Source organism: Vibrio sp. 10N.261.46.E11 (genome assembly GCF_041472735.1).
GTDB lineage: Bacteria > Pseudomonadota > Gammaproteobacteria > Enterobacterales > Vibrionaceae > Vibrio.
Map to the genome: position 1 here is coordinate 1 of NZ_JBFRQW010000061.1, position 57,296 is coordinate 57,296.

Sequence of the window (57,296 nt, forward strand, 5' to 3'; positions counted from 1 at the left end):
ATTACCATTCCAACAGAATGGTAATGAATTGACTGTGCCAAAATTAAGTAAACTTAATTTCATATTGGTCACTCAGTTCATTGAAATCAATTTGTTACCGAAGTAACGGTTACTACCTAAGTAATAACGTTTTGATATTCATCAACGAGTGCCCACACAGATTGATAGGTTTAAATTGTTAAAGAGCTTTTCCTTTTTGAGCTTCGCTCAAATCGGACGGCCATTTTAGCGATTTAAGTTTTAGTGTCAACCACTATTTTCAAAACTTTTTTCAAGCGCTTAGCTTGGCTAATTTGACCTGCTGATTCGTTTTGGTTTCTGTTGAAGCCATCCCGTGTCAGCGAGGTGGCATTATAGAGATTTCGATCACACTGGCAAGCCATTTTTTCAGTTTTTCTTACTTTTTTGATTGTTCGAGCGTTTTTTGTTCAAAACTCCCCATTTTCACTAGTATTCCCCTTAATTAAGGGCTTAAGGTGCCTATATAAAGGAGGATTTATGAGTTCAATACGCAGTTATAAAGGAATATCCCCCCAGATTGGACAAGGTGTCTATATAGATACAAGTTCGGTACTGGTTGGTGATATCAAAATCGGTGACGACTCTAGCGTGTGGCCTTTGGTTGCAGCTCGAGGAGATGTAAACCACATTCATATTGGAGATAGAACGAATATCCAAGACGGCAGCGTTTTGCACGTCACCCATAAGAATGCAGAAAACCCTGAGGGCTATCCTCTATTAATAGGTAATGATGTCACTATCGGACATAAAGTAATGCTGCATGGCTGCACAATTGAAGATCGTGTACTTGTTGGCATGGGAGCTATCGTGTTGGATGGCGTGATTATCAAACAAGAAGTCATGATTGGTGCTGGTAGCTTAGTGCCGCCTAATAAGGTACTTGAAAGCGGTTACCTATATGTAGGAAGCCCAGTAAAACAAGCACGCCCATTAAATGATAAAGAGCGTGCCTTTTTACAGAAGTCCGCTGACAACTATGTTCAGAATAAAAACGACTATCTAGACTCTGTACTTCCAGTCTAAAGCGCTTTGATCTGAATCCGATTAGAGGAGTCATACTCCTCTTCTTCTATTAACTCTTCCGCTAGCTCTTCAATATCGAAACGTAACTCAGAAAAGATAACTAAAGCTTGATCGCCCTCTTTTATCTCTTTACCTGCCAATCGTGATAATTCTTCAATAGACATGACACATTCAATCAATGCGCCCGACTGTTGTGCAGGGAAGGTGATTGTTTGATTCTCTTCATTCCAATCTTGGATATCTGGAAATAGAATTGATTGATTCATTTTTTATAAATACCTCATTACATCTCTAGGTTTTTACGTAATTCTCTTAAAATCTGTTTTGTTCCCGGACGAAGGCCACGCCAAAGCATAAAGCTCTCTGCAGCCTGCCCCACTAACATACCCAAACCATCATAAGCAGCATGAACACCGTTATCTAACGCCCACTGATTAAATACTGTCGTTCCAGATCCGTAGACCATGTCATAAACGGCGCTGTTTGTATTAAAGATTACATCGGAAACTTCAGGGAGCTGACCGCTTAGACCTGATGAGGTCGAGTTGATAATGACATCAAAGCCATCATTAACATCACTTAGGCCCATACCTTTGATATTTCCATGCGACGAAAACATCTCAGCCAATAGTTCTGCTTTTGAACTGGTTCGGTTAGCGATCACCAACTGTTGTGGCTTTTGGTCGAGAAGAGGTTGAATCACTCCTCTCGCAGCACCACCAGCGCCAAGAAGAAGAACACGTGCTCCCTTTAGCGTCACTTGATGTTGAAGAAGGTCTTGAACTAAACCCTCACCATCGGTGTTATCACCAATGATCTCTCCATCATCGAGCTTCTTAAGTGTGTTTACAGCACCTGCTAGTTCAGCTCTTTCAGTCAGGCGATTAGCGAACTGATAAGCATCTTCTTTAAATGGCGCTGTGACATTACACCCTCTACCACCTTCACTAAAAAAAGCTTGAGCAGCAATGATGAATTCACCTTGTTCTGGCTGGAGTGCTGTATAGGTAAGTTGTTGGCTGGTTTGGCGAGCAAATAATGTGTGAATGAATGGCGATTTGCTTTGCCCAATAGGGTTACCGAAAACGGCATAACGATCTACTTGCTGTGTCATATCCTTACCTAACAGAAATAAAAAAGGTCATCTATATAGATGACCCTATCACTATACCTATAAGGAAGGAAGAACTACCAAACTCGAGGCTTTAGGTAGTCACTATAAAGCAGACTTTCTGGTGAACCTGCTTGTGGTTCGTAGCGGTATTCCCAGCGAGCCAATGGCGGCATCGACATCAATATAGACTCTGTGCGACCACCGCTTTGTAGACCAAATAGGGTGCCACGGTCATACACTAAGTTAAATTCAACATAGCGACCACGACGATAAAGTTGGAAGTCACGCTCACGTTCGCCATAAGGTGTCTCTTTGCGACGCTCAACAATCGGCAAGTACGCCGCAGCAAAACCTTCACCGACCGCCTGCATATAAGCAAAGCTCTTCTCAAAGCCCCACTCGTTAAGATCATCAAAGAACAGACCACCCACACCACGTGTTTCATCTCTATGTGGAAGATAGAAGTACTTATCACACCACTCTTTGTGTTCTTGATACACGTTATCACCAAATGGTGCACACAGGTCTTTAGCAGTTTGATGCCAAGATTGGCAATCTTCATCGACAGGATAGAATGGCGTTAAATCAAAACCACCACCGAACCACCAGATAGGGTCTTCCCCTTCCTTTTCGGCAATAAAGAATCGTACGTTGGCGTGTGAGGTTGGGATATAAGGGTTTTTAGGGTGGATAACTAACGATACACCCATCGCTTCGAACTTACGTCCGGCTAATTCAGGGCGGTGAGCGGTTGCTGAAGCTGGCATTGCCTTACCTGCAACGTGAGAAAAGTTAACACCACCTTGCTCAAAGACCGCACCGTTGGTCATCACGCGAGTACGACCACCGCCTCCGAGGCGTTCGCCAGGTTCGCGCTCCCATGCATCTTCTTCAAATAGTGCACTACCATCAGCTTGTTCAAGCTGTTGGCAAATCGAATCTTGTAGGTTCAGTAAAAACTGCTTTACTGCTTCTTTATCAATTGCTGCCATTTTACTTTCCTTTGCAGGGTTTAACCCTGTCTTAATATTTTCGACGTTTTTGCATCTCTAATTTCGCTTGGCTTGTCACGACCACCCGTTTGACCTTCTAAAATCGCTACCAAATGTTGGCCGAGTTGCTGCTGAACTTCTTCAGTCGTCATACAAGGCGGTTCGCCCGTCAGGTTAGCACTGGTAGAGGTTAACGGCTTACCGAATTCATTACACATTCTTTGAACCAAAGGGTGATCCGTCACTCGCACCGCGATCGAATCAAATTGACCGCTTACCCAGTCAGTAACTTTACTGCTGGTTGGCATAATCCAAGTCACCGGGCCTGGCCATGTCGCTTTAACCGTCGCTAACTGTGCTTCCGTCAACTGGCTTTCGTCAATATAGGGCAGCAACTGCTCGTAACTCGCAGCAATTAGGATCAACCCTTTCTCCATCGGCCGCTGTTTTAAATCGAGTAATTTCTGGATGGCTTGTGGATTATCTGGATCACAACCGACCCCAAAAACGCCTTCGGTCGGGTAAGCAATGACTTCACCTTGTTGTAATGCCTGCAATGTATGTTGAAAGTTATCCACGGGTGCCTCATTAATTCAGTTATCTAACTCACTAAGTGTACAAATTATCACTCACTGTGACTAAAGCTATTTGTTTATAAAATGTATCAATTAACAACTTAGACTGACGCAAACGTTTTCCTTGGGCAATTTTACCCGTATAATGCGCGCAAAATATCTAATCACTAATTAAATCGTACCTGAAGGAGTTTGAGATGACTGTCGGTATTATCATGGGTTCTAAATCTGATTGGCCAACAATGAAGCTAGCTGCAGAAATGTTGGATCAGTTTGGCGTGGCGTACGAAACAAAAGTGGTTTCTGCTCACCGCACACCTCAGTTGCTAGCAGACTACGCAACCAGTGCGAAAGAGCGCGGTATTAAAGTGATTATTGCTGGCGCAGGGGGTGCTGCACACCTACCTGGCATGGCAGCTGCCTTCACAAGCGTACCTGTTTTAGGTGTTCCTGTTCAGTCGAAAACACTCAAGGGCATGGATTCTCTCCTTTCGATCGTACAAATGCCAAAAGGTATCGCGGTAGGTACTCTGGCTATCGGTGAAGCTGGTGCTGCTAACGCTGGCATCCTAGCCGCTCAAATCATTGGTACACATAATGAAGAAGTGATGGCGAAAGTAGAAGCGTTCCGCTCTGAGCAAACAGAAACGGTTCTTGCTAATCCAAACCCTGCAGAGGACTAATTCCCATGCATGTTCTTGTGTTAGGCGCGGGCCAACTTGCTCGCATGATGTCCCTAGCTGGGGCACCGCTGAATATTGAAATTTCTGCTTTTGATGTTGGCAGCAAAAATATTGTTCACCCATTAACGCAAGCAATTCTAGGCAACGGCTTAGACAATGCGATTGAGCGTGCGGACGTCATTACTGCAGAGTTCGAACACATCCCTCACGATGTACTTGAGGTGTGTGAGCGCAGCGGTAAGTTCTTACCGACAACAGAAGCAATCAAAGCTGGCGGTGACCGTCGTCTTGAAAAAGCCCTGTTAGACGAAGCAAACGTGAAAAACGCTAAGTACTACGTGATTAACTCTCGCGAAGACTTTGACGCTGCAGTTGCTCACGTAGGCTTACCAATGGTATTGAAGAGCACACTTGGCGGCTACGATGGCAAAGGTCAATGGCGCTTAAAGACATTAGATAATGTTGATGCGACTTGGGCAGAAATGGCTGAGTGCATTACCGCGACCGACAACCAAGCTATTGTGGCTGAAGAATTCGTTCCGTTTGACCGCGAAGTATCACTGGTGGGTGCTCGTGGCGCCAATGGTGAGATACAAGTGTACCCACTGGCTGAAAATGTTCACACCGATGGCGTGTTGAGCTTATCGACAGCGATTGATGACATTGAACTGCAAGAGCAAGCGAAAGCCATGTTCACTGCCATTGCTGAACGCTTAGATTACGTTGGCGTACTCGCGCTAGAGTTCTTTGATGTTCAAGGTTCACTGCTGGTGAATGAGATTGCACCACGTGTTCATAACTCTGGCCACTGGACACAACAAGGCGCTGAAACTTGTCAGTTTGAGAACCATCTACGTGCCGTATGTGGGATGCCATTAGGCAGCACTAAACTGATTCGCCCAACCGCAATGATCAACATTCTTGGCGAAGATACCCTACCTGAAGCTATTCTGGCTCAAGGTGGCTGTCATGTTCATTGGTATGGTAAAGAGAAGCGTGCAGGTCGTAAGATGGGCCACATTAACGTGAGCGCTGACTACAACGCAGAGCTGCAAAGAGCGCTATGCTCACTGGCAGACATTCTCGATAAGCAAGCCTACCCTGCTGTGCATGAGTTTGCTGAGCAGATGAAGTAAATCTACATTGCTTGATGGATATAGAACGTTTATTGGATATAGAAACGGCGCTCATTGAGCGCCGTTTTTTTGTCTATAACATCAAGTTATTGAGATTGAATGTGATGACACTTGCGATCAGCACATTGCTTCTTAGTGCCACTGGCCGTTTTCTTCTCCAGCAACAGCGGGAACTGACACTCTTCACAACGACCTATAACAGGTGGCTGATTAACGGCGAACTTACACTTAGGATAGTTATCGCACGCATAAAAGGTTTTACCATAGCGAGATTTACGCTCAACCAAATGGCCTCTGCCACACTCAGGACAAGCAACAAGTGGCTGCTCTTCAGGTTGTTCTTTTGGTTGGTCCAAAGATTCGATGTGATTACACGTTGGGTAACTACTACAACCAATGAACATCCCAAAGCGACCCTGCCTTAATACCAATTCGTTTTGGCACTTAGGACACGGAACGCCTAGCTCTTTCACCACATGACCATCATTTTGATGCAGAGGCTTGATGTAATCACAGCTCGGATACTGCTTACAGCCTAAAAATGGTCCGTGCTTACCATGGCGAAGCTGAAGCTCTCCACCACACTGTGGACATGGTTCATGCTCTAATGCATGTTCATGTGCTGAAAAAAGCTGATTATCAATCTTACTACTCATGACAAGCCTGTATTAATGCAAGATACCTTGCTCTTTGGTGTACAACAGCTCTTCCATTTGCGTGTAAGCACTTTCATTACCCGGCACATTGAATAGCACCATTAAGATAATCCATTTCAGATCATCCAATTCAAATTCGCTCGTCTCAAGCCCCATCACACGATCAATCACCATTTCACGAATCTCTGTCGTGAGTACGCTGATCTGTTCAAGGAACAGTAAGAAACCTCGGCACTCCATATTAATACGTGAAATCTCTCGACTGGTATAAATACGCATCGAGGTATTGGAACACATAGTAATCGCCGCTTGGTTGTCGGTATCTTGCAATGCCGCAAGATCTTCTAACCAATGGAGGGCCTTATAAATATCATCTTGGTGAAACCCTGCTCGAAGAAGCTCATCTTCCAGCTCATCTTGATCCACCTGCAATTCAGAATCGCTATGGATGTAGGTTTCAAACAAGTACATCAGTATGTCCATCATCATAGCTTAGCCTCTCCCCTTTCGAATATAGCCACCGGAAACTGCAACAACATGCCCTGAGAGCTCAAGCTCTAAAAGCTGCATCATGACCTCATGCACAGGTATATGGGTTCTCTGTGCCAAAATATCAACGGGTGTCGCCTCTAATCCTACGTTAGCTAACAGCTGTGGAAATGGCAATTGTTCATTTTCACTCTCATTCGGCGTAGGCTCGAACAAACTGGGCTGCTGATCTATAGACCAGTCTAACAGACTCTTTATTTCGATCAGAACATCTTGAGCATTTTGCACCAAACATGCGCCAGCTTTGATTAAGCTATTACCTCCGCGACTGGTTGGGTTATGAATCGAACCGGGAAGCGCAAACACTTCGCGACCTTGCTCCATCGCATAACGCGCCGTAATCAAAGAACCGCTTTTCTCGGCCGCCTCAACGACGAGAGTCCCCAAAGACAATCCACTTATAATACGGTTACGCCGTGGGAAATGTTCAGGTCGAGGTTTAGCGTTTGGGCGGAATTCTGAAATCAACGCACCATTTTCACAGATCCTCTCCGCTAGATTTCGGTGTAGCGCAGGATAAATGGAATCCAAGCCAGAGCCCAACACAGCAAAAGTTTCCCCTCCTTTATCTAGAGCACCATCATGAGCATAGCCATCGATACCGAGCGCTAAACCACTGGTGACAATCAAGCCGTTTTGGACAAACTCTTTAGCGAAGGACTTCGCAGTTTGCAGCCCTTCGAGACTGGCGTTACGACTACCGACCATCGCGATTTGAGGCTCAATCAGTTTTTCAACGTGACCTTTAACGAAAAGCGCGCTCGGCGCAGAGGCGGTATCATTCAGCAGTTTGGGATAATGCGAGCAATTCGGGGTAATGATGTGATGGTTGGGTTGTCTTGCTTGCCACGCTAGGCAAGCCTCCACTTCTCTTGGGGCTTGCTCTCTTAAATAGGAGATTTGCTTAGCTGACAAGCCAATCGCTTGCAGCTGCTGACTTGAGTAGCCAACAATGTTCGAAGGGGAGTCGATACTCAGCAGACGAGAAAGGCGCTTGCCACCCAATTGCGGTACAAAACTTAGAGTTAGCCAAGCGCTCAGTTGTTGCTCATTCACTCGGTGCCCTTAAGCTCTTCCTTCAAAGCCAGATCCAGAGGTGATACCGCCAGAATGTCATTACTTACAGGCTTAGAGCTCTGAGTGATCAACGCGAGGCTAAAATACTCATAAGGACGAATGACCATCAAACTACCGAGTGAGGTACTTGGTAATTGCACCTTATCGCTCGCCGCAGACTCTTTGTAGCTGTATTCGCCTTGCTTACCAAACACCACAGCGCCGCTTTCGCTGAGGGTAAACATAGAGCCTTGGCGAAGATTGTCCTGTGAGCCTTTGTTAATAACCACGACCTGATTCTTTGCGCTGTATTGGCTGCCATCTAACGAACCCAAGATATTAGCAAACTGACCAACAGCACTAGGCGCAGGATAAAACGTGGTTGAGAGCTTCACCTGATCAACACCAAGCTCCGGTAATACGAGATCGTTAAGCAGTACTTCTTGCAGCTGAGTCTCTATCTGTAAGCTACTGAGCTCAGCGTCCACTTCTTTTAAGCGTGCCGTGGCGACCAAACGCAACGAGGTCATACTCGCTTGAGGTTGCTGTCGTTGGTAAGTTTCGACAGAACGGTAAATACCCCATTTTTGATGTTGCTGATTGCCCGAGATAAATAGTCGGTCTTCACCTGATAAGAAACGTTTACCATCACTTGTCCCCAAGACTCGTTGAGCCGATTGGATATCTTGTTGCTCAACCAAACGATCAGATTGTAGATACGGTAGAACCAGCCCCTCATTCACGGTAGGCACAGCTTTCTTCTCAGATACACGAATCTTAGGGCTTAGCTTGATGACGGGTTTGAGGCTCAATACAGGCTCGCCATTAATCCAAACCAGAGACAATTTATCTCCGGGGTAAATAAGGTGAGGGTTTTCTATCTCAGGATTTACCTGCCACAACCTAGGCCACAGCCATGGACTATCAAGATACATCGCGGAGATATCCCACAAAGTATCGCCCTTCACCACCACATACGCTTCGGGTGCTCCTTGTTTAATGGTTAAAGGTTGTTCACTATTTTCAGCCATAGTGGCGAAAGAAAGCGAGGCACAAATAAGAGATAAAGCGGGAAAAAATGACGCATGACCTAGGTTCCTTGGTCTGAATATATGACATCTGATTAGAGAATTACCTTCAGGATGCTGTCATTTGACCTCTAAAATGTCTAGAATTGAGCCAACAAGGTTTAAGCTGTTTCGGCACAGTTCAATATTTCGAGTGTATATGTCTGTATTACAAGTATTAACATTACCAGATGATCGTCTACGTACCGTGGCGAAACCGGTAAAAGAAGTTACCCCAGAGATTCAAAAGTTCGTTGATGACATGATTGAAACCATGTACGACGAAGAAGGTATCGGCCTTGCGGCAACGCAAGTAGATTTCCACCAGCGCATCGTTGTTATCGATATTTCAGAAACACGTGACGAGCCTATGGTTCTGATCAACCCTGAAATTACCGACAAACGTGGCGAAGATGGTATCGAAGAAGGCTGTCTATCTGTACCAGGCGCTCGAGCTCTAGTACCTCGCGCTGCAGAAGTAACGGTTAAAGCATTAGATCGTGAAGGCAACGAATTCACATTCGACGCTGACGACCTTCTGGCTATCTGTGTTCAGCACGAACTTGACCACCTAGAAGGCAAGTTGTTTGTTGATTACCTATCGCCACTAAAGCGCAAACGTATTCAAGATAAGCTAGCGAAGATTAAACGTTTCAACGAGAAACAAGGTTAATCACCGCTGCTATTACTAAATTAAGAAGGAAGTCTACCTTGGGTCAATCTTTAAGAATTGTCTTCGCAGGTACTCCGGATTTCGCCGCCCGTCACTTGGCGGCGTTGTTGTCTTCGGAGCATGAAGTTATTGCAGTTTACACCAACCCAGATCGCCCAGCAGGTCGAGGGAAAAAACTGTCTGCACCACCAGTAAAGCAACTTGCATTAGAGCACGGCATTCCAGTTTACCAACCAGAAAATTTCAAGTCAGATGAAGCTAAACAAGAGCTAGCAGATTTGAATGCTGACATCATGGTTGTTGTAGCGTACGGCTTATTGCTTCCACAAGTGGTTTTAGATACACCTCGCTTAGGTTGTATCAACGTGCATGGCTCTATCCTGCCGCGCTGGCGTGGTGCTGCTCCGATTCAACGCTCTATCTGGGCGGGCGATAAAGAGACAGGCGTGACGATCATGCAGATGGATATCGGTCTAGATACTGGTGACATGCTCAGTATCGCAACGCTACCAATTGAAGCGACAGATACCAGCGCTTCGATGTATGAAAAGCTAGCTGGCCTTGGCCCTGATGCGCTTGTTGAGTGTTTGTCTGACATCGCTTCTGGTAAAGCGGTGGCTGAGAAGCAAGACGACGAACTTGCTAACTACGCGAAAAAGCTAAGTAAAGAAGAAGCGCGTATCAACTGGAGTGATGACGCGGCTCATATTGAGCGCTGCGTTCGTGCTTTCAACCCATGGCCAATGAGCCACTTTGAAGCTGCGGAAAACAGCATCAAGGTATGGCAAAGCCGTGTAGCAGAGCAAACCTCTGATAAGCCTGCAGGTACTATTCTGCAAGCCGATAAAACGGGTATCTACGTAGCAACAGGACAAGGCGTACTTGTTCTTGAACAGCTGCAAGTGCCTGGTAAAAAAGCCATGTCAGTTCAGGACATCTTGAACTCACGTGCAAGCTGGTTTGAAGTTGGTACTCAACTTTCTTAACCGCTTTAAAGCTACTCAATATGTCCTTAAAAACGTGTAGCTTATAAAAACACAGTTTAGAAAACCTTTACGAGGGCAGAGATGCCCTCATGTATTCAAATAAAATATTCGGTACCCCTCATGAATGTTCGCGCTGCTGCTGCAAATGTCCTATTCCAAGTTGTCGATAAAGGCCACTCTCTTTCACACGCTCTCCCTGCGGCTCAAAAAACGATCCGTCCGCGAGACCATGCTCTACTGCAAGAGATTTGCTACGGCGCACTTCGTTACCTGCCTCGCTTGGAGTCAATCGCTAACGAACTGATGGAAAACTCGCTTAAAGGTAAAAAGCGCGTATTCCACCACCTGATCTTAGTAGGCATTTACCAGTTGAGCTTTATGCGCATCCCTTCGCATGCTGCCGTTGCTGAAACAGTTGAAGCAACCAAAACACTGCGCGGCCCAAGCCTCAGTGGTTTGATCAACGCAGTGCTTCGCAGCTACCTACGCGATCAAGAAGAGCTAGATGAGAAAGCCGTTAGCCACAATGCGGGCAAATACAGCCATCCAAGCTGGATCCTAAAAATGCTTCAAGAAAGCTACCCAGATCAGTGGGAGCAATTAGTTGAAGCAAACAACAGCAAGGCACCAATGTGGCTGCGCGTAAACCGCCAACACCACACTCGTGACGAGTATGTTGAACTGCTTAAAAACGAAAACATTGAATACACACTGCACCCTGAAGCGGCTGATGCCATAAAATTAGCGTCACCTTGTGATGTTACTTTGCTTCCTGGTTTCGACCGAGGCTGGGTATCAGTACAAGACGCTGCTGCTCAACTTTCTGTTGATTACCTAACACCAAAAGATGGTGAGCTAATCTTAGACTGCTGCGCAGCACCTGGCGGTAAAACTGCACACATTCTTGAACATACTCAAGACACTGAAGTGGTTGCAATCGACAGTGATATTAAACGCCTAGACCGTGTTTACGATAACCTTGAACGCCTACAACTACGTGCCGACGTGATCTGTGGTGATGCTCGCTACCCTGAAGAATGGTGGACGGGCAGTCAGTTTGACCGCATCCTACTTGATGCTCCATGTTCAGCGACGGGTGTAATTCGCCGTCACCCTGACATTAAGTGGCTACGCCGTGCCTCTGATATCGATGCACTCGCTGAGCTACAAAGTGAGATCATGGACGCAATGTGGCGTCAACTGAAAGAAGGCGGCACCATGGTTTATGCGACATGCTCTATCACACCGCAAGAAAACGTTCTGCAAGTGAAAGCTTTCCTAGAACGCACCGAGAACGCAACGCTAGTTGGGTCTGATATCGAAAATCCGGGTCGTCAAATACTGCCTGGTGAAGAAGATATGGATGGCTTCTACTACGCAGTTCTAGTAAAACAGGCATAACAACTAACAGCGGCTAAGGATTTATTTCTTAGCCGCTGTTTCTTTCTAGTGCATTATCAAAGCGAAATGAATTCACTAGAATTACAACGGCAAAAAATAAGAGAAAGGCTATGAAGATCATTATTCTAGGTGCTGGACAAGTAGGCGGTACCCTTGCTGAAAACCTAGTAGGTGAAAACAATGACATCACGATCGTCGACCGTAATGCCGACCGACTGCGTGAACTTCAAGACAAATACGACCTTAGGGTTGTAAACGGCTATGCCAGCCACCCGAACACACTACGTGAAGCGGGCGCGCAAGATGCCGATATGTTGGTTGCCGTAACCAACATGGATGAAACCAACATGGCCGCATGTCAGGTTGCCTTCTCTCTGTTTAACACACCGAACCGAATTGCACGTATTCGTTCTCCAGAATATCTGGAAGAAAAAGAAGCGCTCTTCAAATCAGGCGCTATTCCTGTCGATCACCTGATTGCACCCGAAGAACTCGTAACCAGTTACATCGAGCGTCTGATTCAATATCCAGGTGCATTGCAGGTTGTGAGCTTTGCTGAACAGAAGGTTAGCCTAGTAGCAGTAAAAGCTTACTACGGTGGACCATTGGTTGGTAACGCACTGTCTGCTTTGCGTGAGCACATGCCGCACATTGATACTCGTGTAGCCGCTATCTTCCGTCAAGGTCGCCCTATTCGCCCACAAGGCACCACCATCATTGAAGCCGATGATGAGGTTTTCTTTGTGGCAGCAAGTAACCACATCCGCTCAGTAATGAGTGAACTGCAACGCCTAGAGAAACCGTATCGCCGCATCATGATTGTCGGTGGTGGTAACATTGGTGCAAGCTTGGCGAAACGCCTTGAACAGAGCTACAGCATCAAGCTTATCGAGCGCAGCTATACTCGCGCCGAAAAGCTGTCTGAAGAATTAGAAAACACCATCGTATTCTGTGGTGATGCAGCAGACCAAGAGTTGCTAACCGAAGAGAACATTGATCAGGTGGACGTGTTCATTGCGCTAACCAATGAAGACGAAACCAACATCATGTCAGCGATGCTGGCGAAGCGAATGGGTGCCAAGAAGGTAATGGTGCTGATTCAGCGTGGTGCTTACGTCGACCTTGTTCAGGGTGGTGTGATTGATATTGCTATCTCGCCACAGCAAGCGACCATTTCTGCGCTGCTTACTCACGTTCGTCGTGCTGATATTGTAAATGTATCCTCTCTACGTCGCGGCGCTGCAGAGGCGATCGAAGCGATTGCTCACGGTGACGAAACCACATCGAAAGTTGTTGGCCGAGCAATTGGCGACATCAAACTGCCACCGGGCACCACTATTGGTGCGATTGTTCGCGGAGAAGAGGTACTTATCGCGCACGATAGAACCGTAATCGAACAGGATGACCACGTAGTGATGTTCCTAGTGGACAAGAAATACGTACCTGATGTTGAGTCTCTATTCCAACCGAGCCCGTTCTTCTTATAGCCTTGTTTCGTAAGCGTCTTCTCATAACCTTCTTGTGAGAATGAAGCTCCGACACAAAGCGATGGTCTATTAAGCTATGGTCAACTTTCGTCCGATATTATTAGTGATAGGGTTAGTGTTATCAAAACTCGCCCTTTTCATGTACATCCCTACATTGGTTGCCTTTTTCACAGGCACCGGTGGCTTCCTCGAGTTTGGTCAATCGGTCGTGATCACGCACATTGTGGCGTTCATCTGCTTGAGTTTAGGCCGCTCCGCTAAGTTCCGACTTGGGGTGCGGGACATGTTCCTGATCACCTCTCTGGTCTGGACGATTGCCAGTGCCTTTGCTGCACTGCCGTTTGTCTTCATTAATCACATCAGCTTTACGGACGCCTACTTCGAAACCATGTCAGGTATCACCACGACGGGTTCAACCGTATTAAGCGGCTTAGACAGCATGGCACCAAGCATTCTGTTGTGGCGTTCAGTACTGCAATGGTTAGGTGGCATCGGCTTCATCGTGATGGCGGTAGCGGTTCTGCCAATGCTCAACGTTGGTGGTATGCGCCTGTTCCAAACTGAATCATCCGATTGGTCAGATAAAAGCAGCCCACGAGCAAAAACCGTCGCGAAGAACATCGTAGCGGTTTATCTGATTCTGACGGGTTTATGCATCATTAGCTATTTGTTTGCAGGCATGGGTATCTTTGACGCGATCAATCACGCGTTCACAACACTGTCGACGGGTGGTTACTCAACCTCAGATGGATCGATGAACCACTTCTCCAACAGTGCTCATTGGGTAGGAACACTGTTCATGTTCCTTGGCGGCCTGCCGTTCTTACTGTTTGTTAGTGCACTGCGAGGCCGAAAACTCTCGATCCTCTACAAAGACGCGCAAGTGAGAGGCTTCACATATCTATTTTTGGTCACCAGTGCCGTAATATCGACATGGCTGGTGGTTAGAGATGGCTACACAGTTATGGATGCGATGCGTGTTTCGATGTTCAACATTGTATCAGTCGTCACCACAACCGGTTTTGGCTTAGAAGACTTCACCGCATGGGGCGCACTACCAACCACACTCTTTGCCTTCCTAATGATGGCTGGTGCTTGTTCAGGATCAACCTCTGGTGGTATCAAAATCTTTCGCTTCCAGATCGCGATGACCATGCTCCACAAACAAATGATGAAGCTAATTCACCCATCGGGCGTGTTTGTTCAACGCTACAATCAGCGACCTGTGAATGACGATATTGTGCGTTCACTCGTGGCGTTTGGTTTGATGTTCTTTATTACAATTATCTTAATTGCTGGTGGTTTGAGCGCGATGGGGTTAGACCCAATAACAAGTATCTCAGGTGCGATTACAGCCGTAGCCAACGTGGGCCCAGGCATGGGCAGCGTGATCGGTCCAACTGGGAACTTTGCCCCACTACCAGACGCCGCTAAATGGTTATTAAGTTTAGGTATGTTGATGGGCCGACTTGAGATACTGACGCTTATTGTTCTATTTTTCCCAGCCTTTTGGCGACGTTAACCAAGCACAAAATCAAGGAAACACAGATGAAATCATACGTACTTCTCGCTGGCGCATTGCTCGCAAACTCAGTATTCGTAAGTTCTGCCTTTGCTGATCAAATGGTCACACTGCCTGATGGCAAGCAAGTGTTACTCAAAGATGATTTTACTTGGCAGTATGTGAGTAACGCATCATCGAATGCAGAGTCAGCATTGACGAGTATTCCTGTAGCCAAAAACACACGCGGTACCACAATCAAGATTGGAGACACCAAGCCAAGCTTGCAGCTTTCCAAATCAGGTGTGGACGTTTTGATTGGGGCAGGACTCTACGAGAATGAACAGCTAATCTTACCAATTTCAGTCACTAACCAAAGCACAGAAGCCGTCGTGCTAGTTACGCTAAATATCACTGTCTACTCACCAACGGGTGAGCTGCTGCATCAAGGCAGTATCAACACTTGGCAATCCATTAAGCGCCTTGCTGATACCTATCTTCGACCACAAACTTCGGCAGAAGGTAAATACTTAGCGATCGATGTTGATAAGTATCCTGAATATAAAATAGACGTGGAGATCACTGACGTTTCTACCCGTTAGGGGCATACCGGTTCAATCAAAACTAAACCGGTGTCACAAACAGATAGATAGCGAAGAAATGGCAAGCGCAGCCCGCCAATACAAACAAGTGCCAGATGGCATGGTTATAAGGGATGCGTTTTGCCACATAGAAAATCACACCCAGCGAATAGATCACCCCGCCAACCGCTAACAACACCAAACCACCTATATCGATGTTCATCGCTAATTGATAAACAACAATCAAAGATAGCCAGCCCATCGCTAAGTAAATGAACAGCGATAAGCGCTTGAATCGGTAAACGAAGGCAATCTTCATGATGATACCGACCAGCGCTATTCCCCAAATAACCGCCATCAAGCCCATCGCCAATGGGGTTCTTAAGCCAACCAATAAAAACGGCGTGTAGCTACCTGCGATCAGTAAATAAATCGCACAGTGATCGAGGGTTTTTAGTAAACGCTTAGTTTTTTCTGTGGTGATCGAGTGATAAAGCGTGGAAGCAAGAAAGAGCAGAATAATACTGCTGCCATACACCGCCATACTAACAACAGTTAGCATGTCGGCTTGGTAATCAAACGCACGAATAAGCAGAAAAATCAGACCAACCACGCCGAGCACAACGCCCAAGCCATGGGTTATTGCATTAGCGCGTTCTTCGATGTCACTGTATTCGCTGGCTGATGATGCAGACATGAATATCCTACTAGAGTAAATGTTCGATTGACCCAGTATTGCACATTAAGCTTACACGTGTAAGCTTAAATTTTTATGACACATTTTATGACATTAGTGACGCATGAAGTATGTAATGAGGCTAAAAGATCCAAAACTAAATAACCAAAGAGTTAAATTAAAGGATTATAGGAACTAAGAGGCGTTATCTAGATATTCAAGTACCATCTTGCCAGCATCTTGTGGTGAGGTATCCAGTGGCACACTCAATTGACGCTGTAGCTTACCAACGCCCAGCAAGCTAGCTAACATGCCTTTTGCACCATCGCGATTTCTATCAATCTCAAACCACAACTTCAGCTCTGTTTCATCACGATGAGCCACCACTTCCAATTCACGCCAACGGCCATGATAAGGCCCTGTCGTCGGCACAAATTCAAACTCTTGTACAAACGGCAGTTCAAAGCCTTTGACCGCTTCACATTCCACTTGACGAATGCGCAAGCCTTGAGCTTCAAGTGCGTTAAAAATACCATCGAGCAGTGGGTCGGGACGAACCGTTAAGGTGTCTTTATCCGATGGGTCAATCGCCATCGCAATATCCAACCCAGTTTCCAGCCATACCTTTGAATCACCAATCGTAACCGGTGTGTTCAGTGGCACATCAAACTCACATTCAAAGTCACGGGTTTCACCCGGCTGAATCACAAAGGCATACGGCAAGCTCCATTTTGCAAGCGAGTACGTCTGGTGCATTCGGCGTTTATGACCGCCCTCTTGTCCTTGCGAGTTCGCGGTAACTTCTTTGACGTAGCGACAGCATAAGTTGAGATCAATGTTATCGATCTCCTGCGGCTGAGCGCCTCCGTAGACATGTACAATAATGCTCGCCTTCTTACCTGGATAAAGCACTTCCTGTTGCAATACAGAATCCACCTTGGCAGATCCAATTCCAAAACTTGCTAACGTTTTCTTTAAGAACGACATATGCACCTCCTTTAAAACATCATCTTAAGCCTGAAAGAGGTTCAAACTCAAATATACTGCTCACACTATTTTAGCTCTAATATCGTTTAATTATCACTCAGGCGTCGATCGATAACTTAGATAGTGATAATCTAACCCTTGATATGCATGCATATCATTATCCTGATTTATTTTTCGGATTGGCGAAAGCCAGACGAGTGACTCTTCAAGCAATTGAGGCGGAGCTCATGATAAATCAGGCCATTAGATTGGCAATGGATATGCCTGACCGTTAGGTAAATTAATGCGCCCAACAGCTGTCAGGTTCTCGCACACCAACCGTAGTGCGATGCGTCGTCGTAGTGGCTTTGTTGCTGCTCCAACGGCTAAGAAATTGGCTCCTACAATGACTCTCGTTGAGAAGGCTGCTTTATTAGCACCGGCTACAACAAAAGTGATTAAAGCCGCTTAACAAAAAGCGCAGTTTTTACTGCGCTTTTTTCTTGCCTGCTCCCATCTTGAAATGTGTTTACACATTGGTATTCCCTACCCGATTTGATACCTTAGCCACAAATCATTATAAAATTTGTGGAGAAATAAAGTATGAAGTGTCACCGCATTGAAGAACTGCTTGAACTGATGGAGCCTGAGTGGCAGAAAGATCAAGAACTTAACCTGTTAGAGTTCATCATTAAGCTATCAAAAGAAGCGGGCTACCAAGGTAAGCTTGAAGAGCTAACTGACGATGTTCTTATCTACCATCTAAAAATGCGTAATAGCGAAAAAGATGAAATGATCCCAGGTCTTAAAAAAGACCAAGAAGATGATTTCAAAACCGCAATTCTAAAAGCGCGTGGCCTTCTTTAGTCGCCTATTTATTTAGGGCTCAATTGCCGTATAGATAAAACACTCAATGTTTAAAAGCGACCACTCGGTCGCTTTTTTGTTTCTGTTCGCTATTTTTTCGTCACAACTGTTATGACTTTTGTTGTTAAAGGTTGATAGCGTTAAAGAAATGAGAACAAGATTGTCGCTATAATCGCCATCCATAAGAATCTTCTAAAATAATAAGAGTGAGTGCGATACCAACAAATGCACCAAGCTCAATTTCTACAGGTTCTCTAAACCATACTTTCAAGTAATGTCGTCATGCTCGAGTTAACCGGGCAAACAAGCCACAAAAAGGATAATCCATGAGTCAGGATAAAATCGATATCAAAGATGTGACTCCTAAAACCTTTAACCCAAAAACACATAAAGGTAATGGAGATCGATTTAACCCAAGTAACCGAATCTATGTTCGAGAAAGCAAAGGTAAATTCCAACAACTGCGCCGTTATGGCGGTTGGTTCTTACTTTTACTTTTTGCGCTTATCCCATGGATCCCATTTGGTGAGCGACAAGCGATCTTACTCGATATCGGCAGCCAACAGTTCAACTTCTTTGGTACAACCCTATACCCACAGGATCTAACGCTACTCGCGATCCTATTTATGATTGCGGCGTTTGGCTTGTTCTTCATAACCACCTTCTTAGGGCGAGTCTGGTGTGGTTATTTATGCCCGCAAACCGTCTGGACCTTCATGTACATCTGGTTCGAAGAGAAACTGGAAGGTGCTGCCAATAAGCGAAGAAAACAAGACTCTGGCAAACTGACGAGCAATTTAATTCTCAGAAAAACCATCAAACACATCGCGTGGTGGGCGATTGCGATTGCGACGGGCTTAACCTTTGTTGGTTACTTCATCCCAATTAAAGAGTTAGTGGTTGGCTTCTTTACCTTTAACTCGTCTTTCTGGCCGGTGTTTTGGGTACTGTTCTTTGCTGGGTGTACTTATGCCAATGCTGGTTGGATGCGCTCGATTGTTTGTCTGCACATGTGTCCTTACGCGCGTTTCCAATCGGCAATGTTCGACAAAGACACCTTCATCGTGGGCTACGATTCAGAACGCGGTGAAAGCCGTGGCCCTCGCTCTCGTAAAGCCGATCCAAAAGAGCTTGGTCTAGGCGACTGTATTGACTGTAATCTATGTGTTCAAGTGTGCCCAACGGGTATCGATATCCGTGACGGCCTGCAATATGAGTGTATTAACTGCGGCGCGTGTATTGATGCCTGTGACAACACCATGGAGCGTATGGGCTACGAGAAAGGCCTGATCAACTACACCACCGAGCACAGACTTGAAGGTCACTCGACCAAGGTAATGCGTCCTAAACTGTTGGGCTATGGCGCCATCTTGATCGTGATGCTGGGCTTGTTCTTCGCCCAAATCGCGAGCGTTGATCCTGCCGGCCTAAGTGTTCTGCGTGACCGAAACCAGTTGTTCAGAGTCAATAACCAAGGGTTGGTTGAAAACACCTACACCTTGAAAGTGATCAACAAGACTCAACAAGAGCAAGAGTACAAGCTCGATGTTAGCGGACTGCCCGATTCTATCTGGTACGGCAAACAGACGATTACTGTCGATCCAGGCGAGGTTTTGAACCTACCTATCAGTTTAGGCGCCGACCCAGAAAAACTGAGCTCACCAGTTTCGACAATTCAGTTTATACTCTCGGATAATGAAGAGTTTACGATGGAAGTCGAAAGCCGCTTTATCAAGAAGCTCTGATACCAGCCTCCTTAGCGCTTGGTATAACAACCCAATAAATGGAAAAAGGCTCAGTAATGAGCCTTTTTTATTCTATGACGATGCAAGCCTTTAACTTTGATAACCTGACTCCTGACTTCATGTGGTACGCACTGGAGAGTATTGGAGTTCGTGCCGAATCCGGGCTTCTTGCTCTCAACAGTTACGAAAACCGAGTCTATCAATTCACCGATGAAGACCGTAAACGCTACGTCGTTAAGTTTTATCGTCCGCAGCGCTGGAATAAAGCCCAGATCCAAGAAGAGCACGACTTCGCGTTAGAACTGATTGAACAAGAGATGCCTGTCGCTCCACCAATGCGAGTCAACGGTGAAACCTTGCATGAATATCAAGGCTACCTGTTTGCATTGTTCGAAAGCGTTGGCGGCAGACAGTATGAAGTCGACAATCTAGATCAACTGGAAGGCGTTGGACGTTTTCTGGGTCGTATTCATAAAGCCAGCGCGGGAAGAACATTCCAACATCGCCCGACCATCAGCTTAGATGAATACCTTTATCAGCCACGTAAGATTCTAGAGAACTCTCAGTTTATCCCGACACACCTAGAAAAAGCGTTCTTCAATGACGTAGACCTTCTGATAAAAGAGCTAGAGAGTCAGTGGCCGAGCAACATTGACAACATCCGCCTGCATGGTGATTGCCACCCAGGCAACATCTTGTGGCGCGATGGACCAATGTTCGTCGATCTTGATGACGCACGTAATGGCCCTGCGATACAAGATCTGTGGATGCTACTCAACGGTGAACGCCAAGATAAACTGATGCAACTCGATATTCTGCTAGAGAGTTATCAAGAGTTTTGCGATTTTAATACCTCGCAACTGAAACTAATCGAACCACTACGCGGTCTACGTATGGTGCATTACATGGCATGGTTAGCGAAGCGATGGCACGATCCAGCGTTTCCATTAGCCTTCCCGTGGTTTAATGATCCGAAATATTGGGAGCAACAAGTACTTGCTTGTAAAGAGCAAATTGCTACCCTGCAAGAGCCACCACTTTCGTTAATACCTCAGTGGTAAAAGCAATCGCAACATACAACTAGATAAAAATTCAAACATAATGGAGATTGGATAAATGAAAAAGCTATTCGCATTTTTCTCATTGATCATGTTGAGCCTTTCAGCTCACGCTGCGAAATTTAACGAAGGTGAACACTACAAAGTTCTCGATCTAGAAGCATCAAAAAAACCAATGGTGACAGAGTTCTTCTCTTTCTACTGCCCACACTGCAATAGCTTTGAGCCAATCATCCAGCAGCTAAAACAACAGCTACCAAAAGACGCTAAGCTACAGAAGAACCATGTTTCATTCATGGGTGGCAATATGGGTCTGCCAATGAGCAAAGCTTACGCAACCATGATTGCACTGAAAGTTGAAGACAAAATGGTGCCAGTGATGTTTAACCGCATCCACACCATGAACAAGCCGCCACGCGATGAAGAAGAATTGCGTCAAATCTTCCTAGACGAAGGCGTTGATGCTAAGAAATTCGATGCGGCATACAACGGCTTTGCAGTCGACTCTATGGTTCGCCGCTTCGACAAAGCATTCAAAGACAGCGGGCTTTCTGGTGTTCCTGCGGTCGTAGTTAACAACCGCTACCTAGTAGATGCTCAAGGTATCAGCTCTCTTGATGAGTACTTCGAGCTCGTTAACTTCTTATTGAAGAAGTAAGACATTGATGAAAGGAAGCTTCGGCTTCCTTTTTTTTACTAGTTCAAAAATCATCATTGATAAATAATCAGCCAAAAAACGTAGTACTTTACTGATATTAATAACCCGTCCTAAGAATCGGTGGGCAAGGAGCCCTTAAATGAACATAAAAATAACTCTCCTGGCATTGAGCGTTGCTGCTGCGCCCGCGTTTGCTAAGCTTGCTGATGAGCCAGGTTTCAGTGGTGAAATATCTATCAACACCGGTGTCACTTCTTCGACCTCAAATTTTAATACCGACGCTGACAGTAAGATCGCCTCAACCAATCAAAAAGCTTCGTCTGAGAGCTCGTTTTTAGTTGCACCTCTCGGCAGCATTGCTTACACCTTTGGTGAAAAGCTGAACCACCAGGTTTACACAGGTACCGCTCGTGATGACGTAGCGACAGGTACTGTAGTGCTAGAGGTTGGTTACAAATACCAGCTTGAGTCTGGCATGGTGATCGACGCTTCACTGCTGCCAACCATTATGTCGGGTGAAACTTGGGCTGATCCGTACAACACCACATCAGCTCGCACGAAGACCGATGAAACTGGCAATGCGTTTCGTTTGAAGCTAAGCAACATTGTGGGGTCAGCTTTCTCGCTAGACATGGCCTACGCCACCAAAGATGTGGAAGAAGATCGCGTTGAAGAAGCACTAAAACGCGACGCCGATACCTTCTACCTGAAAGGTCAATATCGCCAGCCGATTAGCCGTACTATGATGCTGGTACCGTCTTTGATTTATCAATCAAGTGATGCGGACGGCGATGCAGCATCGTTCGAGCAGTTCGGTGGTGAGGTCAGCTTATTTGGTGGTATGGGACGTCATCAATACGCACTAACGGCGGGTTACAACCAACGCTCTTATGATGCAAGCAGCATCACTTTCCAAAAGAAACGCAGCGACGACAACATCAATCTATTCGCCGCCTATGAATATGATCAATTCATGGATTGGGAAAACTGGTCGTTCGTATCTCTTGCGGGTTACGGCACTAGCGATTCCAATATCACCTTCTACGACGAGTCTCAATACATCGTTTCAGTTGGCTTGAACTACAAATTCTAACTCCAGCCAGCGCCAATAAATTATCAAACCAAAGCCTGCTCACTGAAGCAGGCTTTTTTGTTTGTATACCAATCACTGTAAATAAATGGCCAGTTGTTTACTACCATTGGCATGACTACACAGCTTGTGCTGTGAGTTGCTTCAATAATCTATCCATCGCTCGATAACCAAGCGCTTCTGATAAGTGCTTCTTTTCGATCTGCTCGTTACCGTCAAGGTCGGCAATGGTTCGTGCTACCTTAATGATTCGATGATAAGCGCGAATCGACAGACCCAATCGATGCAGTGCAGTCTCGAGAAACTCCGCATCTTCACGTCGCAATGGGCAATACCTCTCTATTTCTCGACTACCTAACAGTGCATTCGATTTATGGTTTCGAGATAACATCAACTCGCGAGCCTGCTTAACCCTTTGCTTAACGACTTGAGTGGTTTCACCACGGTCACCACCTTCGGCTAACATCCCTTTAGGCAACAGAGGGATCTCTAATGACATATCGAACCTATCCAGTAATGGCCCCGATAATCGATTGAGATAGCGCAATATGATCTGCGGATTAGCTCGCGCTTGATTGCCTTCGTAATAACCTGTTGGGCTTGGGTTGAGTGCACCGACCAACTGAAAGCGCGCAGGGAAACGCGTCTTACCCGCCGCGCGCGAAATGATTATCTCGCCCGACTCTAGTGGCTCTCGCAGTGAATCAAGCACTTTACGCTCAAATTCGGGCATTTCATCCAGAAACAGTAAGCCATTGTGGGCCAGAGAGATCTCTCCAGGGCGAGGTACCGAACCTCCCCCCACTAAGGCCGCCATTGAGCTTGAGTGGTGAGGGGATCGAAAAGGCCGCTGTTTCCAATTGTATTGATTGATCTCTTGCTGCGTTAGCGAGGCCACCGATGCGGTTTCCATCGCCTCGTTATCACTCATCTCCGGTAACAAATCGCGTAACCGAGAAGCGAGCATGGTTTTTCCGGTTCCCGGAGGGCCAAGGAACAGTAAGTTATGGTTGCCAGCGGCTGCTATCTCCAGAGCTCGCTTGCCTTGTTGTTGGCCGATAATATCTTGTAGGTCGCGAAGCACTGAAACATCAGCCTGATGATGCTCCGTTCGATATAAACCAAGCTGAGCCTGGCCACACATATCCGCACACACCTCCAACAGGGTTTGTGCTGATTTATGCGCACCCTTACCGACTAAGGCAGCCTGATCTCCATTATGGTGTGGAACCACTAAGCATCGTTCGACACTGTCGACGGCTAACGTCGCTGGCAGCACGCCCTTTACTGAACGCAACTCTCCTGACAACGCCAGTTCACCGATAAATTCATGCTGAGCTATTTTTGATGTAGGAAGCTGATCAGATGCCACCAAAATCCCAAGCGCTATAGGCAGATCGAAACGACCTCCCTCTTTGGGCAAATCTGCTGGGGCAAGATTGACCGTGATTCTTTTGGATGGAAATTCAAAGCGAGAATTGATGATCGCGCTTCTCACTCGATCTTTAGATTCTTTGACCGTCGTTTCAGGTAGACCCACCAGCGTAAAACCGGGCATTCCGTTGCTAATATGCACTTCCACGGTCACTTCTGGTGCCTCTACACCCACACTAGCTCGACTATGAATTATCGCGAGTCCCATAACTTTCCTTTGTCTTTGATTTAAAAGTATTCGCTCTGGATATTCATTGCTCACCAAAGCGATAAGGTTGTTATATAGCGTGGTGGAATGGTGTTTTAATGTGAAAAAAGAATGACATTTTCCTTGTCATGCAGCAGATTTGTGTGATAACACTAGAGATGTAGACTTTTACTTAAGACAATAAACGAGAAAACTCGACTTTTATGACATTTAACGCTCGCATTTACGCACTGATTAACCTGATTATCGTAGTCATTATTGAGACTGCGCGGGGGCGAGTGGGAAAAAAGTAACCACAAATTAGAAAAAACCCCCGCACTGAAAAGTCCGGGGGTTTTTTCTAATTTAGACATTCGATTTTATATTTTGAAACATTTTCGGCTTTGCCGATTTACAGGAAGAATGGGAGCACAAGATGTGCAGAGACAATGGAAACAATTACCAAAACAAAGGTAATACGGAGGAATTACGATGAAAGGCGCAGAACTGGTCGTATCCGCACTCAAGCAACAAGGCATTGAGACCGTATTTGGTTACCCTGGCGGTGCCATCATGCCAATCTACGATGCACTCTATGACGGCGGAGTTGAACATATCCTATGTCGCCATGAGCAAGGTGCTGCAATGGCCGCTATCGGTATGGCTCGAGCAACACAAGATGTCGCTGTTTGTATGGCAACCTCAGGCCCAGGCGCGACTAACCTAGTCACAGGCCTTGCTGATGCTTTTATGGATTCCATCCCACTCGTAGCTATCACTGGACAAGTTGCTAGCTCCCACATTGGTACCGATGCATTCCAAGAAATGGATGTGATTGGTATGTCTCTGTCATGTACTAAACACAGCTACCTCGTTACCGATATTGAAGATCTTGCTCCAACACTCGCTGAAGCATTTATCGTTGCAAAATCAGGTCGTCCAGGTCCGGTTATTGTCGACATCGCCAAAGATGTTCAATTAGCAGAGTCCCCAGTTAAAATTCTTCCTGAATTTACGCCACCAGCCATTCCTGTTGCGACAACTGACGCGATTGAACAAGCACAACACTTCCTATCTCAAGCGACTCGTCCTGTTCTATACGTAGGTGGTGGCGTTCAACTGGCTAAAGCAACCGACGCAGTTCGTGAGTTTTTACGCCTGAACCCAATGCCTGCTGTTAGTACACTGAAAGGCTTAGGCACCATTGAGCGTGACGACCCGCACTACCTTGGTATGCTGGGCATGCACGGTACCAAAGCCGCTAACCTAGTAGTTCAAGAAAGTGACCTGTTGATTGTTGTTGGCGCTCGTTTTGATGACCGAGTCACCGGCAAGCTTGATACCTTCGCACCACATGCGAAAGTTATCCATATCGATATCGATGCGGCAGAGTTCAGTAAACTGCGTCTGGCCAATGCGCCTATTCGTGGTGACATCAACAAGATCATGCCTCAGCTGGAACTAAGCCAAGACATCTCATCTTGGGTCCACCACTCTGAAGGGCTGCGCAGCTCATTCAAATGGCGCTACGACCACCCCGGTGACCTTATCTTCGCACCTCTGTTATTAAAGCAACTGTCAGACATGATGCCTGCGAGTTCTATGGTTTCGACCGATGTTGGCCAACACCAGATGTGGGCAGCTCAGCACATTCAGCCTCGCGATCCACAAAACTTCATCACCTCTGCCGGCTTAGGTACCATGGGCTTTGGCTTACCAGCTGCAATGGGTGCATCAGTTGGACGTCCTGATGACCAATCTATACTTATCTCTGGTGACGGTTCGTTCATGATGAACATTCAAGAGCTTGGCACCTTGAAGCGTCGTCAAATCCCAGTGAAGATGGTACTGCTTAATAACTCTCGTTTGGGCATGGTTCGGCAATGGCAATCGCTGTTCTTTGATGGCCGCCACAGTGAAACTATCTTGGATGACAACCCTGATTTCGTGATGCTCGCGAAAGCGTTCGACATCCCGGGCAAAACCATCACTCGTAAAGAAGAAGTAGAACCAGCATTGAAAGAGATGCTAGAGAGCAAAACCGCTTACCTACTTCATGTTCTTATCGATGAAGAAGAAAACGTATGGCCACTAGTACCGCCAGGTGCTTCAAACAGTGAGATGTTGGAGAACACATAACATGAAAAGATACCTATTAGACATCAAAGCCGATGATAAGCCTGTACTACTAGAGCGTGTTCTTCGTGTTATCCGCCACCGTGGCTTCATCGTTAAACAAGTGGCAGGTACCCAAAACCAAGAAAGCAAAGTCGCGAGTGTTGAGATCATTGTCGACAGTGAGCGTCCGATATCTTTCTTGGTTAATCAAATAGAAAAGCTGTGGGATGTGCGTACCGTTGACGTTATCTCTATCAGCCGTAATGAACTGCCAAACAATAACTTACAACAAAAGATAAACGCATAAGGAACCGCAAACATGACAGTTAAAACAGCAGACTATATTTGGTTTAACGGTGAAATGGTTCCTTGGGCAGAGGCGAACGTTCACGTCTTGACTCACGCAATGCACTACGGTACTTCTGTGTTTGAAGGTGTTCGTTGTTACAACACGCCAAAAGGGCCGGTTATCTTCCGTCACCCTGAACATGCTAAACGCCTAAAAGATTCAGCAAAAATCTACCGCTTCCCTATTCCTTACACTGAGGAAGAAATTATGGAAGCAACTCGCGAAACGTTACGCCAAAATAAGCTAGAGTCAGCGTACATCCGCCCTCTAGGTTTCGTTGGTAACGTTGGTTTGGGTGTCTGCCCTCCTGAAAATACAGAAATGGATCTGATCATCGCTGCTTTCCCTTGGGGTTCTTACCTAGGCGAAGAAGCGCTAGAAAATGGCGTAGATGCGATGATATCAAGCTGGAATCGTGCAGCGCCAAATACTATCCCAACCGCAGCAAAAGCCGGTGGTAACTACCTATCTTCACTACTGGTTGGTGGTGAAGCCCGCCGTCATGGTTACGATGAAGGTATCGCACTGAGCGTCGATGGTTACCTTTCTGAAGGTGCAGGTGAGAACATCTTTGTGGTACGTAATGGCGTGCTATCAACACCACCAGCGACCAGCGCAATTCTGCCGGGTATCACTCGTGATTCAATAATGACACTAGCAAAAGACATGGGTTACGAAACCCGTGAAGAGAACATTGCTCGTGAAGCGCTATACCTTGCCGATGAAGTATTCATGACAGGCACAGCGGCGGAAATCGTCCCGGTTCGCAGCGTAGACAAAATTACAGTAGGTGAAGGCAAACGCGGTCCTATCACTGAAAAAGTTCAAGCGGCTTACTTTGGTTTATTCAATGGCACTACTGAAGATAAGTGGGGCTGGTTAGATTACGTTTATCCAGCAGACCACACGTCAGATAACCAAACACAAACAACTAAGTAAGCAACAGCCAAATATTTTATAAGGATTTAAGCAATGCCAATCTATCGTTCAGCTACGACTACCCACGGACGCAACATGGCTGGTGCGCGCGCTTTATGGCGTGCAACTGGCGTTAAAGATGATGACTTCGGTAAACCAATCATCGCGGTTGTAAACTCGTTCACTCAATTCGTACCAGGCCACGTTCACCTTAAAGATATGGGTCAACTGGTTGCGGGTGAAATCGAGAAAGCCGGCGGTATCGCTAAAGAATTCAACACCATCGCAGTGGATGATGGTATCGCAATGGGCCACGGCGGCATGCTGTACTCACTGCCATCACGTGAGCTTATCGCAGACTCGGTAGAGTACATGGTCAATGCACACTGTGCAGATGCGATGGTGTGTATCTCTAACTGTGACAAAATCACTCCGGGAATGATGATGGCAGCAATGCGCCTTAACATCCCAGTGATCTTTGTATCAGGCGGCCCAATGGAAGCAGGTAAAACCAAGCTTTCAGATCAAATCATCAAGCTAGACCTTGTTGACGCGATGATTCAGGGTGCAGATCCAACCATTTCTGATGAGCAAAGTGAGCAAGTAGAACGTTCTGCATGTCCAACATGTGGTTCATGTTCAGGTATGTTCACGGCTAACTCAATGAACTGTCTAACTGAAGCACTTGGCCTATCTCAACCAGGTAACGGCTCTATGCTAGCAACGCACGCTGACCGTGAAGAGCTATTCATCAATGCAGGTAAGCGCATCGTTGACCTAACTAAGCGCTACTACGAGCAAGATGACGAATCAGCACTGCCACGCAACATCGCTAACCGCGCAGCCTTTGATAATGCAATGGCGCTAGATATCGCAATGGGTGGTTCAAGTAACACAGTTCTTCACCTTTTAGCGGCGGCTCAAGAAGGTGAGATTGACTTTGATATGGGTGATATCGACGAGATGTCTCGCCGTGTTCCACACCTATGTAAGGTTGCTCCTTCAACACCTAAATACCACATGGAAGACGTTCACCGTGCTGGTGGCGTAATGGCTATCCTAGGTGAACTAGACCGTGCTGGCCTGTTAAACAACCAAACACGCACTGTACTTGGCCTAAGCATGCAAGAGCAGCTCGCTCAATACGACATCATGCAGACCGAAGACGAAGCCGTGCTTAAGTTCTTCCGTGCAGGCCCTGCGGGCATTCGTACGACTAAAGCCTTCTCACAAGATTGTCGTTGGGATCGCCTTGATGATGACCGTGTCGATGGTTGTATTCGTACCAAAGAGAACGCATTCAGCCAAGAAGGTGGCCTAGCGGTACTTTCAGGTAACATCGCCGTTGATGGTTGTATCGTCAAGACCGCGGGTGTTGATGAGGAGAACCTGAAATTCCAAGGTCCTGCAATCGTGTTCGAAAGCCAAGACACGGCGGTAGACGGTATATTAGCGGGTAAAGTAAAAGCCGGCGAAGTGGTTGTTATTCGTTACGAAGGTCCTAAAGGTGGTCCGGGCATGCAAGAAATGCTCTACCCAACTACTTACCTAAAATCTATGGGTCTAGGTAAGTCTTGTGCGCTTCTAACGGACGGACGTTTCTCTGGTGGTACTTCGGGTTTGTCTATCGGTCACGCTTCTCCAGAAGCTGCAAGTGCCGGTGTTATTGGTCTAGTGAATACTGGCGACATCATCACTATCGACATCCCTAGCCGCTCAATCACACTTGATGTGCCTGAAGCTGAGCTAGAAGCGCGTCGTGTTAAGCAAGACGCACTAGGCTGGAAACCAGAAAACCGTCAGCGTGAAGTTTCATTCGCACTGAAAGCTTACGCAAGCATGGCAACCAGTGCCGACAAAGGCGCCGTGCGTGATAAGTCTAAGCTTGAGGGCTAACTATGAGTGATGACACGGTCAGTCCCGTAAAACAAACTGGCGCAGATTACCTGCGTCAGATCCTGAGAGCGCCGGTTTACGAAGCGGCAATCGTGACACCTCTGCAAGAGATGCCTCGCTTAAGCGCGCGCATTGGTAATCAGGTTCAGCTAAAGCGAGAAGACCGTCAGCCGGTCCACTCGTTCAAGCTACGTGGTGCCTACAACATGGTATCAAGCCTTTCAGAGCAACAGAAAGCTGCTGGTGTGATTGCTGCATCGGCGGGTAACCACGCTCAAGGTATGGCGCTGTCCGGTTCTAAACTTGGTATTCAAACCACGATTGTGATGCCAAAAACCACTCCTGATATCAAGGTTGATGCGGTACGTGGCTTTGGCGGTAACGTGGTTCTGCACGGCAGCAACTTTGATGAAGCGAAGGCAGAGGCTGAACGCCTTTCTGCTGAACACGGCTATACCTTTGTGCCTCCATTTGATCACCCATTGGTGATCGCTGGACAAGGCACTATGGGCATGGAGATGCTGCAGCAGAATGGTCACATGGATTACATCTTTGTGCCTGTTGGTGGCGGTGGCTTAGCTGCTGGTGTTGCTGTGCTGGTTAAACAGCTGATGCCAGAAATTAAAGTCATCGCGGTTGAACCAGAAGACTCATCTTGCTTGAAAGCAGCTCTCGATGCCGGTGAGCCAGTGGTACTGGATCAGGTCAGCATGTTTGCAGATGGCGTTGCGGTTAAGCGCATTGGCGAAGAGACCTTCCGCCTATGCCAACAGTACATCGATGGTCATATTGCCGTGTCTAGCGATGAGATCTGCTCTGCGGTAAAAGACATCTTTGAAGACACTCGTGCGATTGCTGAACCTTCGGGAGCGCTGGCTCTGGCTGGTCTCAAGAAGTTTGCTGAGCAGAACCAACTGCAAGGCAAGCAACTGGCAACGATACTGTCTGGTGCTAACACCAACTTCCACGGTTTGCGCTATGTGTCTGAACGTTGTGAGTTGGGCGAAAAACGAGAAGGTCTACTTGCGGTGACGATTCCAGAGCGACAAGGTGCATTCCTAGAGTTCTGTAATATTATTGGCGGCCGAGCGGTGACGGAGTTTAACTACCGCCACAACGACGAAAGCCTAGCGAATATCTTCGTTGGTGTACGTCTGCAAGGTGGGCAAGAAGAGCTCGAGCACATCATTAATGACCTACGTGAAGGCGGCTACCCAGTTGTCGATCTGTCTGATGATGAGATGGCAAAACTTCATATTCGTTACATGATTGGCGGCAAACCATCGAAACCATTGCAAGAGCGTCTGTACAGCTTCGAGTTTCCAGAATATCCAGGTGCATTGATTAAATTCCTTGATACCTTAGGTACTCACTGGAATATCAGCCTGTTCAATTATCGTAACCACGGCGCCGATTACGGTCGCGTATTGTGTGGCTTCGAACTTGGTGATGATGATTTGGCTCAGTTCTCGACACACCTACGAGAGCTTGGCTATCAGTGTAAAGACGAAACCGATAACCCTTCTTACAAGTTCTTCTTGTCTTAAGAGTTAACGACCAATAAAAAGAGCGAGTATTTACTCGCTCTTTTTATTGGTGCTAATTCAGCTCAAGCTTGAAAAGGATCTTCTTGTAAAGAGATCATTAGATCGCCTTGCGATGATCCAACCAATCCTGGTGAAGTTGATCACTCGACCCTAAGTACTTCACCATCCATTCGATCAGTTTATGGTTATCGTCTTTTCGCCACACCAAACAACAATGACTCTGCGGGCTCGGCTCGGGCAGTATTTTTTCCACCAGCAAGCCTTGCTCGATAATTGGCGCGGCAATGTGCCTCGGCATATAACCCACCCCAACACCATTTTTAAGGCATTCTATTGCGCTGTACCAGTTAGGTAGCAATAGACGCCTTTGATTTGAAAAGTGCCCTGTGTGTCGCTTAGGCAGTACACTAGAGGTATCATCCAAACATATTGCTGGGTATTGACTGACAAAGGCTTCATTAAGGTTTTGCTCTCGCACACACGGGTGACTAGGTGACATCACAAACGCCCAATCTAACCGCCCCATATCCTTAACTTCAAAGTCACCACCAACCGGAATCGCCGAAGTAGCACCAATCACAATATCCGCCCTGCCTTGTGCAATGGCTTCCCAAGAACCATTAAACACTTCCATGTTGATCTGCAGCTCAGCGAACTCAAAGGTTTGATAAAACTCTTCAATCATCGGCTTCATCTTGTCGAGCTTAACCACGTTATCAAGCGTTAGGCGCAAGGTTTTCTTCCAACCACGCGCTGCTCGGCGAGTCTGGGCACTGAGTTCTTCCATTTGCCTCAGCAGTTGACGAGCCTCTTCAATAAACAGCTCTCCTGCAGGTGTCAGCTCTACTTTTCTTGGTAAGCGTCTGAAAAGTAGAACATCAAGCTCTTGCTCTACCTGCCTAACCCCATAGCTGATCGCTGAGGGCACTTTGTGCAACTGTTCAGCAGCTGCGGTAAAACTACCCAAGCGCGCCACAGTGTCGAGCATTTCTAACGAGGATTTAGAGAACATAAGCCTTCAAATTTTTTGATTGATAACCACATATTTTAGCGTTTTATTTTATCAGGTCTGAAAAATAGAATGTCAGCATAGATAAACAGGGGCTTTCACTTCTGTATATCAAACAATTTCTTTGATGATAAAAACATCATTACCTTTAGTTTAATGGCATCTTATGAATATTTCTAAATTTCAATTGGTCTACCTTGCAGTTCTTTCCATGCTTGGCTTTATTGCGACCGATATGTACCTTCCTGCATTTAAGGCAATGGAAGTTGATTTCGCAACCGGCCCGGAGCAGATTGCTCTATCTCTAACCGTATTCCTTGGCGGTATGGCAATGGGTCAGCTTCTTTGGGGTCTGGCAAGTGACAAGTATGGTCACCGCAATACGTTGGCGGTTGGTCTTGTTATCTTTACTGCAGCTTCATTCGGCTTAGCATTCAGTACCGAAGTATGGCACCTACTAACGCTGCGCTTCATTCAAGCGATCGGTGTGTGTGCGCCTGCGGTAATTTGGCAAGCCATGGTTATCAAGCGTTACTCTCAGAGCAGTAGCCAACAAATTTTTGCGACTATCATGCCTCTAGTAGCGCTATCTCCAGCATTAGCACCTCAACTGGGTGTGTTGCTAGCAGACAGCTTTGGCTGGCACAGTATCTTCATTACATTGACTTTGATGGGCGCACTACTAATTGCAACAACAATGGCTCAACCAAAAGAAGCGCCTGAAGTAAAGCAGACATCGATTAAGACAGACATCAAGATGTTGATAAAATCAAAGCCTTACATGGGCAATGTATTGATGTTTGCTTCAGCGTCAGCAGCGTTCTTCGCTTACCTAACGGGTATGCCCGAAATCATGGCTCAGCTAGGTTATGAAGCAAAAGACATTGGCTTGAGCTTCATTCCACAGACAATCGCCTTTATGGCTGGTGGTTACTTCGGTAAGCAAGCAGTGAAGAAGCTCGGTGATGGCATCGTATTACGAAACCTGATTGGTTTGTTTAGTGTTGCCGCATTATTGATTTTCATTGCATCACAATGGGAACTAACTTCAATCTGGCCTCTACTAGCACCTTTCTGTCTAATTGCCGTAGCGAATGGCGCCCTTTACCCAATCGTAGTAAACCGTGCTCTATCAAGTGCGAAACAGAGCCCTGCGACAGCGGCTGGCTTACAAAACAGCCTGCAAATAAGTATTAGTGGCCTAGCAAGTGCATTAGTTGCAGCAATGGCAAGCCAAGCACTAAGCGCAACAGGTATCGCGGTAATGATTTGTTTAGGTGCATTGTGGGTTGGCTATATTGTTTCGAACAAAGAACTGTCTGACCACTTTGTTGCACCAGATAACTCTCGCGTAGTAACAGAAGACACCCAAGACTAGCTTCTAGCTTCTAGCTTCTAGCTTCTAGCTTCTAGCTTAAGAAAACAAAAAAGAGCGAGATTAATCGCTCTTTTTTTATATCTAGATATCTAAGAAAAAACCAGTAGCGGTGCTACTGGCTTTCATTGAAGTCATCTTATTTATTGCGAGACTATTTTTTCTTAGTCGGACGCTGCCAGTTGGCAATTTTACGTTCTTTCGCACGACTAATAACAAGCTCGTTCTCAGCAACATCACGAGTCACCGTTGAGCCCGCACCAACAGTTGCGCCTTTACCAATAGTAACAGGTGCGATGAGTTGGCTATCTGATCCAATAAACACGTCATCGCCAATGATGGTTTTAAACTTGTTTGCACCATCGTAGTTACAAGTAATTGCACCCGCACCCACGTTTACACGTTGACCGATCTCAGCATCACCTAGGTAAGTAAGGTGATTAGCTTTAGAACCCTCACCAAGACGAGTGTTCTTCACTTCAACAAAGTTACCTACATGCGAATTGTTACGCATGTCAGCTCCAGGACGTAAGCGAGTGAAAGGACCAAGCGTACAGTCTTCACCAATTGTCGCACCTTCGATTACGCTGTATGGGCGAACGATAGTGTTGTCATCAATCTCACAGTCTTTCAGTACACAACCAGTGCCGATAACCACGTTGTCGCCGATGCTTACACTGCCTTCGATGATAACGTTAGTATCAATCTCAACATCCATACCACACTGCAATTCACCACGCAGATCAAAGCGGCTTGGGTCGCGTAACATTACGCCTTGCTTCAATAGCTTGTCTGCTTGTTCAGCTTGGTAAGCGCGCTCTAGACGAGCCAGTTGTGAGCGGTCGTTCACGCCTTCAACTTCAATTGGGCTTACTGGATGTACAGCCTCAACCGCACGCCCTTCATCGTGAGCCGCTGCAATAACGTCAGTTAGGTAGTATTCACCTTGCGCGTTGTCGTTGCTTAGACCAGACAACCAACGCTTCAGATCGCCACCAGTAGCAACCATAACGCCGGTGTTGATCTCTTTGATAAGCTTCTGCTCATCGGTTGCATCTTTTTGTTCAACGATAGCCACAACAGGACCATTACGACGAATAATACGACCGTAGCCCATAGGGTTATCTAGAACGACTGTAAGTAGTGCGATACCACCGTTTGGTTGAGCGTCTAATAGGTTTTCAATGGTTTCAGGAGAGATAAGCGGAACATCACCGTATAGCACTAGTACTTTTTCATCATCAGCGAAATGTGCAGATGCCTGATCCACAGCGTGGCCAGTTCCCAACTGCTCAGCTTGCAGTGCCCAATTTACAGATTCTTCAGTTAGAGTAGCCTTCATCTGATCACCACCATGGCCGTAAACCAAGTGGATATTTTGAGCGCCTAAGCCATTACATGTATCGATAACATGCTTCACCATTGGCTTACCCGCAAGCGTGTGCAGAACCTTTGGTGTGTTTGAATACATGCGAGTGCCTTTGCCCGCCGCGAGAATCACTGCGCTAAACTTCATTGTAAACCTATCCAACAGTATTTTTATTAAGCCGATATTGTAACCATTTTTGGACAAAAAATTAAATCACAATAACCATTTAACCAGTAGTGATGCTTAAAATATGCATTTTTCAGAACCTAAAAATGCAAAAAGGCGACCCTTAGGTCGCCTTTATCTCAGAGTCTATAATCTTAAAAAGATTAACGACGCTGCTTTGTCAGTTCGATAACTCGTAACTGAGCAATGGCTTTAGCCAGTTCACCGGCCGCTTGTGCGAAGTCTATGTCGCCATGCTGATTTTGGATATTCTCCACAGCCTTGCGTTTAGCTTCTTCCGCCTTTGCTGCGTCTAGCTCTTCACCACGGATAGCTGTATCAGCCAGTACAGTCGCTGTACCAGGCTGAACTTCTACCATACCACCAGAAACATAAATAATTTCTTCGTGGCCGTGCTGCTTAACAATACGCACCATACCAGGCTTGATAGCGGTCAGCAGTGGAGTGTGACCATGGAAAATACCAAGCTCACCCTCACTACCGGTCACCTGAAACGTCTCAACAAGACCAGAGAAAATTTGTTTCTCGGCACTTACAACGTCTAGGTGAAAGGTTATTGCTGCCATATCGCCTCCTAGTTAGCCTTATAGCTTCTTAGCATTCTCAATAGCTTCGTCAATTGCACCACAGTACATGAACGCTTGCTCTGGAATGTCATCGTATTCACCAGATAGAAGACCTTGGAAGCCACGTAGAGTCTCTTTAAGAGGTACGTAAACGCCTGGGTCACCTGTAAATACTTCCGCTACGTGGTAAGGCTGAGTTAGGAACTTCTCAATCTTACGAGCACGAGATACAACTTGCTTATCTTCTTCAGATAGCTCGTCCATACCTAGGATAGCAATGATATCTTTCAGCTCTTTATAGCGCTGAAGAGTAGACTGAACGCCACGAGCGATGTCGTAGTGCTCTTGTCCAACTACCAATGGATCCAGTTGACGTGAAGTAGAATCTAGCGGGTCGATCGCTGGGTATAGACCCATAGATGCGATGTTACGGTTAAGTACAACCGTTGCATCCAAGTGAGCGAACGTTGTTGCTGGAGACGGGTCAGTCAAGTCATCCGCTGGTACGTATACCGCCTGTACAGACGTGATAGAACCAGATTTAGTTGACGTGATACGCTCTTGTAGAACACCCATTTCTTCCGCTAGTGTAGGTTGGTAACCTACCGCAGAAGGCATACGACCTAGAAGTGCTGATACTTCAGTACCTGCTAGTGTGTAACGGTAGATGTTATCAACGAACAGTAGAACGTCACGACCTTCGTCACGGAAGCGCTCTGCCATTGTTAGACCAGTCAGTGCAACACGTAGACGGTTACCTGGTGGCTCGTTCATCTGACCGTAAACCATCGCTACTTTTGATTCTTCAGGTTTTTCAACGTTTACAACGCCAGCTTCCTGCATCTCAAAGTAGAAATCGTTACCTTCACGAGTACGCTCACCTACACCTGCGAATACAGATAGGCCTGAGTGTTGAAGTGCGATGTTGTTGATAAGTTCCATCATGTTAACGGTCTTACCTACACCAGCACCACCAAATAGACCGATTTTACCACCCTTAGCGAATGGACAAATCAAGTCGATTACTTTAACACCAGTTTCTAGAAGAGCTGTCTCGTTAGACTGCTCTTCGTAGCTTGGAGCTTCACGGTGAATGGCGTAATGCTCTTCAGCACCGATTTCACCACACTCATCAATCGCGTCACCTAGGACGTTCATGATACGACCCAATGTCTTAGTACCTACTGGTACTGAGATTGGAGCGCCAGTATTTTCAACTGTCAAACCACGACGTAAACCATCAGAGCTACCCATTACGATTGCGCGAACTACGCCACCGCCAAGTTGTTGCTGAACTTCAAGAACTAGACGTTCTTGTACTTCATTAACATTCAGAGCGTCGTATACACGAGGTACTTCACCCTGTGGGAACTCTACGTCGACTACCGCACCGATGATCTGTACGATCTTACCTGTAGCCATCGTTAATCCTCTAACTATTTAGTTTTACCTAAGCTTAAACCGCAGCTGCGCCTGAAACGATCTCAGAAAGTTCTTGTGTAATCGCCGCTTGACGCGCTTTGTTGTACACAAGTTCTAAGTCATCAATAATGTCACCAGCGTTATCTGTTGCTGATTTCATAGCAATCATTCGAGCCGCTTGCTCACAAGCAAGGTTCTCAACCACACCTTGGTACACTTGAGATTCGACATAGCGAACCAATAGTGCATCTAGTAGTGGTTTTGGCTCGGGCTCATAAATGTAGTCCCAAGAATGACTGCGTTTCATTTCTTCGCTGTCTGATTTAGGCAAAGGAAGTAATTGATCGATCGTTGGTTCTTGAACCATAGTGTTTTCAAACTTGTTGAACACTACGAACAGGCGATCTAGTTCGCCTTCATCATATTTCTTCAGCATAACGCTCACAGAGCCAATCAAGTCTTCAAGGCTTGGACGATCGCCCAGACCAGAAACTTGAGCTGCTACTTTCGCGCCGCTGTTGTTGAAAAATGCTGTTGCTTTAGAGCCTACAATTGCAAGCTCAACATCAGCACCTTTCTCAGACCAATCTTTCATGTCGTTCATGGCTTTCTTGAACAAGTTAATGTTCAAACCACCACAAAGACCACGGTCTGTAGAAACGATGATGTAACCAACACGTTTGGCTTCACGTTCCTCAAGATAAGGATGCTTATACTCGAGGCTACCATTAGCCAAATGACCGATCACTTTACGCATTGTTTCTGCATATGGACGAGTAGCTTCCATTGCGTCTTGAGAACGACGCATTTTTGAAGCTGCTACCATTTCCATTGCTTTCGTAATCTTCTGTGTGCTTTTAACACTACCGATTTTATTACGTATCTCTTTTGCGCCGGCCATCGTTACTCTCCGTTAATGGTATGAGGTGGCCCTAAGACCACCTACCAATTACCAGGTCTGGGTTGCCTTGAAATCGTCAACAAGCTTCTTCAGCTCAGCTTCGATTTCTTTATTGAAAGCACCCGTTGTGTCGATCTGTGTTGCTAGATCGGCATATTGACCACGAGCAAACGACAGTAAAGCAGCTTCAAAATCTAGAACTTTAGAAAGTTCAACGTCTTGAAGGTATCCACGCTCTGCAGCGAAGATTACTAGAGCTTGGTCAAATACAGACATAGGAGCGTATTGCTTCTGCTTCATCAGTTCTGTAACTTTTTGACCGTGGTCTAGCTGCTTCTTAGTCGCTTCATCAAGATCCGAAGAGAACTGAGCAAATGCTGCAAGTTCACGGTATTGAGCTAGAGCAGTACGGATACCGCCAGATAGCTTCTTGATGATTTTAGTCTGCGCCGAACCACCTACACGAGAAACTGAGATACCTGGGTCAACAGCTGGACGTACGCCCGCGTTGAATAGCTCAGTTTGTAGGAAGATCTGACCATCAGTAATCGAGATTACGTTCGTTGGTACGAATGCAGATACGTCACCAGCTTGCGTTTCGATGATAGGAAGAGCAGTTAAAGAACCAGTCTTGCCTGTCACTTCGCCGTTAGTGAATTTTTCTACGTATGCTTCGCTTACACGAGCAGCACGCTCTAGTAGACGAGAGTGAAGGTAGAAAACATCACCTGGGAACGCTTCACGACCTGGTGGACGCTTAAGTAGTAGCGAGATTTGACGGTAAGCTACAGCTTGCTTAGATAGATCATCATAAACAATCAGTGCATCTTCACCGCGATCACGGAAGTATTCGCCCATCGCACAACCAGCATACGGTGCAAGGTATTGCAGCGCTGCAGATTCAGAAGCAGATGCAACAACAACAACAGTGTTTGCTAGTGCGCCGTGCTCTTCTAGTTTGCGAACTACGTTAGCAATAGTCGACGCTTTTTGGCCGATAGCTACGTAGATAGAGAAAATACCAGAATCTTTTTGGTTAATAATCGCATCGATCGCCATTGCTGTTTTACCAGTTTGACGGTCACCGATTACTAGTTCACGTTGACCACGACCGATAGGGATCATTGAGTCAACAGACTTGTAACCAGTTTGAACAGGTTGATCTACCGATTTACGGTCGATTACACCTGGTGCGATAATTTCTACAGGCGAAGTCAGTTTAGCTTCGATTGGACCTTTACCATCAATTGGCTCACCTAGCGTGTTTACAACACGACCAAGCATTTCAGGACCTACTGGTACTTCTAGAATACGACCAGTACCTGTAACTTTCATGCCTTCCTGTAGGTCAGCATACGGGCCCATTACAACAGCACCAACCGAATCACGGTTCAAGTTTAGTGCTAGAGCGTAACGGCCACCCGGTAGTTCGATCATTTCACCTTGCATCACGTCCGCTAGGCCGTGGATGCTAAGGATGCCATCGCTTACAGAAACGATAGTACCTTCATTGCGAGCTTCACTAACAACGTCGAAAGATTCAATACGTTGTTTAATTAGATCGCTAATTTCAGTGGAATTAAGTTGCATGCTCCAATCCCCATTAAGACTGCAATGCATCGCTCAGGCGGTCTAAACGACTGCGCGCTGAGTTATCGATGACTAGGTCTCCGGCTCGAATAATAACTCCACTAAGTAGAGTCTCATCTATACTGCAATTCAGCTGAACTTTGCGCGCTAAGCGCTGTTCCAATTTGCTGCTGATCTCTGCACGTTGTTCTTCAGAAAGTTCTACCGCTGAAGTGACTTCAACGTCGATCTCTTTCTCATACTCTTTTTTGAGTATAAAGAACTCTTTACAAACATCAGGAAAAGCCATTAAGCGGCCATTCTCTGCCATCACTTTAATTAAGTTCTGACCGAATTCATCAAATTGTTCGCCACAAATTACAATGAATACTTCAGCTAATTTTTCAGCAGTCATAGAACCGCTTAATAAATTGTGAACATCATCATTTTGTGCCACTTCGGCAGCAAAAGTAAGCATTTGACCCCATTGGTCTAGCTCACCTTTATCTACCGCAAAGTCAAACGCTGCTTTAGCATAGGGGCGTGCGATTGTAGTCAAATCAGACATATACAGCCCCTTGCTTTAAAGTTTTGCAGTAATGTTGTTAAGAAGATCATCGTGTACATCTTTATCGATTGTACGTTCAAGGATTTTCTCAGCACCAGCTATAGCCAGAGTTGCGACTTGTTTGCGCAGGTCATCACGGGCACGTGTACGCTCTGCTTCAATTTCAGCTTCAGCTTGCGCTAAGATTTTCTGGCGTTCTGCCTGAGCCTCTTCGCGTGCTTCATCAATAATTTGAGCTTTACGTTTGTTTGCCTGATCAATAACCTCAGTTGCAGTGCGCTTTGCTTCTTTCATTTGCTCAGAAGCGTTGGCTTGTGCCAGGTTCAAGTCTTTAGCAGCGCGTTCAGCGGCTACTAGACCGTCAGCAATTTTTTTCTGACGTTCTTCAATTGCTTGCATGATTGGTGGCCATACATATTTCATGCAGAACCAAACAAACAGTGAAAAAGCAATTGCTTGACCTAGCAGAGTTGCGTTCATATTCACAACAGCTACCCCTCGTTAAGAATCAACTACAAAAATTTAATTAACTATTTAGAAGTTAATTAGCCTGCTAGTTGACCAACAAATGGGTTAGCAAACGTGAATAGTAGTGCGATTACGATACCGATCATTGGAACAGCATCCAATAGACCAGCGATGATGAACATCTTAACTTGTAGCATTGGAGCCATTTCAGGTTGACGCGCAGCGCCTTCTAGGAATTTACCACCAAGAATAGCAAAACCAATTGCAGTACCTACGGCACAAAGACCAACAATGATAGCAACAGCGATTGCTGAAAAACTTAGTACAGTTTCCATTTACGTTCTCCGATTAACATTAATAGTTAGAATAAAGCTTAAAAATTTTTTAGTGATCACTATCTTCATGAGCCATTGATAAGTAAACGATTGTTAACATCATGAAAACAAAAGCTTGAATCAAAATAACCAAGATATGGAAGATAGCCCAAGGTAGTGCACCTACCCATTGTAAATACCACGGTAGCATTGCCGCGATAAGAATAAACACCACCTCACCCGCAAACATATTACCAAATAAACGCATACCTAGAGACAGTGGTTTCGCTAGTAACGAAATTACCTCAAGTACCAAGTTAAATGGAATCATGATTGGGTGATTAAATGGATGCAGTGCCAATTCTTTAGCAAATCCGCCTAGGCCTTTTACTTTGATGCTGTAGTAGATCATCAGAGCAAAAACACCCAAAGCCATTGCCATTGTTATATTAACATCAGCTGTAGGAACCACTTTCAAATAAGGGATACCTAGCCAATGCTCTGCAGGATACGGTAAGAAATCGATAGGCACTAAGTCCATCAAGTTCATAATGATAATCCAGCAGAATATAGTCAGTGCGAGTGGGGCAATCAGAGGGTTGCGGCCATGGAAAGTTTCTTTAACGTTGTCGCCAACGAATTCCACTACCATTTCAACAAAACACTGAAGCTTACCAGGTACACCTACTGTTGCTTTCTTAGCGACTGAGCGAAAAACCCAAAGGAATAACATCCCTGTCAACACCGAAAAAAACAGACTGTCTATATGTACGTTCCAGAAACTTGTCTCCTCTACAAGACCAAACTTAGCTAAAGAAAGGTTTTGTAAATGGTGTTCAATGTATCCGGATGCTGTTGGCGCAGCCATAACTCATCCTATTTTTTATTGTTAATGAAAAGCACTGGCGCAAAGATATTAATACCTAGAACCAGTAAATAGGTCAGTTTGAGGGGAATTAATTCCACCTGCATATACATGTAGACGATAGAGAATAGTAGAACTGTGATTAAGATTTTGAGCGCTTCCCCTGCATAGAACGACGCCGCAACTAACTTAGTTGCTCGAGCTCCACAAAATAGGAAAGCACACACACAAAAAACTACATTAGCGATGACAAAAATACCGCCACCGATTAATGCAGCAAAACCCCAATCAGGATTAACAGCTAAACCTAACCCTATCGCCACTAATATAACCGCGCTAAGCTCGATCAATAACATTTGCTTTGCAAGCACTCGTCCTGGTCTTGCTAACGCCGCTACCATGTATTCGTTCCTCTTTTAAGCCTACTTTGATACTCGCTTAAAAGCGTGCTGATAAATTGGCGAAAATTATACGTTCAGCCAAATTGATTGCAATAAGAATGCAGCAATCATTTACATTTTTGTATACAAACCGACAACTTTTGTACGAAATCACTTGTTCATTACATAATTGACCTAAATCAATTATCTCACTTAGTACTCTAATTTAGCAATAAGTTGATCTAATTTGTGAGGCTCATCAAGAGTAATTGTCACTTTTGACTTCCCACTAACAGAACGAGTAACTGAAACGTTTGCTTGCAATTTTTCCGTGAGTCTTCGTGAAAGTTCGATAGCTTCAGTGTCTTCTTGCTTCGATTCTGATTCAACGTCTGGCTTTAAGCACTTTTTAACAAGCTGCTCAGTTTGACGCACGGTCATTTTTTTGGTTGCCGCAGTGTTTGCTGCCTCAACCTGGGTATCGCCTTCGAGCGCAAGCAATGCTCTAGCATGCCCCATTTCCAGGTGTTTGTTGGAAACTAAACCTTTTACTTCATTTTCGAGCTGATTTAGACGTAATAAGTTACTAACCGTTGCTCTCGATTTACCGATCACTTCAGCAACTTGTTGATGTGTCAGCTCAAATTCGTTCTGCAAACGCTCTAACGCTTGTGCTTCTTCGATAGCATTCAAGTCTTCACGCTGAATATTCTCGATCAATGCCATCGCAATCGCGGCTTTATCTTCTACTCTTTTGATCAGACATGGCACTTGCTTAAGGCCAGCTTGACGAGCCGCTCTCCAACGACGTTCGCCAGCTATAATCTCAAATTGGTCGTGCGCTAGCGGGCGTACAACAATTGGCTGAATAATGCCTTGAGATTGAATTGATGCTGCCAGCTCTTCTAGCGCTTCCGGCGCAATATCCTTACGCGGTTGATATACACCTGGCTTTAAGCAACCAACAGCCAATTCGATAAGCTCACCATCAGCCGACAACGCCTGACTGTAAGAAGCTACTTGCTGTTTTTCACGAGCCAATGAGCTAGTTGCAAGCAATGCATCTAGCCCCTTTCCTAAACCACGCTTAGACATTGAGCGAATTCCTTTGGTTAGACCTATACTGGGACTTCTTCACGACGCAACATTTCGCCGGCAAGAGCAAGATATGCCTTAGCTCCTGCTGAATATTTGTCGTAGTACATTGCTGGCTTGCCATGACTCGGCGCTTCTGCCAGACGCACATTTCTAGGGATCACAGTTCGATAGACTTTGCTACCGAAGTGCTTTTTGAGTTGATCAGATACTTCGTTCGATAGGCGGTTACGAGGATCGTACATAGTACGTAGAAGACCTTCAATCTTCAGATTCTCATTTACCACCGCAGCGAGTTTGCTGATGGTATCCATCAACGCTGTCAAACCTTCCAGTGCAAAGTATTCACATTGCATAGGAACCAATACGGAATCAGCCGCAGCCATCGCATTAATTGTAAGAAGGTTTAGAGAAGGTGGGCAATCGATAAAGATGAAATCATAGTTATCACGAACTGATGCTAGCGCATTTTTAAGACGAACTTCGCGTGCAAACACTTCCATCAATTTGATTTCAGCCGCTGTAACATCACCATTTGCGGCGATGAGGTCGTAGTTACCAGATGTACTTCGACAAACTACCTCATCAAATGGGGTATCTTCAACCAGCAAATCGTAAGCAGTTGCTTCAACTTGATACTTGTCAACACCGCTCGCCATAGTGGCATTACCCTGAGGATCGAGGTCAACAACCAAGATCTTGCGTTTTGTTGCCGCCATTGATGCTGCCAAGTTAATGCAAGTTGTTGTTTTTCCTACACCACCCTTCTGGTTGGCGATTGCTACGATTTTACCCACTATGGCCTCGCTGATTATCCCTGACGCGATAAAGTTACTAGATGACGCTCTCCATCAAGCTCTGGCACTTGCAAAGCTTTAATGTCTGTCACTGAACACCATTCAGGTAACAAGTCGATTTCGTCTCTAGGATGTTGTCCCTTAAGAGCCAAAAATACACCGGATTGCTCTTTAGGTAAATGATGACACCACTCTACCATGTCTGTCATTGATGCAAATGCGCGACTGAGCACGGCATCAAACTTTTCTTCTGGTTGAAATTCTTCAACACGACTTTGAATCGGCACCACGTTGTCGATACCCAGCTCATGAATCACTTGCTTGATAAAGCGAATACGCTTACCCAAGCTGTCTAGCAAGTAAAACTCGCAGTCAGGATTCATGATTGAGAGCGGAATCCCAGGAAGGCCAGGGCCTGTGCCAACGTCAATAAAGCGCTTGCCTTGTAAGTGAGTGCTAACAATGATGCTATCTAAGATATGTTTCACCATCATTTCTTGCGGATCACGAACTGACGTCAGATTGTATGCTTTGTTCCACTTGTTTAGTAACTCAACGTAGCCAACCAATTGGCTGCGTTGCTTTTCAGATACTTCAAGTTCAGTCTGGCCAATCAGGTGATCCAGTTTTTCGCGTAATGCGCTCATTATGCTTCCTCACCTTTTTTCAACAGGCCGTGTTTTTTCAAGTAAACCAACAGAATTGAAATTGCAGCAGGTGTGATACCTGAGATTCGCGATGCAATACCAATTGAGTCTGGTTTAGCGGTAGTTAGTTTTAGAACCACTTCGTTAGAAAGCCCTTTTACCTTACTGTAATCGATGTCAGCCGGCAGTTTAGTGTTTTCATGACGCAGTGATTTTTCAATTTCGTCTTGTTGACGCTGGATATAACCATCGTACTTCACTTGAATCTCAACTTGCTCAGACGCTTGTTGATCTTCCAGTGCAGGACCAAAACGATCCAACGACGTTAACTGTGAATAAGTCATTTCAGGACGACGAAGAAGATCTTCACCACTCGCTTCACGAGACATTGGTGTTTTCAGGATCTGGTTCAGTTGATCAATATCTTCAGATTTTGGATTAATCCATGTTTCTTTAAGACGTTGACGTTCTTTCTCCATGTTTTCTATCTTCTCGTTGAATCGCATCCAACGAGCATCGTCGACTAAGCCAAGTTCACGTGACTTTTCAGTCAAACGGATATCAGCGTTGTCTTCACGAAGCAACAAGCGATATTCCGCGCGAGATGTAAACATGCGGTACGGTTCTTTGGTACCCATTGTCGACAAGTCATCAATAAGTACACCCATGTAAGCTTGATCGCGGCGTGGGCTCCAGCCCTCTTTGCCTTGCGTAAACAAACTCGCATTCAAACCGGCCATTAAGCCTTGTGCTGCAGCTTCTTCGTAGCCAGTGGTACCATTGATTTGACCCGCAAAGAATAGACCTTTGATGAACTTAGTTTCGTAAGTCAGCTTAAGGTCGCGAGGATCAAAGAAATCATACTCAATCGCATAGCCTGGGCGAACGATGTGTGCGTTCTCAAAACCTTTCATTGAGTGAACGATTTTTACCTGCACATCAAACGGTAGACTGGTAGAGATACCATTCGGGTATAGCTCATGGGTCGTTAGGCCTTCAGGTTCAATGAAAATCTGGTGACTGTTTTTATCAGCAAAACGCATCACTTTGTCTTCTATCGAAGGACAGTAGCGAGGGCCAATACCTTCAATCACACCCGCGTACATTGGGCTGCGATCGAGATTGGCGCGAATAACGTCATGCGTGTTTTCATTGGTATGCGTGATGTAACATGGAATCTGACGCGGCTGCTGAGCTCGGTTACCCATGAATGAGAAAACCGGAGTCGGATTATCGCCGTGTTGAACCTCAAGCTCAGAAAAATCAACGCTGCGTGCATCGATGCGAGGAGGTGTGCCGGTTTTCAAGCGATCAACTCGGAATGGAAGATCACGAAGACGGTCAGCTAGTGCGATCGATGGTGGATCGCCAGCACGGCCGCCTGAAGAACTTTCCATACCAATATGGATCTTGCCGCCTAGGAATGTGCCCACAGTCAGAACCACAGCGCTTGCGCGGAACTTAAGGCCCATCTGCGTAACCACACCCACCACTTGATCCTGTTCAACGATCAAGTCATCGACCGACTGTTGGAACAAAGTTAGGTTTGGCGTGTTTTCAAGAACGTTACGAACAAAGGCTTTGTAAAGTGCGCGGTCAGCTTGTGCACGAGTAGCACGAACTGCAGGGCCTTTTGATGCGTTCAATGTTCTGAACTGAATACCTGCATGATCAATAGCTTGCGCCATTAATCCACCCATAGCATCGACCTCTTTTACCAAGTGGCCCTTACCGATCCCGCCAATGGCTGGGTTACAGGACATCTGTCCCAACGTATCGATATTATGAGTTAGTAATAACGTACTTTGACCAGTACGTGCAGATGCGAGTGCGGCTTCCGTTCCTGCATGGCCACCACCAACAACGATGACGTCAAATTTTTCGTGATAAAGCATGAACCGACCTCAGGTACTCAAACGTTTCTAGATTGATAAAAAGGAGCGATATTCTACCTGTTTTCATAGCTTGAGAAAACGTTTTTGGAATTTTTCGAAAAAGCTGTTTTTAATTAATATAGATAAGATCTTTAGAGAGATCTTTTATTAGATCTATTATTAGGATCGAGGGTATCTGTGGATAAGTAGAAAATAATCAACAAGATCATGGATCTTTTTTGGATCAAAGGATGTGATCTAACTTTGATCATGATGAGGATTAGCTGGGATCAAAATAGCTACTTATACACAAGGGGAAATTACCTAGAAAGTTGTTATTTGGATAACTATAGGTTAATCACTGTATATTTATGATCTTATCCACAGAGAAAATTGAAAAAAATGACATGTATTTCGATTTATTTTCAAAAAAGTTATTCACAATCACGATATTCAGAGACAAAAAAAGCGGCATAAGCCGCTTTTTAGAAGATTGAGGAGTTAAAACTGGTCACTATGATCGTTAAACCAATCCTCTGCAGCATCCTCAGGAACCGGTGTTTCAAGAACATCGATGGTAAAACACGCTGAAATAGGCTGAGCACCAAGCTTTTCTAGAAGTGAATAAGCAGACTGGCCTGCAGAACAGAAGGTGTCGTAGCTTGAGTCACCAAGAGCAACCACAGCAAAGCGAATCGCGCTTAAATCGGGAGATTCTTGATTCAATGACTTGATCAAAGGCTGGATGTTATCAGGAAATTCACCCGCACCATGCGTCGATGTCACCAATAACCAAGTACCTTGTTGCGGAATATTGTCGTATTCTGGCTGATTATGAAGCTCGATCTCGTGCCCTTGAGCTTCTAGAAGATCATTAAGGTGATCGCCAACGTATTCTGCGCCACCCAAGGTGCTGCCTGTAATAATGTGGATCATTAAGCTGTCCTTACTAAAGAAGAAGGCCAGCATGAGCCGGCCTTTTAAGGTTATTTACCAATACAGAATGAAGAGAAGATGCGACCTAAAAGATCGTCTGAACTGAACTCACCTGTGATCTCATTAAGGTGCTGTTGAGTGATACGAAGCTCTTCCGCTAAAATCTCACCCGCCATGTAGCCTTCAAGCTGCTGTTGGCCGATATCTAGGTGTTCTGATGCACGTTCTAGGGCATCTAAGTGACGACGACGTGCCATGAAGCCACCTTCATTGCCACCCGCAAAGCCCATGCAATCTTTTAAATGATTACGCAGTGCATCAACGCCTTGCCCAGTCTTTGCTGATAGTCGAATCAGAGTTGGATCATTAACATGGCAAATTCCGAGATCTTCACCTGTTTGATCGGCTTTGTTACGAATAACGGTCATTCCGATATTATTCGGCAGACGATCAACGAAATCGGGCCAGATATCTTTCGGGTCGGTTGCGTCTGTTGTTGTGCCATCAACCATAAATAAAACTCGGTCTGCCTGAGCTATTTCTTCCCAAGCACGTTCAATACCTATCTTTTCTACTTCATCAGAGGCCTCACGTAGGCCTGCGGTATCAATAATATGCAGTGGCATGCCATCAATATGGATATGTTCACGCAGTACATCACGCGTAGTGCCGGCAATATCAGTCACAATGGCAGATTCTTTGCCTGACAATGCATTCAATAGACTCGATTTACCCGCATTTGGGCGACCTGCAATCACGACTTTCATACCTTCACGCATGATGGCACCTTGATTGGCTTCTTGGCGCACAGCTTCGAGATTGTCGATGATAGCCTGTAAGTCAGCACTTACTTTACCGTCAGCAAGGAAATCAATTTCTTCTTCAGGGAAGTCGATAGCCGCTTCAACGTAGATTCTTAGGTAAATCAGGGAATCTACCAGTGTATTAATACGCTTTGAGAATTCACCTTGCAGGGATTGTAGTGCAGATTTCGCCGCTTCTTCTGAGCTTGCGTCAATCAGGTCAGCAATCGCTTCGGCTTGAGTTAAATCCATCTTGTCGTTTAAGAAGGCACGCTCTGAAAACTCACCTGGACGCGCAGCACGCACGCCTGAGATCGCGAGGATTCGTTTGATGAGCATATCCATCACCACCGGACCGCCGTGGCCTTGCAGCTCTAACACGTCTTCGCCAGTAAACGAATGTGGGTTAGGGAAGAAAAGCGCGATACCTTGGTCGAGTTCGATGCCATCGTGAGATTTAAACGGCAGGTACTCAGCGTAGCGAGGCTTAAGTGTTTTTCCTGTTACTTCTAGGGCAACCTGAGTCGCCAATGGGCCGGAAACGCGGATAATACCGACGCCACCACGGCCTGGCGCGGTCGCTTGAGCAACAATCGTATCTGTAGTCATAGGTGTGCCTGCTAGCATGTGAAAGCCAAAGAGGGCATTCACGATTAATCAATTAGCTGAATTGTAATCAGCTAAAAACAAAAAGGCGACCTTTTGGTCGCCTTTCTTTATTTCTTTCTATTATCGAACTTACTTAGAATGTAAGCCTTTCTTTTCCAGTGCGCGGTAGATAAGCGTTTGCTGAATTAGAGTTACGATGTTCGATACTAGCCAGTAAAGAACCAGACCTGAAGGGAAGAACAGGAAGAAGAATGTGAACATAACCGGCATAAAGGTCATGATCTTCTGCTGCATTGGATCCGTTACAGTTGTCGGGCTCATCTTCTGGATTAGGAACATTGAAGCACCCATCAGAAGTGGCAAGATGTAGTATGGGTCTTGTGCTGAAAGGTCAGTAATCCAACCGAAGAACGGTGAGTGACGCAGTTCAACAGACTCCATTAGTGCCCAGTATAGCGAAATGAAGATAGGCATTTGAAGAAGGATAGGTAAACAGCCACCTAGTGGGTTTACTTTCTCTTTCTTGTAAAGCTCCATCATTTCTTGACTCATGCGTTGACGGTCGTCGCCAATACGCTCACGCATTGCAGTCAGCTTAGGCTGAAGCATACGCATTTTCGCCATAGACGTGTACTGAGCTTTCGTTAGTGGGTACATAGCACCACGAACGATGAAAGTTAGACAGATGATTGCCAGACCCCAGTTCACAACGATGCCTTGAATAAATGAAAGCAGAGTATGAAGTGGTTTAGCAATGAACCATAACCAACCGTAGTCAACTACTAGGTCTAGGTTTGGTGCAACAGCAGCCATTTGGTCTTGAAGTTTAGGACCAACCCAAAGCGTTGCTTTGAAGCTTGCTTCGTCGCCAGTAGCGATGGTTTTGTTCGGCATGCGAACACCGATGTCGCCAAGGTTACCAATGACACGAGTGTAAAGGTTGCTGCCTGCTTCGTCGCGTGGAATCCAAGCACTTGCAAAGTAGTGTTGAATCATCGCTGCCCAACCTTGACCGTTTGCTAGGTTAAGAGAAAGGTTGCGATCTTGCATGTCGTCGAAGCTGTATTTTTTGTAACGCGTATCTTCCGTAGAGTAAGCACCACCACGGTAAGTTGGCATTGTTAGGCTACCACCGTCATCCATAACGTTTTGACGTAGGTGAGCGTACATGCCGAATGTTGCGTTATTGCCAGAGTTGTTGACTACATCGTATTCAACGTCAATAGCGTAGCTGCCGCGCTTAAGGACGAATGTTTTTGTGTAATCCAGGCCGTTCGCTTGGTAAGTCATTGGGATGCGTAGTTCATCTTGACCTTCAGCCAACGTGAAGCTGTCTGCTGAAACCGTGTAGCTAGGGCGGTTAGTGCTGCTTAAATCGATACCTTGAGGACCCACTAGACCGCTTTGAGCGATAAATTGGTGACCAGGCTCGTTTTTAAGAAGAACAAAAGTATCTTCAGAATCGAACTCAGCAGAGTAATCGTTTAGGTTTGCTGTAACGACATCACCACCAACCGTATCAATTGACAGAGTCAGAACATCAGTTGTTACTGTGATAGTTTTAGCAGAAGCAACTTGACCAGGAGCCGGGTCTAGATCATCTGCATAAGATGGCGCTGGTAGGGTGCTGCCAGATTGTGCCTGCTCAACCGCTTGTGGAGCTGGGTTCTGAGCTACGTTCCATTGTTGGAACAGTAGGAAAGAAACCAATGCCAATGCGATTAACAGGATATTACGTTGAGAATCCATCGTTATTTATCTCTGTCTTGTTTTTGGACTGGTGGAACGGGGTCAAAGCCCCCTTCGTTCAAAGGATGGCATTTTAATAGACGTTTGCCTGATAACCAACACCCTTTTACAAAACCGTGAGCTTTCAACGCTTCTATCGCATATAAAGAGCAGGTTGGAGTAAATCGGCAGCGTGGGCCGATGAGTGGACTAATAAACCATCTATAAAAATAGATGGGTATTAGCGCTATCCACGCGAAGGGCGAGACAGGCGAAGCCATAATTTGTCGAGTAGCTTGAACATTTCTTCATTGCTTAAATCTTGCGCGCTCTTCTTAGCGATTACAACATAATCTTTGTTAGGAAGTTTGTGTTGAGTGTTACGAAAGCTTTCACGAGTAAGACGCTTGAATCGATTACGACCCACGGCGGTTTTAATCTGCTTTTTCGGAACGGCTAATCCAAGGCGAGGATTTGAAAGAGAATTATTTCGGGCAATGATGGTGAAATGAGGGGAGCCTGCTCGATGAGCTTGCTTGAAGACATTCTGATAATGTTCGGGAGTTAACAAGCGTAACTCCCGACCGAAGGCTAGCTTATTCAAAATAATCAAAGATTACTTAGAAAGACGCTTACGGCCTTTTGCACGACGTGCATTGATTGTTGCGCGACCGTTCTTAGTAGCCATGCGAGCACGGAAACCGTGTGTACGCTTACGCTTTAGAACTGTAGGTTGAAAAGTGCGTTTCATTGTAATTACCTTACTGATCAGTAGTTTTAGGTTTTTGTTAAACCCGGCGTGGGCATTTTTTCTCTTCTTTATATAAGAAAGGAAAACCGACGCCTCTCAACAAAGAGGCGGAATTGTAATCACTGTCACAAAAAGTGTCAATGATTGGGTTAACTAAAATTCCGGTCGGGGGATTATACGTAGAATAACTAAAATCACAAGGATCCTTCGTCGATCCCGACCTTATTTAAGAATTTCTTTAACTTAGGATCCTGTGGATTACCAAAAATATCCTGTGGAGATCCCTGTTCGACAATGTGGCCATCAGCCATGAAGATCACTCGGTCTGCGACCTCTCTAGCGAACTGCATTTCATGAGTAACCACCAGCATGGTTTGATGCTGATTTGCTAGTTTTTTCATTAGGTTAAGCACTTCGCCAACCCATTCAGGATCAAGCGCTGAAGTCGGCTCATCAAACAGTAAAAGTTCTGGTTGGAGTGCCATTGCTCGGCCAATACCAACCCGTTGCTGCTGGCCACCAGAGAGCGCGGCTGGGTAGCTATCAGCTTTCTCTCCCAAGCCAATATCGTCGAGTATTTGTTGTGCTTTTTCATGGGCTTGCTGCTTTTTCCACCCACGAACGGTAATCAAGCCTTCGGCTATATTCTGTTTCGCGGTTTGGTGAGCAAATAGTGCATAGTTTTGAAATACAAAACCGGTCTTCCGACGCAATGCAAGCACCTCTGCTTTGGTGTGTTTCTGAGCATCGACATTAATATCATCAATCGAAATAGTGCCTTGATCGGCTTGCTCTAGAAAGTTCACACAACGCAGTAAAGTAGATTTACCAGTCCCACTTGAACCTATGATGACAATTATCTCACCTTGCTTGATTTCTAGGTCGATCCCTTTCAATACTTCGGTGTCACCAAACTGCTTGTGGATATTTTGTAATTTGATCATCGTACATACGCCTTATTCAGTTTCACTTCGGCCCAGATTTGAATACGAGTGAGGATAACCACCACGCCCCAATAAATTAGCGCGACAGCTAGGAAAGCCTCGAAGAAGCGAAAGCTTGAAGAAGCTTCCATCTGAGCTTTGGCCATGATTTCGGCTACACCTAGGGTGAATGCAAGTGAAGTCGACTTGATCATGTCAATGAAATAGTTCATCAAAGAAGGCAGAGCCACGCGGGTTGCTTGTGGCAAGATCACTCGGCGCATCGCTTGGGTGGTTGTCATACCGACTGAGAGGCTGGCTTCCATCTGGCTACGATCAATACCGATAATCGCGGCACGAATACTTTCTGCCATATACGCGGCAAAGTGCAAGGTTAAGCCAATTACAGCGGCGCTGAAGGCATCCAACCCAACCATCCACGGGAATACTTGTGGTAAGCCGTAATAAAGGAGGAAAAGCTGTACCAACAGAGGTGTGCCTCGAAAGAAGCTAATGTACAGCTGGCTCAGTTGGTCGAGTACTGGGATTTTGAATACACGAATATTCGCCAGTATTAGAGATAGGATCAGAGCAAAGAACAAGCCCCAAGTCGCCATCTCCATCGTGGTGCCTAAATACTTCAGGAGTATTGGCAACAGCTCTAGCATGTAATTAAAGTCAAATCCCATAATCTATCTCGTATTAATATTGGAAGTGTTGTTCTATTTGGAAATACTGTTCTATCAGGCTTTTAATCCGTGCACAAAAGCAAAAAGCCCACCGCCGTGTAAAGCAGTGGGCCTCGAATGGAGATAGTGAGTGATTACTTCTGAGTAATGTCCGCACCAAACCATTTCTGAGAGATACTTTCTAGCGTACCATCTGCGCGCATTGTTGCTAATGCTTGGTTTACTTCTGCTTGCAGTTTTTTACCGTTGTCGTTGTTCACGAAAGGCCAGGCGTTTTCAATGGTTTCGAATGGCTGACCTGCTAGCTGTAATGGTAGCCCTGTCTTCTTGATAAGCTCTAGTGCTGATAGGCGATCCATTACGAATGCATCTGCACGACCAAGAGCGACATCATGCTCAATACCTGTATCGTAGGTTTTTACATTGATTTTGCCATCTTTGTCGTAGCTGCGAAGCAGTTGTTCAAAGTTTGAACCTAGGTTTACCGCAACCGTCTTGCCATCAAGGTCTTCGATACCTTTAATGCTGTCATTACCTTTACGGACGGTAATTTGCGCACCGTCTACTACGTATGGGTCGGCGAATAGGTATTTCGCTTTACGTGCATCCGTCATTGTAATTTGGTTTGAAATGGTATCGATACGACCCGTTTCCAGAAGACCAAACAGACCAGAGAAGTTTGCCGTTACGTATTCAACTTTGTAATCGTTACGCTTACCGATCTCATCCCATAAATCCACTTCAAAACCTTGTAGTTGGTCTTGTTTAACGAACGTGAACGGGAAGTAGCGACCAGACATGCCGACTTTAACTTCAGTCGCAGCTTGAACAGTAGCAGCAGAGAGTGCGATAGCCGCAATTGCAGCCTTAATCCAGTTATTCATTTGGTAACTCCTTATATTTATAGGGTTGGATGTTACTGGGAAAATGCTCAATAGAATAAATAACCAGATGTTATTAACCATAACCAGATTGTATTCTCGATTTGGGGATAACTAGCAAGGATCCGGGCATAAGTGGATCATTGTGTGAGTAAATTAGGGGCAAGATGTGTGGATCCACCGATTATTTACAAATTTATTGTGAATAACTTGGATCTTATTCACTGGATCTGTGATCAATTGCTGGTGATCTGACTTATCAACAGGTAAAATTAACGGTCATTTCATATAACTTAAATAGAGTGGGGCACCGTGTCATCTTCGCTTTGGTTGCAATGCTTGCAACAGCTTCAAGAAGAATTACCAGCTACAGAATTCAGTATGTGGGTACGTCCGTTACAAGCGGAGCTCAATGGTAATACTCTAACTCTATTTGCACCAAACCGATTTGTACTCGATTGGGTGCGCGATAAGTACCTAAATAGCATCAACCGTTTACTGCAAGAATACTGTGGTAATGATATTCCACATCTTCATTTTGAGATTGGAAGTAAACGAGTTACTGCTCCAAAACCTGAAACTATTGCCCCAGCTCGTACCCGTACAGCAGCCGATGTAGCCGCTGAGTCATCTGCACCTGCGCAGCTACAAGCACGCAAACCAGTACACAACATCTGGCGTGATGAAGAACCTGTAGCGGTTGATCTTAATCACCGTTCAAACGTCAACCCAAAACACAAGTTCAATAACTTTGTTGAAGGTAAGTCGAACCAACTGGGTTTGGCTGCGGCTCGTCAGGTTTCTGATAACCCAGGAACAGCCTACAACCCGTTGTTCTTATACGGCGGCACTGGTCTAGGTAAAACGCACTTGTTGCACGCGGTGGGTAACGCCATTGTTGATAATAAGCCGAATGCGAAAGTGGTTTACATGCACTCAGAGCGTTTTGTTCAGGATATGGTAAAGGCACTGCAAAATAACGCGATTGAAGAATTTAAGCGCTACTACCGCAGTGTTGATGCCTTGCTTATCGATGACATTCAATTCTTCGCGAATAAAGAGCGTTCTCAAGAAGAGTTCTTCCATACCTTTAACGCGCTGCTTGAAGGCAACCAACAGATCATCCTAACGTCTGACCGTTATCCAAAAGAGATCAACGGGGTAGAGGATCGTCTTAAATCTCGCTTCGGTTGGGGTTTGACGGTTGCGATTGAGCCACCAGAGCTTGAGACTCGTGTTGCGATCTTAATGAAGAAAGCTGAAGACCACCAAATTCACCTTGCGGATGAAGTGGCATTCTTTATTGCTAAGCGTTTACGTTCTAACGTTCGTGAGCTTGAAGGCGCATTGAACCGTGTTATTGCGAATGCAAACTTCACTGGCCGTCCGATCACGATCGATTTCGTGCGTGAAGCACTGCGTGACTTACTTGCCCTGCAAGAAAAACTGGTCACCATTGATAACATTCAAAAGACAGTCGCTGAATACTACAAAATCAAAGTTGCTGATCTATTATCTAAACGTCGTTCTCGTTCTGTTGCTCGTCCACGCCAACTGGCAATGGCACTGGCTAAAGAGTTGACTAACCACAGCTTACCTGAGATTGGCGATGCATTCGGTGGCCGTGACCACACGACCGTACTGCATGCTTGTCGTAAGATTGCTCAGTTGCGTGAAGAGAGCCACGACATTAAAGAAGATTATTCGAACTTGATTCGTACCCTTTCTTCTTAATACACAGTATTCTTAACCTTAATAAGCAGAATCTTGGCCACGTACTATTACGCAGTGCCATTTAGACCGTAAGAGCAAGATATGAAATTTACCATTGAACGTAGTCACCTGATTAAGCCATTACAACAAGTATCTGGCGCACTCGGTGGCAGGCCAACGCTTCCAATTCTAGGAAATCTTCTGATTAAAGTAGAAGATAACGTGTTGTCGATGACAGCAACGGATCTAGAAGTTGAACTGATCAGCCGTGTAACGCTTGAAGGTGATTTCGAAGCGGGCAGCATTACCGTACCGTCACGTAAGTTCCTAGATATTTGTCGTGGCTTGCCAGACAGCTCAGTGATTACCGTGGTATTGGATGGTGACCGTGTTCAGGTTCGCTCTGGTCGTAGCCGCTTCTCATTGGCAACATTACCTGCGGCAGATTTTCCAAATATTGAAGACTGGAGCAGCGAAGTTGAAGTGTCAGTGACACAAGCTGAATTGCGCGGTCTTATCGAGAAAACCCAATTCTCAATGGCGAACCAAGACGTTCGTTACTACCTCAACGGTATGTTGTTTGAGATTGAAGGTTCTATTCTGCGTAGTGTCGCAACTGACGGTCACCGTATGGCGGTATCTCAAGCACAACTGGGTGCCGATTTTGCTCAAAAGCAGATCATTGTGCCTCGTAAAGGTGTTCAAGAGTTAGTGAAGCTACTGGATGCTCCAGAACAGCCAGTAACACTTCAGATTGGTAACTCTAATGTGCGTGCGGAAGTGAACAACTATGTATTCACTTCTAAGCTGGTTGATGGTCGTTTCCCTGATTATCGCCGCGTAATGCCGCAAAATACCACCAAGACACTTGAAGCTGGCTGTGATGAATTACGTTCAGCATTTTCTCGTGCTGCGATTCTATCGAATGAAAAATTCCGTGGTGTTCGCGTTAATCTTGCGGATAGCGAGATGCGTATTACCGCGAACAACCCAGAACAAGAAGAAGCGGAAGAAGTGCTAGACGTAACCTTTGATGGTGACGCATTAGAGATTGGCTTCAACGTAAGCTACGTATTGGATGTTCTGAACACACTACGTTGTGAGCAAGTACGCATCTCGATGTCAGACGCAAATGCGAGTGCTCTTATCGAGAACGCACAAGATGACAGCGCGATGTACGTTGTTATGCCTATTCGCTTATAAGCGTTGTTTGTGATGTTTACTGATCAACAACGTTTGTCTATCGAGCCGTGATTGAAGATTAATATGAAGACGTTATGCCTTTATCGCGCTTAATCGTTAAGCAGTTTAGAAATATAGAAGCCTGTGACATTCAACCGTCATCAGGCTTTAACTTTCTTATAGGGGCTAACGGAAGCGGCAAAACCAGTGTCCTTGAAGCGGTGTATCTGCTCGGACATGGTCGTTCATTTAAGAGTTCACTCACCGGCCGTATCATACAAAACGAGTGCAGTGAGCTGTTTGTACATGGCCGTTTTATGACCTCGGATCAATTTGAGCTGCCAATTGGCATTAATAAGCAGCGCGATGGCACAACAGAGGTTAAAATAAGCGGTCAAACTGGGCAAAAATTGGCTCAGTTAGCTCAGGTTTTACCTTTGCAGTTGATTCACCCGGAAGGGTTTGATTTACTAACCGATGGACCTAAGCATCGCCGCGCATTCATTGATTGGGGAGTCTTCCACAGTGAGCCCGGCTTTTATGATGCATGGGGCAGGGTAAAGCGCCTCAATAAGCAGCGAAACGCCTTATTGAAAACGGCAACACACTATCGAGAACTGAGCTATTGGGATCAAGAATTGGCCCGTTTAGCAGAAAGTATCAGCC

59 protein-coding genes (1 of these 59 running past the window's edge) are annotated in these 57,296 nt (G+C 45.7%); 24 read left to right on the forward strand and 35 right to left on the reverse strand.

Going from position 1 to position 57,296, the window contains the following annotated elements:
- The first annotated feature begins 498 nt into the window (after positions 1-498).
- Positions 499-1,044 (forward strand): gamma carbonic anhydrase family protein, encoded by a 546-nt coding sequence (locus AB4407_RS18155; protein ID WP_048657843.1) that lies wholly within the window; start codon positions 499-501, stop codon positions 1,042-1,044.
- Here AB4407_RS18155 and AB4407_RS18160 read toward each other — a convergent pair.
- The 4 genes from AB4407_RS18160 to AB4407_RS18175 all read right to left on the reverse strand — a co-directional run bounded on the left by AB4407_RS18160 (position 1,041) and on the right by AB4407_RS18175 (position 3,728).
- A complete protein-coding gene (locus AB4407_RS18160) occupies positions 1,041-1,310 on the reverse strand; it encodes a DUF1488 domain-containing protein (RefSeq protein ID WP_102432372.1) in 270 nt (89 codons plus the stop codon). The genes AB4407_RS18155 and AB4407_RS18160 overlap by 4 nt on opposite strands.
- A gap of 17 nt (positions 1,311-1,327) precedes the next feature.
- Entirely contained in the window at positions 1,328-2,158 is an 831-nt protein-coding gene (gene aroE, locus AB4407_RS18165) for a shikimate dehydrogenase (RefSeq protein ID WP_372121533.1), read from the reverse strand.
- A gap of 74 nt (positions 2,159-2,232) precedes the next feature.
- Complete coding sequence (gene hemF / locus AB4407_RS18170) at positions 2,233-3,150, reverse strand: oxygen-dependent coproporphyrinogen oxidase (protein ID WP_372121534.1); 918 nt, start codon at positions 3,148-3,150, stop codon at positions 2,233-2,235.
- A gap of 20 nt (positions 3,151-3,170) precedes the next feature.
- Positions 3,171-3,728: an L-threonylcarbamoyladenylate synthase gene (locus AB4407_RS18175; protein ID WP_372121535.1), complete on the reverse strand. Its 558-nt coding sequence runs from the start codon at positions 3,726-3,728 to the stop codon at positions 3,171-3,173.
- 194 nt (positions 3,729-3,922) lie between these two features.
- On the opposite strand from AB4407_RS18175, the gene purE reads away from it, so the two are divergent.
- Positions 3,923-4,408 carry a 5-(carboxyamino)imidazole ribonucleotide mutase gene (gene purE, locus AB4407_RS18180; protein WP_372098872.1) on the forward strand — a complete coding sequence of 162 codons (486 nt, stop codon included), beginning with the start codon at positions 3,923-3,925 and terminating at the stop codon, positions 4,406-4,408.
- Between the two features lie 5 nt (positions 4,409-4,413).
- A complete protein-coding gene (locus tag AB4407_RS18185; RefSeq protein WP_372121536.1) occupies positions 4,414-5,544 on the forward strand; it encodes a 5-(carboxyamino)imidazole ribonucleotide synthase in 1,131 nt (376 codons plus the stop codon).
- 86 nt (positions 5,545-5,630) lie between these two features.
- Here AB4407_RS18185 and AB4407_RS18190 read toward each other — a convergent pair whose 3' ends face one another.
- The 4 genes from AB4407_RS18190 to AB4407_RS18205 are packed head-to-tail and all read right to left on the reverse strand — an operon-like array spanning position 5,631 to position 8,836.
- Entirely contained in the window at positions 5,631-6,200 is a 570-nt protein-coding gene (locus AB4407_RS18190) for a type I DNA topoisomerase (RefSeq protein WP_004735775.1), read from the reverse strand.
- 12 nt (positions 6,201-6,212) lie between these two features.
- Positions 6,213-6,689: a DUF494 family protein gene (locus AB4407_RS18195; protein ID WP_372121537.1), complete on the reverse strand. Its 477-nt coding sequence runs from the start codon at positions 6,687-6,689 to the stop codon at positions 6,213-6,215.
- A gap of 3 nt (positions 6,690-6,692) precedes the next feature.
- The gene (gene dprA / locus AB4407_RS18200; protein WP_372121538.1) at positions 6,693-7,805 is read right to left on the reverse strand and encodes a DNA-processing protein DprA; all 1,113 of its coding nucleotides are present in this window, start codon (positions 7,803-7,805) and stop codon (positions 6,693-6,695) included.
- On the reverse strand, positions 7,802-8,836 hold the full coding sequence (locus AB4407_RS18205) for a LysM peptidoglycan-binding domain-containing protein (RefSeq protein ID WP_408063691.1): 1,035 nt from the start codon (positions 8,834-8,836) through the stop codon (positions 7,802-7,804). The genes dprA and AB4407_RS18205 overlap by 4 nt, the downstream gene beginning before the upstream one ends.
- Before the next feature lie 196 nt (positions 8,837-9,032).
- On the opposite strand from AB4407_RS18205, the gene def reads away from it, so the two are divergent.
- The 6 genes from def to AB4407_RS18235 all read left to right on the forward strand — a co-directional run bounded on the left by def (position 9,033) and on the right by AB4407_RS18235 (position 15,522).
- Positions 9,033-9,545, forward strand: coding sequence for a peptide deformylase (def, locus tag AB4407_RS18210; protein WP_004735769.1), 513 nt, complete (start codon positions 9,033-9,035; stop codon positions 9,543-9,545).
- Between the two features lie 38 nt (positions 9,546-9,583).
- Positions 9,584-10,531, forward strand: a complete 948-nt coding sequence (fmt, locus tag AB4407_RS18215) for a methionyl-tRNA formyltransferase (protein ID WP_372121539.1) — start codon at positions 9,584-9,586, stop codon at positions 10,529-10,531.
- 120 nt (positions 10,532-10,651) lie between these two features.
- Positions 10,652-11,932 (forward strand): 16S rRNA (cytosine(967)-C(5))-methyltransferase RsmB, encoded by a 1,281-nt coding sequence (gene rsmB, locus AB4407_RS18220; RefSeq protein WP_372121540.1) that lies wholly within the window; start codon positions 10,652-10,654, stop codon positions 11,930-11,932.
- A 110-nt stretch (positions 11,933-12,042) separates the two neighbouring features.
- Positions 12,043-13,419, forward strand: coding sequence for a Trk system potassium transporter TrkA (gene trkA / locus AB4407_RS18225; protein ID WP_004739332.1), 1,377 nt, complete (start codon positions 12,043-12,045; stop codon positions 13,417-13,419).
- Between the two features lie 76 nt (positions 13,420-13,495).
- A complete protein-coding gene (locus AB4407_RS18230) occupies positions 13,496-14,941 on the forward strand; it encodes a TrkH family potassium uptake protein (protein WP_372121541.1) in 1,446 nt (481 codons plus the stop codon).
- 26 nt (positions 14,942-14,967) lie between these two features.
- Positions 14,968-15,522, forward strand: coding sequence for a DUF3157 family protein (locus AB4407_RS18235; protein ID WP_372121542.1), 555 nt, complete (start codon positions 14,968-14,970; stop codon positions 15,520-15,522).
- Between the two features lie 22 nt (positions 15,523-15,544).
- Here the strand turns inward: AB4407_RS18235 and AB4407_RS18240 are convergent, their stop codons facing one another.
- Both AB4407_RS18240 and AB4407_RS18245 read right to left on the reverse strand, forming a co-directional pair.
- The gene (locus tag AB4407_RS18240; protein WP_372121543.1) at positions 15,545-16,198 is read right to left on the reverse strand and encodes a hemolysin III family protein; all 654 of its coding nucleotides are present in this window, start codon (positions 16,196-16,198) and stop codon (positions 15,545-15,547) included.
- 174 nt (positions 16,199-16,372) lie between these two features.
- The gene (locus tag AB4407_RS18245) at positions 16,373-17,164 is read right to left on the reverse strand and encodes a sporulation protein (RefSeq protein ID WP_372121544.1); all 792 of its coding nucleotides are present in this window, start codon (positions 17,162-17,164) and stop codon (positions 16,373-16,375) included.
- Positions 17,165-17,447: 283 nt separating this feature from the next.
- Here AB4407_RS18245 and AB4407_RS18250 point away from each other — a divergent pair, with 283 nt between their 5' ends.
- The 6 genes from AB4407_RS18250 to AB4407_RS18275 all read left to right on the forward strand — a co-directional run bounded on the left by AB4407_RS18250 (position 17,448) and on the right by AB4407_RS18275 (position 22,564).
- Positions 17,448-17,615, forward strand: coding sequence for a hypothetical protein (locus AB4407_RS18250; RefSeq protein ID WP_012605092.1), 168 nt, complete (start codon positions 17,448-17,450; stop codon positions 17,613-17,615).
- Positions 17,616-17,746: 131 nt separating this feature from the next.
- Positions 17,747-18,010, forward strand: coding sequence for a YihD family protein (locus tag AB4407_RS18255; RefSeq protein WP_009848104.1), 264 nt, complete (start codon positions 17,747-17,749; stop codon positions 18,008-18,010).
- Positions 18,011-18,336: 326 nt separating this feature from the next.
- Positions 18,337-19,755 carry a cytochrome c oxidase accessory protein CcoG gene (gene ccoG / locus AB4407_RS18260; RefSeq protein WP_372121545.1) on the forward strand — a complete coding sequence of 473 codons (1,419 nt, stop codon included), beginning with the start codon at positions 18,337-18,339 and terminating at the stop codon, positions 19,753-19,755.
- A 74-nt stretch (positions 19,756-19,829) separates the two neighbouring features.
- A complete protein-coding gene (locus AB4407_RS18265; RefSeq protein ID WP_372121578.1) occupies positions 19,830-20,816 on the forward strand; it encodes a serine/threonine protein kinase in 987 nt (328 codons plus the stop codon).
- A 55-nt stretch (positions 20,817-20,871) separates the two neighbouring features.
- Positions 20,872-21,471, forward strand: coding sequence for a thiol:disulfide interchange protein DsbA/DsbL (locus AB4407_RS18270; protein ID WP_009848108.1), 600 nt, complete (start codon positions 20,872-20,874; stop codon positions 21,469-21,471).
- Between the two features lie 139 nt (positions 21,472-21,610).
- Positions 21,611-22,564: a DUF2860 domain-containing protein gene (locus tag AB4407_RS18275; RefSeq protein WP_372121547.1), complete on the forward strand. Its 954-nt coding sequence runs from the start codon at positions 21,611-21,613 to the stop codon at positions 22,562-22,564.
- Positions 22,565-22,679: 115 nt separating this feature from the next.
- Here the strand turns inward: AB4407_RS18275 and AB4407_RS18280 are convergent, their stop codons facing one another.
- Entirely contained in the window at positions 22,680-24,203 is a 1,524-nt protein-coding gene (locus AB4407_RS18280) for a YifB family Mg chelatase-like AAA ATPase (RefSeq protein ID WP_372121549.1), read from the reverse strand.
- A 471-nt stretch (positions 24,204-24,674) separates the two neighbouring features.
- Between AB4407_RS18280 and ilvG the strand changes: the two genes are divergently transcribed.
- Genes ilvG through ilvA form a run of 5 tightly spaced genes read left to right on the forward strand, consistent with a single transcriptional unit; the run spans position 24,675 to position 31,010 of the window.
- Entirely contained in the window at positions 24,675-26,321 is a 1,647-nt protein-coding gene (ilvG, locus tag AB4407_RS18285) for an acetolactate synthase 2 catalytic subunit (RefSeq protein ID WP_372121550.1), read from the forward strand.
- 1 nt (position 26,322) lies between these two features.
- The gene (gene ilvM, locus AB4407_RS18290) at positions 26,323-26,607 is read left to right on the forward strand and encodes an acetolactate synthase 2 small subunit (protein WP_372121551.1); all 285 of its coding nucleotides are present in this window, start codon (positions 26,323-26,325) and stop codon (positions 26,605-26,607) included.
- A gap of 12 nt (positions 26,608-26,619) precedes the next feature.
- A complete protein-coding gene (locus AB4407_RS18295; protein WP_372121552.1) occupies positions 26,620-27,588 on the forward strand; it encodes a branched-chain amino acid transaminase in 969 nt (322 codons plus the stop codon).
- Positions 27,589-27,621: 33 nt separating this feature from the next.
- Positions 27,622-29,463 carry a dihydroxy-acid dehydratase gene (gene ilvD, locus AB4407_RS18300; protein WP_372121553.1) on the forward strand — a complete coding sequence of 614 codons (1,842 nt, stop codon included), beginning with the start codon at positions 27,622-27,624 and terminating at the stop codon, positions 29,461-29,463.
- 2 nt (positions 29,464-29,465) lie between these two features.
- Positions 29,466-31,010: a threonine ammonia-lyase, biosynthetic gene (gene ilvA / locus AB4407_RS18305; protein ID WP_372121554.1), complete on the forward strand. Its 1,545-nt coding sequence runs from the start codon at positions 29,466-29,468 to the stop codon at positions 31,008-31,010.
- 97 nt (positions 31,011-31,107) lie between these two features.
- Here ilvA and punR read toward each other — a convergent pair whose 3' ends face one another.
- Positions 31,108-32,022, reverse strand: a complete 915-nt coding sequence (punR, locus tag AB4407_RS18310) for a DNA-binding transcriptional activator PunR (RefSeq protein WP_372121555.1) — start codon at positions 32,020-32,022, stop codon at positions 31,108-31,110.
- A gap of 163 nt (positions 32,023-32,185) precedes the next feature.
- On the opposite strand from punR, the gene punC reads away from it, so the two are divergent.
- Complete coding sequence (gene punC / locus AB4407_RS18315; protein WP_372121556.1) at positions 32,186-33,397, forward strand: purine nucleoside transporter PunC; 1,212 nt, start codon at positions 32,186-32,188, stop codon at positions 33,395-33,397.
- Between the two features lie 151 nt (positions 33,398-33,548).
- Here punC and glmU read toward each other — a convergent pair whose 3' ends face one another.
- The 23 genes from glmU to AB4407_RS18430 all read right to left on the reverse strand — a co-directional run bounded on the left by glmU (position 33,549) and on the right by AB4407_RS18430 (position 53,738).
- Complete coding sequence (gene glmU / locus AB4407_RS18320) at positions 33,549-34,910, reverse strand: bifunctional UDP-N-acetylglucosamine diphosphorylase/glucosamine-1-phosphate N-acetyltransferase GlmU (RefSeq protein ID WP_372121557.1); 1,362 nt, start codon at positions 34,908-34,910, stop codon at positions 33,549-33,551.
- A gap of 182 nt (positions 34,911-35,092) precedes the next feature.
- A complete protein-coding gene (locus tag AB4407_RS18325) occupies positions 35,093-35,515 on the reverse strand; it encodes a F0F1 ATP synthase subunit epsilon (protein ID WP_004735742.1) in 423 nt (140 codons plus the stop codon).
- 18 nt (positions 35,516-35,533) lie between these two features.
- On the reverse strand, positions 35,534-36,937 hold the full coding sequence (atpD, locus tag AB4407_RS18330; RefSeq protein ID WP_019825544.1) for a F0F1 ATP synthase subunit beta: 1,404 nt from the start codon (positions 36,935-36,937) through the stop codon (positions 35,534-35,536).
- A gap of 34 nt (positions 36,938-36,971) precedes the next feature.
- Positions 36,972-37,838, reverse strand: a complete 867-nt coding sequence (gene atpG / locus AB4407_RS18335) for a F0F1 ATP synthase subunit gamma (RefSeq protein ID WP_016794171.1) — start codon at positions 37,836-37,838, stop codon at positions 36,972-36,974.
- Between the two features lie 48 nt (positions 37,839-37,886).
- Positions 37,887-39,428 carry a F0F1 ATP synthase subunit alpha gene (gene atpA / locus AB4407_RS18340; RefSeq protein WP_010433235.1) on the reverse strand — a complete coding sequence of 514 codons (1,542 nt, stop codon included), beginning with the start codon at positions 39,426-39,428 and terminating at the stop codon, positions 37,887-37,889.
- 13 nt (positions 39,429-39,441) lie between these two features.
- On the reverse strand, positions 39,442-39,975 hold the full coding sequence (gene atpH / locus AB4407_RS18345; RefSeq protein ID WP_009848122.1) for a F0F1 ATP synthase subunit delta: 534 nt from the start codon (positions 39,973-39,975) through the stop codon (positions 39,442-39,444).
- Between the two features lie 15 nt (positions 39,976-39,990).
- Positions 39,991-40,461 carry a F0F1 ATP synthase subunit B gene (atpF, locus tag AB4407_RS18350; protein WP_010433231.1) on the reverse strand — a complete coding sequence of 157 codons (471 nt, stop codon included), beginning with the start codon at positions 40,459-40,461 and terminating at the stop codon, positions 39,991-39,993.
- A 59-nt stretch (positions 40,462-40,520) separates the two neighbouring features.
- Positions 40,521-40,778, reverse strand: coding sequence for a F0F1 ATP synthase subunit C (atpE, locus tag AB4407_RS18355; RefSeq protein WP_004411110.1), 258 nt, complete (start codon positions 40,776-40,778; stop codon positions 40,521-40,523).
- 49 nt (positions 40,779-40,827) lie between these two features.
- On the reverse strand, positions 40,828-41,625 hold the full coding sequence (atpB, locus tag AB4407_RS18360; RefSeq protein WP_009848124.1) for a F0F1 ATP synthase subunit A: 798 nt from the start codon (positions 41,623-41,625) through the stop codon (positions 40,828-40,830).
- 8 nt (positions 41,626-41,633) lie between these two features.
- Positions 41,634-42,023 (reverse strand): F0F1 ATP synthase subunit I, encoded by a 390-nt coding sequence (locus AB4407_RS18365; protein ID WP_008221392.1) that lies wholly within the window; start codon positions 42,021-42,023, stop codon positions 41,634-41,636.
- 192 nt (positions 42,024-42,215) lie between these two features.
- Positions 42,216-43,097: a ParB/RepB/Spo0J family partition protein gene (locus AB4407_RS18370; protein ID WP_012605105.1), complete on the reverse strand. Its 882-nt coding sequence runs from the start codon at positions 43,095-43,097 to the stop codon at positions 42,216-42,218.
- 23 nt (positions 43,098-43,120) lie between these two features.
- The gene (locus AB4407_RS18375) at positions 43,121-43,894 is read right to left on the reverse strand and encodes a ParA family protein (RefSeq protein ID WP_010433205.1); all 774 of its coding nucleotides are present in this window, start codon (positions 43,892-43,894) and stop codon (positions 43,121-43,123) included.
- A gap of 14 nt (positions 43,895-43,908) precedes the next feature.
- Positions 43,909-44,541: a 16S rRNA (guanine(527)-N(7))-methyltransferase RsmG gene (gene rsmG / locus AB4407_RS18380; protein ID WP_009848127.1), complete on the reverse strand. Its 633-nt coding sequence runs from the start codon at positions 44,539-44,541 to the stop codon at positions 43,909-43,911.
- Positions 44,541-46,436, reverse strand: a complete 1,896-nt coding sequence (mnmG, locus tag AB4407_RS18385) for a tRNA uridine-5-carboxymethylaminomethyl(34) synthesis enzyme MnmG (protein WP_372121558.1) — start codon at positions 46,434-46,436, stop codon at positions 44,541-44,543. The genes rsmG and mnmG overlap by 1 nt, the downstream gene beginning before the upstream one ends.
- Before the next feature lie 480 nt (positions 46,437-46,916).
- Positions 46,917-47,351 carry an FMN-binding protein MioC gene (gene mioC / locus AB4407_RS18390; RefSeq protein ID WP_017111747.1) on the reverse strand — a complete coding sequence of 145 codons (435 nt, stop codon included), beginning with the start codon at positions 47,349-47,351 and terminating at the stop codon, positions 46,917-46,919.
- A 50-nt stretch (positions 47,352-47,401) separates the two neighbouring features.
- Positions 47,402-48,763: a tRNA uridine-5-carboxymethylaminomethyl(34) synthesis GTPase MnmE gene (gene mnmE, locus AB4407_RS18395; RefSeq protein WP_372121560.1), complete on the reverse strand. Its 1,362-nt coding sequence runs from the start codon at positions 48,761-48,763 to the stop codon at positions 47,402-47,404.
- A 129-nt stretch (positions 48,764-48,892) separates the two neighbouring features.
- On the reverse strand, positions 48,893-50,512 hold the full coding sequence (gene yidC, locus AB4407_RS18400) for a membrane protein insertase YidC (RefSeq protein WP_009848131.1): 1,620 nt from the start codon (positions 50,510-50,512) through the stop codon (positions 48,893-48,895).
- 2 nt (positions 50,513-50,514) lie between these two features.
- Positions 50,515-50,772, reverse strand: coding sequence for a membrane protein insertion efficiency factor YidD (gene yidD, locus AB4407_RS18405; RefSeq protein ID WP_004735802.1), 258 nt, complete (start codon positions 50,770-50,772; stop codon positions 50,515-50,517).
- Complete coding sequence (rnpA, locus tag AB4407_RS18410; RefSeq protein ID WP_029223763.1) at positions 50,739-51,062, reverse strand: ribonuclease P protein component; 324 nt, start codon at positions 51,060-51,062, stop codon at positions 50,739-50,741. Before rnpA ends, yidD begins: the two co-directional genes overlap by 34 nt.
- 45 nt (positions 51,063-51,107) lie before the next feature.
- Entirely contained in the window at positions 51,108-51,242 is a 135-nt protein-coding gene (gene rpmH, locus AB4407_RS18415) for a 50S ribosomal protein L34 (RefSeq protein ID WP_004735800.1), read from the reverse strand.
- A 194-nt stretch (positions 51,243-51,436) separates the two neighbouring features.
- Positions 51,437-52,186, reverse strand: a complete 750-nt coding sequence (locus AB4407_RS18420) for an amino acid ABC transporter ATP-binding protein (RefSeq protein WP_372121561.1) — start codon at positions 52,184-52,186, stop codon at positions 51,437-51,439.
- On the reverse strand, positions 52,183-52,854 hold the full coding sequence (locus tag AB4407_RS18425) for an amino acid ABC transporter permease (protein WP_372121562.1): 672 nt from the start codon (positions 52,852-52,854) through the stop codon (positions 52,183-52,185). Before AB4407_RS18425 ends, AB4407_RS18420 begins: the two co-directional genes overlap by 4 nt.
- Before the next feature lie 134 nt (positions 52,855-52,988).
- Positions 52,989-53,738 (reverse strand): amino acid ABC transporter substrate-binding protein, encoded by a 750-nt coding sequence (locus AB4407_RS18430; protein WP_372121563.1) that lies wholly within the window; start codon positions 53,736-53,738, stop codon positions 52,989-52,991.
- Between the two features lie 309 nt (positions 53,739-54,047).
- Between AB4407_RS18430 and dnaA the strand changes: the two genes are divergently transcribed.
- From dnaA to recF, 3 genes are all read left to right on the forward strand, one after another.
- Positions 54,048-55,469: a chromosomal replication initiator protein DnaA gene (gene dnaA, locus AB4407_RS18435; protein WP_289887917.1), complete on the forward strand. Its 1,422-nt coding sequence runs from the start codon at positions 54,048-54,050 to the stop codon at positions 55,467-55,469.
- Positions 55,470-55,550: 81 nt separating this feature from the next.
- The gene (dnaN, locus tag AB4407_RS18440) at positions 55,551-56,651 is read left to right on the forward strand and encodes a DNA polymerase III subunit beta (protein ID WP_372121565.1); all 1,101 of its coding nucleotides are present in this window, start codon (positions 55,551-55,553) and stop codon (positions 56,649-56,651) included.
- Positions 56,652-56,725: 74 nt separating this feature from the next.
- Positions 56,726-57,296, forward strand: partial view of a DNA replication/repair protein RecF gene (gene recF / locus AB4407_RS18445; RefSeq protein WP_372121567.1) — the 5' portion only. The gene runs 509 nt beyond the window's last position; only the first 571 of its 1,080 coding nucleotides appear in the window; it begins with the start codon at positions 56,726-56,728; its stop codon lies off the right edge, out of view.

What these genes read in the sequence shown, in the direction of transcription:
- AB4407_RS18420 (WP_372121561.1), bottom strand. Translation starts at nt 52,186, where the DNA reads ATGATCAAATTACAAAATATCCACAAGCAGTTTGGTGACACCGAAGTA.
- yidC (WP_009848131.1), bottom strand. Translation starts at nt 50,512, where the DNA reads ATGGATTCTCAACGTAATATCCTGTTAATCGCATTGGCATTGGTTTCT.
- AB4407_RS18325 (WP_004735742.1), bottom strand. Translation starts at nt 35,515, where the DNA reads ATGGCAGCAATAACCTTTCACCTAGACGTTGTAAGTGCCGAGAAACAA.
- aroE (WP_372121533.1), bottom strand. Translation starts at nt 2,158, where the DNA reads ATGACACAGCAAGTAGATCGTTATGCCGTTTTCGGTAACCCTATTGGG.
- punR (WP_372121555.1), bottom strand. Translation starts at nt 32,022, where the DNA reads ATGTTCTCTAAATCCTCGTTAGAAATGCTCGACACTGTGGCGCGCTTG.
- AB4407_RS18275 (WP_372121547.1), top strand. Translation starts at nt 21,611, where the DNA reads ATGAACATAAAAATAACTCTCCTGGCATTGAGCGTTGCTGCTGCGCCC.
- atpG (WP_016794171.1), bottom strand. Translation starts at nt 37,838, where the DNA reads ATGGCCGGCGCAAAAGAGATACGTAATAAAATCGGTAGTGTTAAAAGC.
- atpE (WP_004411110.1), bottom strand. Translation starts at nt 40,778, where the DNA reads ATGGAAACTGTACTAAGTTTTTCAGCAATCGCTGTTGCTATCATTGTT.
- AB4407_RS18370 (WP_012605105.1), bottom strand. Translation starts at nt 43,097, where the DNA reads ATGTCTAAGCGTGGTTTAGGAAAGGGGCTAGATGCATTGCTTGCAACT.
- atpH (WP_009848122.1), bottom strand. Translation starts at nt 39,975, where the DNA reads ATGTCTGATTTGACTACAATCGCACGCCCCTATGCTAAAGCAGCGTTT.
- AB4407_RS18230 (WP_372121541.1), top strand. Translation starts at nt 13,496, where the DNA reads ATGGTCAACTTTCGTCCGATATTATTAGTGATAGGGTTAGTGTTATCA.
- ilvD (WP_372121553.1), top strand. Translation starts at nt 27,622, where the DNA reads ATGCCAATCTATCGTTCAGCTACGACTACCCACGGACGCAACATGGCT.
- rsmG (WP_009848127.1), bottom strand. Translation starts at nt 44,541, where the DNA reads ATGAGCGCATTACGCGAAAAACTGGATCACCTGATTGGCCAGACTGAA.
- AB4407_RS18235 (WP_372121542.1), top strand. Translation starts at nt 14,968, where the DNA reads ATGAAATCATACGTACTTCTCGCTGGCGCATTGCTCGCAAACTCAGTA.
- ilvA (WP_372121554.1), top strand. Translation starts at nt 29,466, where the DNA reads ATGAGTGATGACACGGTCAGTCCCGTAAAACAAACTGGCGCAGATTAC.
- mnmG (WP_372121558.1), bottom strand. Translation starts at nt 46,436, where the DNA reads ATGCTTTATCACGAAAAATTTGACGTCATCGTTGTTGGTGGTGGCCAT.
- AB4407_RS18280 (WP_372121549.1), bottom strand. Translation starts at nt 24,203, where the DNA reads ATGGGACTCGCGATAATTCATAGTCGAGCTAGTGTGGGTGTAGAGGCA.
- mioC (WP_017111747.1), bottom strand. Translation starts at nt 47,351, where the DNA reads ATGATCCACATTATTACAGGCAGCACCTTGGGTGGCGCAGAATACGTT.
- ilvG (WP_372121550.1), top strand. Translation starts at nt 24,675, where the DNA reads ATGAAAGGCGCAGAACTGGTCGTATCCGCACTCAAGCAACAAGGCATT.
- AB4407_RS18265 (WP_372121578.1), top strand. Translation starts at nt 19,830, where the DNA reads ATGACGATGCAAGCCTTTAACTTTGATAACCTGACTCCTGACTTCATG.
- glmU (WP_372121557.1), bottom strand. Translation starts at nt 34,910, where the DNA reads ATGAAGTTTAGCGCAGTGATTCTCGCGGCGGGCAAAGGCACTCGCATG.
- AB4407_RS18365 (WP_008221392.1), bottom strand. Translation starts at nt 42,023, where the DNA reads ATGGTAGCGGCGTTAGCAAGACCAGGACGAGTGCTTGCAAAGCAAATG.
- AB4407_RS18250 (WP_012605092.1), top strand. Translation starts at nt 17,448, where the DNA reads ATGCGCCCAACAGCTGTCAGGTTCTCGCACACCAACCGTAGTGCGATG.
- def (WP_004735769.1), top strand. Translation starts at nt 9,033, where the DNA reads ATGTCTGTATTACAAGTATTAACATTACCAGATGATCGTCTACGTACC.
- hemF (WP_372121534.1), bottom strand. Translation starts at nt 3,150, where the DNA reads ATGGCAGCAATTGATAAAGAAGCAGTAAAGCAGTTTTTACTGAACCTA.
- atpA (WP_010433235.1), bottom strand. Translation starts at nt 39,428, where the DNA reads ATGCAACTTAATTCCACTGAAATTAGCGATCTAATTAAACAACGTATT.
- AB4407_RS18245 (WP_372121544.1), bottom strand. Translation starts at nt 17,164, where the DNA reads ATGTCGTTCTTAAAGAAAACGTTAGCAAGTTTTGGAATTGGATCTGCC.
- mnmE (WP_372121560.1), bottom strand. Translation starts at nt 48,763, where the DNA reads ATGACTACAGATACGATTGTTGCTCAAGCGACCGCGCCAGGCCGTGGT.
- trkA (WP_004739332.1), top strand. Translation starts at nt 12,043, where the DNA reads ATGAAGATCATTATTCTAGGTGCTGGACAAGTAGGCGGTACCCTTGCT.
- AB4407_RS18425 (WP_372121562.1), bottom strand. Translation starts at nt 52,854, where the DNA reads ATGGGATTTGACTTTAATTACATGCTAGAGCTGTTGCCAATACTCCTG.
- rsmB (WP_372121540.1), top strand. Translation starts at nt 10,652, where the DNA reads ATGAATGTTCGCGCTGCTGCTGCAAATGTCCTATTCCAAGTTGTCGAT.
- AB4407_RS18155 (WP_048657843.1), top strand. Translation starts at nt 499, where the DNA reads ATGAGTTCAATACGCAGTTATAAAGGAATATCCCCCCAGATTGGACAA.
- AB4407_RS18430 (WP_372121563.1), bottom strand. Translation starts at nt 53,738, where the DNA reads ATGAATAACTGGATTAAGGCTGCAATTGCGGCTATCGCACTCTCTGCT.
- ilvM (WP_372121551.1), top strand. Translation starts at nt 26,323, where the DNA reads ATGAAAAGATACCTATTAGACATCAAAGCCGATGATAAGCCTGTACTA.
- ccoG (WP_372121545.1), top strand. Translation starts at nt 18,337, where the DNA reads ATGAGTCAGGATAAAATCGATATCAAAGATGTGACTCCTAAAACCTTT.
- dnaN (WP_372121565.1), top strand. Translation starts at nt 55,551, where the DNA reads ATGAAATTTACCATTGAACGTAGTCACCTGATTAAGCCATTACAACAA.
- AB4407_RS18185 (WP_372121536.1), top strand. Translation starts at nt 4,414, where the DNA reads ATGCATGTTCTTGTGTTAGGCGCGGGCCAACTTGCTCGCATGATGTCC.
- atpB (WP_009848124.1), bottom strand. Translation starts at nt 41,625, where the DNA reads ATGGCTGCGCCAACAGCATCCGGATACATTGAACACCATTTACAAAAC.
- atpD (WP_019825544.1), bottom strand. Translation starts at nt 36,937, where the DNA reads ATGGCTACAGGTAAGATCGTACAGATCATCGGTGCGGTAGTCGACGTA.
- AB4407_RS18205 (WP_408063691.1), bottom strand. Translation starts at nt 8,836, where the DNA reads ATGGCTGAAAATAGTGAACAACCTTTAACCATTAAACAAGGAGCACCC.
- AB4407_RS18295 (WP_372121552.1), top strand. Translation starts at nt 26,620, where the DNA reads ATGACAGTTAAAACAGCAGACTATATTTGGTTTAACGGTGAAATGGTT.
- yidD (WP_004735802.1), bottom strand. Translation starts at nt 50,772, where the DNA reads ATGGCTTCGCCTGTCTCGCCCTTCGCGTGGATAGCGCTAATACCCATC.
- AB4407_RS18240 (WP_372121543.1), bottom strand. Translation starts at nt 16,198, where the DNA reads ATGTCTGCATCATCAGCCAGCGAATACAGTGACATCGAAGAACGCGCT.
- rpmH (WP_004735800.1), bottom strand. Translation starts at nt 51,242, where the DNA reads ATGAAACGCACTTTTCAACCTACAGTTCTAAAGCGTAAGCGTACACAC.
- AB4407_RS18160 (WP_102432372.1), bottom strand. Translation starts at nt 1,310, where the DNA reads ATGAATCAATCAATTCTATTTCCAGATATCCAAGATTGGAATGAAGAG.
- purE (WP_372098872.1), top strand. Translation starts at nt 3,923, where the DNA reads ATGACTGTCGGTATTATCATGGGTTCTAAATCTGATTGGCCAACAATG.
- punC (WP_372121556.1), top strand. Translation starts at nt 32,186, where the DNA reads ATGAATATTTCTAAATTTCAATTGGTCTACCTTGCAGTTCTTTCCATG.
- AB4407_RS18190 (WP_004735775.1), bottom strand. Translation starts at nt 6,200, where the DNA reads ATGAGTAGTAAGATTGATAATCAGCTTTTTTCAGCACATGAACATGCA.
- AB4407_RS18195 (WP_372121537.1), bottom strand. Translation starts at nt 6,689, where the DNA reads ATGATGATGGACATACTGATGTACTTGTTTGAAACCTACATCCATAGC.
- AB4407_RS18270 (WP_009848108.1), top strand. Translation starts at nt 20,872, where the DNA reads ATGAAAAAGCTATTCGCATTTTTCTCATTGATCATGTTGAGCCTTTCA.
- AB4407_RS18255 (WP_009848104.1), top strand. Translation starts at nt 17,747, where the DNA reads ATGAAGTGTCACCGCATTGAAGAACTGCTTGAACTGATGGAGCCTGAG.